The sequence below is a fragment of the Erysipelatoclostridium sp. An15 genome (genome assembly GCF_002160675.1).
Classification (GTDB): domain Bacteria; phylum Bacillota_I; class Bacilli_A; order Erysipelotrichales; family Coprobacillaceae; genus Thomasclavelia; species Thomasclavelia merdavium.
Window position 1 is genome coordinate 1 of sequence record NZ_NFLA01000007.1, and the last position, 57,671, is coordinate 57,671.

At 29.9% G+C, this 57,671-nt stretch carries 57 protein-coding genes; 51 read left to right on the forward strand and 6 right to left on the reverse strand.

Translation table 11 applies throughout. The features are described 5' to 3' along the window. On the forward strand, positions 1 to 507 hold a 507-nt coding region (locus B5E92_RS03790), incomplete at its 5' end, for a polysaccharide biosynthesis protein (RefSeq protein WP_158095184.1). Positions 508 to 627: 120 nt separating this feature from the next. After that, positions 628 to 1,146 (forward strand): antiterminator LoaP, encoded by a 519-nt coding sequence (gene loaP, locus B5E92_RS03795; protein ID WP_087299353.1) that lies wholly within the window; start codon positions 628 to 630, stop codon positions 1,144 to 1,146. A 58-nt stretch (positions 1,147 to 1,204) separates the two neighbouring features. Here loaP and B5E92_RS03800 read toward each other — a convergent pair whose 3' ends face one another. Beyond that, positions 1,205 to 1,465 (reverse strand): zf-TFIIB domain-containing protein, encoded by a 261-nt coding sequence (locus tag B5E92_RS03800; RefSeq protein WP_087299355.1) that lies wholly within the window; start codon positions 1,463 to 1,465, stop codon positions 1,205 to 1,207. A 113-nt stretch (positions 1,466 to 1,578) separates the two neighbouring features. On the opposite strand from B5E92_RS03800, the gene B5E92_RS03805 reads away from it, so the two are divergent. Both B5E92_RS03805 and B5E92_RS03810 read left to right on the forward strand, forming a co-directional pair. Further along, positions 1,579 to 2,481, forward strand: coding sequence for an RluA family pseudouridine synthase (locus tag B5E92_RS03805; RefSeq protein WP_087299357.1), 903 nt, complete (start codon positions 1,579 to 1,581; stop codon positions 2,479 to 2,481). Between the two features lie 101 nt (positions 2,482 to 2,582). Further along, entirely contained in the window at positions 2,583 to 3,104 is a 522-nt protein-coding gene (locus tag B5E92_RS03810) for a hypothetical protein (protein ID WP_087299359.1), read from the forward strand. Positions 3,105 to 3,147: 43 nt separating this feature from the next. On the opposite strand, the gene B5E92_RS03815 is transcribed toward B5E92_RS03810, so the two are convergent. Next, positions 3,148 to 4,287 carry a D-alanyl-D-alanine carboxypeptidase family protein gene (locus B5E92_RS03815; protein ID WP_087299361.1) on the reverse strand — a complete coding sequence of 380 codons (1,140 nt, stop codon included), beginning with the start codon at positions 4,285 to 4,287 and terminating at the stop codon, positions 3,148 to 3,150. Between the two features lie 152 nt (positions 4,288 to 4,439). On the opposite strand from B5E92_RS03815, the gene B5E92_RS03820 reads away from it, so the two are divergent. The 11 genes from B5E92_RS03820 to B5E92_RS03870 all read left to right on the forward strand — a co-directional run bounded on the left by B5E92_RS03820 (position 4,440) and on the right by B5E92_RS03870 (position 15,153). Then, positions 4,440 to 4,763, forward strand: coding sequence for an STAS domain-containing protein (locus B5E92_RS03820; RefSeq protein WP_087299363.1), 324 nt, complete (start codon positions 4,440 to 4,442; stop codon positions 4,761 to 4,763). Further along, complete coding sequence (gene spoIIAB, locus B5E92_RS03825; protein WP_087299365.1) at positions 4,763 to 5,200, forward strand: anti-sigma F factor; 438 nt, start codon at positions 4,763 to 4,765, stop codon at positions 5,198 to 5,200. Before B5E92_RS03820 ends, spoIIAB begins: the two co-directional genes overlap by 1 nt. Beyond that, on the forward strand, positions 5,193 to 5,909 hold the full coding sequence (locus B5E92_RS03830) for a SigB/SigF/SigG family RNA polymerase sigma factor (RefSeq protein ID WP_087299367.1): 717 nt from the start codon (positions 5,193 to 5,195) through the stop codon (positions 5,907 to 5,909). The genes spoIIAB and B5E92_RS03830 overlap by 8 nt, the downstream gene beginning before the upstream one ends. 32 nt (positions 5,910 to 5,941) lie before the next feature. Next, entirely contained in the window at positions 5,942 to 6,457 is a 516-nt protein-coding gene (lepB, locus tag B5E92_RS03835; protein ID WP_087299369.1) for a signal peptidase I, read from the forward strand. Positions 6,458 to 6,605: 148 nt separating this feature from the next. After that, positions 6,606 to 8,360 carry a phosphoenolpyruvate carboxykinase gene (locus B5E92_RS03840; RefSeq protein ID WP_087299504.1) on the forward strand — a complete coding sequence of 585 codons (1,755 nt, stop codon included), beginning with the start codon at positions 6,606 to 6,608 and terminating at the stop codon, positions 8,358 to 8,360. 72 nt (positions 8,361 to 8,432) lie between these two features. Continuing rightward, positions 8,433 to 9,830: a polysaccharide deacetylase family protein gene (locus B5E92_RS03845; protein ID WP_239406384.1), complete on the forward strand. Its 1,398-nt coding sequence runs from the start codon at positions 8,433 to 8,435 to the stop codon at positions 9,828 to 9,830. A 51-nt stretch (positions 9,831 to 9,881) separates the two neighbouring features. Then, entirely contained in the window at positions 9,882 to 10,886 is a 1,005-nt protein-coding gene (locus tag B5E92_RS03850; RefSeq protein ID WP_087299373.1) for an AI-2E family transporter, read from the forward strand. A 49-nt stretch (positions 10,887 to 10,935) separates the two neighbouring features. Beyond that, a complete protein-coding gene (locus B5E92_RS03855) occupies positions 10,936 to 12,492 on the forward strand; it encodes a DUF975 family protein (RefSeq protein ID WP_087299375.1) in 1,557 nt (518 codons plus the stop codon). Between the two features lie 100 nt (positions 12,493 to 12,592). Continuing rightward, positions 12,593 to 13,495: a LysR family transcriptional regulator gene (locus B5E92_RS03860; RefSeq protein ID WP_087299377.1), complete on the forward strand. Its 903-nt coding sequence runs from the start codon at positions 12,593 to 12,595 to the stop codon at positions 13,493 to 13,495. A gap of 113 nt (positions 13,496 to 13,608) precedes the next feature. Further along, complete coding sequence (locus B5E92_RS03865) at positions 13,609 to 14,427, forward strand: hypothetical protein (protein ID WP_087299379.1); 819 nt, start codon at positions 13,609 to 13,611, stop codon at positions 14,425 to 14,427. A gap of 9 nt (positions 14,428 to 14,436) precedes the next feature. Then, positions 14,437 to 15,153 (forward strand): phosphatase, encoded by a 717-nt coding sequence (locus B5E92_RS03870; RefSeq protein ID WP_087299381.1) that lies wholly within the window; start codon positions 14,437 to 14,439, stop codon positions 15,151 to 15,153. A gap of 142 nt (positions 15,154 to 15,295) precedes the next feature. On the opposite strand, the gene B5E92_RS03875 is transcribed toward B5E92_RS03870, so the two are convergent. Beyond that, complete coding sequence (locus B5E92_RS03875; protein ID WP_087299383.1) at positions 15,296 to 15,547, reverse strand: hypothetical protein; 252 nt, start codon at positions 15,545 to 15,547, stop codon at positions 15,296 to 15,298. Positions 15,548 to 16,066: 519 nt separating this feature from the next. On the opposite strand from B5E92_RS03875, the gene B5E92_RS03880 reads away from it, so the two are divergent. The 11 genes from B5E92_RS03880 to B5E92_RS03930 all read left to right on the forward strand — a co-directional run bounded on the left by B5E92_RS03880 (position 16,067) and on the right by B5E92_RS03930 (position 27,398). Next, positions 16,067 to 17,524, forward strand: coding sequence for an anthranilate synthase component I family protein (locus B5E92_RS03880; protein WP_087299385.1), 1,458 nt, complete (start codon positions 16,067 to 16,069; stop codon positions 17,522 to 17,524). A gap of 1 nt (position 17,525) precedes the next feature. After that, the gene (locus B5E92_RS03885; RefSeq protein WP_087299387.1) at positions 17,526 to 18,095 is read left to right on the forward strand and encodes an aminodeoxychorismate/anthranilate synthase component II; all 570 of its coding nucleotides are present in this window, start codon (positions 17,526 to 17,528) and stop codon (positions 18,093 to 18,095) included. After that, a complete protein-coding gene (gene trpD, locus B5E92_RS03890) occupies positions 18,092 to 19,099 on the forward strand; it encodes an anthranilate phosphoribosyltransferase (protein ID WP_087299389.1) in 1,008 nt (335 codons plus the stop codon). Before B5E92_RS03885 ends, trpD begins: the two co-directional genes overlap by 4 nt. Before the next feature lie 13 nt (positions 19,100 to 19,112). Then, positions 19,113 to 19,910, forward strand: coding sequence for an indole-3-glycerol phosphate synthase TrpC (gene trpC / locus B5E92_RS03895; protein ID WP_087299391.1), 798 nt, complete (start codon positions 19,113 to 19,115; stop codon positions 19,908 to 19,910). Continuing rightward, positions 19,900 to 20,496, forward strand: coding sequence for a phosphoribosylanthranilate isomerase (locus B5E92_RS03900; RefSeq protein ID WP_087299393.1), 597 nt, complete (start codon positions 19,900 to 19,902; stop codon positions 20,494 to 20,496). Before trpC ends, B5E92_RS03900 begins: the two co-directional genes overlap by 11 nt. Beyond that, entirely contained in the window at positions 20,483 to 21,667 is a 1,185-nt protein-coding gene (trpB, locus tag B5E92_RS03905) for a tryptophan synthase subunit beta (RefSeq protein WP_087299395.1), read from the forward strand. The genes B5E92_RS03900 and trpB overlap by 14 nt, the downstream gene beginning before the upstream one ends. Continuing rightward, positions 21,660 to 22,427, forward strand: a complete 768-nt coding sequence (trpA, locus tag B5E92_RS03910; RefSeq protein ID WP_087299397.1) for a tryptophan synthase subunit alpha — start codon at positions 21,660 to 21,662, stop codon at positions 22,425 to 22,427. The genes trpB and trpA overlap by 8 nt, the downstream gene beginning before the upstream one ends. A 343-nt stretch (positions 22,428 to 22,770) precedes the next feature. Further along, the gene (locus tag B5E92_RS03915) at positions 22,771 to 24,090 is read left to right on the forward strand and encodes a TrkH family potassium uptake protein (RefSeq protein WP_239406386.1); all 1,320 of its coding nucleotides are present in this window, start codon (positions 22,771 to 22,773) and stop codon (positions 24,088 to 24,090) included. Positions 24,091 to 24,102: 12 nt separating this feature from the next. Then, entirely contained in the window at positions 24,103 to 24,747 is a 645-nt protein-coding gene (locus tag B5E92_RS03920; protein ID WP_087299399.1) for a TrkA family potassium uptake protein, read from the forward strand. A 40-nt stretch (positions 24,748 to 24,787) separates the two neighbouring features. Then, positions 24,788 to 26,707, forward strand: coding sequence for a DUF4118 domain-containing protein (locus B5E92_RS03925; protein ID WP_087299401.1), 1,920 nt, complete (start codon positions 24,788 to 24,790; stop codon positions 26,705 to 26,707). Beyond that, positions 26,700 to 27,398 carry a response regulator gene (locus B5E92_RS03930; protein WP_087299403.1) on the forward strand — a complete coding sequence of 233 codons (699 nt, stop codon included), beginning with the start codon at positions 26,700 to 26,702 and terminating at the stop codon, positions 27,396 to 27,398. Before B5E92_RS03925 ends, B5E92_RS03930 begins: the two co-directional genes overlap by 8 nt. Before the next feature lie 228 nt (positions 27,399 to 27,626). Here B5E92_RS03930 and B5E92_RS03935 read toward each other — a convergent pair whose 3' ends face one another. Together B5E92_RS03935 and B5E92_RS03940 are read right to left on the reverse strand one after the other, a co-directional pair. Beyond that, on the reverse strand, positions 27,627 to 28,943 hold the full coding sequence (locus B5E92_RS03935; protein ID WP_087299405.1) for an ATP-binding protein: 1,317 nt from the start codon (positions 28,941 to 28,943) through the stop codon (positions 27,627 to 27,629). Positions 28,944 to 29,290: 347 nt separating this feature from the next. Next, entirely contained in the window at positions 29,291 to 29,548 is a 258-nt protein-coding gene (locus tag B5E92_RS03940) for a hypothetical protein (RefSeq protein ID WP_087299407.1), read from the reverse strand. Positions 29,549 to 29,641: 93 nt separating this feature from the next. On the opposite strand from B5E92_RS03940, the gene B5E92_RS03945 reads away from it, so the two are divergent. From B5E92_RS03945 to B5E92_RS03975, 7 genes are all read left to right on the forward strand, one after another. Beyond that, the gene (locus B5E92_RS03945; RefSeq protein WP_087299409.1) at positions 29,642 to 30,121 is read left to right on the forward strand and encodes a DNA-deoxyinosine glycosylase; all 480 of its coding nucleotides are present in this window, start codon (positions 29,642 to 29,644) and stop codon (positions 30,119 to 30,121) included. A gap of 47 nt (positions 30,122 to 30,168) precedes the next feature. Further along, positions 30,169 to 31,500 (forward strand): MATE family efflux transporter, encoded by a 1,332-nt coding sequence (locus tag B5E92_RS03950; RefSeq protein ID WP_087299411.1) that lies wholly within the window; start codon positions 30,169 to 30,171, stop codon positions 31,498 to 31,500. Position 31,501: 1 nt separating this feature from the next. Continuing rightward, complete coding sequence (locus tag B5E92_RS03955) at positions 31,502 to 32,992, forward strand: carboxypeptidase M32 (protein ID WP_087299413.1); 1,491 nt, start codon at positions 31,502 to 31,504, stop codon at positions 32,990 to 32,992. Positions 32,993 to 33,386: 394 nt separating this feature from the next. Next, entirely contained in the window at positions 33,387 to 33,752 is a 366-nt protein-coding gene (locus B5E92_RS03960) for a PqqD family protein (protein WP_087299415.1), read from the forward strand. Position 33,753: 1 nt separating this feature from the next. Then, the gene (locus B5E92_RS03965; RefSeq protein WP_087299417.1) at positions 33,754 to 34,194 is read left to right on the forward strand and encodes a hypothetical protein; all 441 of its coding nucleotides are present in this window, start codon (positions 33,754 to 33,756) and stop codon (positions 34,192 to 34,194) included. A 53-nt stretch (positions 34,195 to 34,247) separates the two neighbouring features. Next, positions 34,248 to 35,351, forward strand: coding sequence for a radical SAM/SPASM domain-containing protein (locus B5E92_RS03970; RefSeq protein WP_087299419.1), 1,104 nt, complete (start codon positions 34,248 to 34,250; stop codon positions 35,349 to 35,351). 76 nt (positions 35,352 to 35,427) lie between these two features. After that, positions 35,428 to 35,955 (forward strand): class I SAM-dependent methyltransferase, encoded by a 528-nt coding sequence (locus B5E92_RS03975; protein WP_087299421.1) that lies wholly within the window; start codon positions 35,428 to 35,430, stop codon positions 35,953 to 35,955. 8 nt (positions 35,956 to 35,963) lie between these two features. On the opposite strand, the gene B5E92_RS03980 is transcribed toward B5E92_RS03975, so the two are convergent. Beyond that, positions 35,964 to 36,269 (reverse strand): hypothetical protein, encoded by a 306-nt coding sequence (locus B5E92_RS03980; RefSeq protein WP_087299423.1) that lies wholly within the window; start codon positions 36,267 to 36,269, stop codon positions 35,964 to 35,966. Between the two features lie 295 nt (positions 36,270 to 36,564). Between B5E92_RS03980 and B5E92_RS03985 the strand changes: the two genes are divergently transcribed. From B5E92_RS03985 to B5E92_RS04070, 18 genes are all read left to right on the forward strand, one after another. Further along, positions 36,565 to 36,834: an HPr family phosphocarrier protein gene (locus B5E92_RS03985; protein WP_087299425.1), complete on the forward strand. Its 270-nt coding sequence runs from the start codon at positions 36,565 to 36,567 to the stop codon at positions 36,832 to 36,834. 98 nt (positions 36,835 to 36,932) lie between these two features. Continuing rightward, positions 36,933 to 37,910, forward strand: coding sequence for a phospho-N-acetylmuramoyl-pentapeptide-transferase (gene mraY / locus B5E92_RS03990; protein ID WP_087299427.1), 978 nt, complete (start codon positions 36,933 to 36,935; stop codon positions 37,908 to 37,910). Position 37,911: 1 nt separating this feature from the next. Continuing rightward, a complete protein-coding gene (gene murD / locus B5E92_RS03995) occupies positions 37,912 to 39,255 on the forward strand; it encodes a UDP-N-acetylmuramoyl-L-alanine--D-glutamate ligase (RefSeq protein WP_087299429.1) in 1,344 nt (447 codons plus the stop codon). Positions 39,256 to 39,443: 188 nt separating this feature from the next. Then, positions 39,444 to 40,406 carry a PD-(D/E)XK nuclease family transposase gene (locus tag B5E92_RS04000; RefSeq protein ID WP_087299431.1) on the forward strand — a complete coding sequence of 321 codons (963 nt, stop codon included), beginning with the start codon at positions 39,444 to 39,446 and terminating at the stop codon, positions 40,404 to 40,406. 106 nt (positions 40,407 to 40,512) lie between these two features. Continuing rightward, positions 40,513 to 41,532 (forward strand): LacI family DNA-binding transcriptional regulator, encoded by a 1,020-nt coding sequence (locus B5E92_RS04005; RefSeq protein ID WP_087299433.1) that lies wholly within the window; start codon positions 40,513 to 40,515, stop codon positions 41,530 to 41,532. 95 nt (positions 41,533 to 41,627) lie between these two features. Next, the gene (locus B5E92_RS04010) at positions 41,628 to 47,168 is read left to right on the forward strand and encodes a discoidin domain-containing protein (protein WP_087299435.1); all 5,541 of its coding nucleotides are present in this window, start codon (positions 41,628 to 41,630) and stop codon (positions 47,166 to 47,168) included. A gap of 164 nt (positions 47,169 to 47,332) precedes the next feature. Then, complete coding sequence (gene ftsW, locus B5E92_RS04015; protein ID WP_087299437.1) at positions 47,333 to 48,409, forward strand: putative lipid II flippase FtsW; 1,077 nt, start codon at positions 47,333 to 47,335, stop codon at positions 48,407 to 48,409. Positions 48,410 to 48,436: 27 nt separating this feature from the next. After that, positions 48,437 to 49,513, forward strand: coding sequence for an undecaprenyldiphospho-muramoylpentapeptide beta-N-acetylglucosaminyltransferase (murG, locus tag B5E92_RS04020; protein ID WP_087299439.1), 1,077 nt, complete (start codon positions 48,437 to 48,439; stop codon positions 49,511 to 49,513). Between the two features lie 9 nt (positions 49,514 to 49,522). Further along, positions 49,523 to 50,437: a UDP-N-acetylmuramate dehydrogenase gene (gene murB / locus B5E92_RS04025; protein ID WP_087299441.1), complete on the forward strand. Its 915-nt coding sequence runs from the start codon at positions 49,523 to 49,525 to the stop codon at positions 50,435 to 50,437. 3 nt (positions 50,438 to 50,440) lie between these two features. Beyond that, positions 50,441 to 51,205 (forward strand): cell division protein FtsQ/DivIB, encoded by a 765-nt coding sequence (locus B5E92_RS04030; protein ID WP_087299442.1) that lies wholly within the window; start codon positions 50,441 to 50,443, stop codon positions 51,203 to 51,205. 86 nt (positions 51,206 to 51,291) lie between these two features. Further along, positions 51,292 to 52,551 carry a cell division protein FtsA gene (gene ftsA, locus B5E92_RS04035; protein WP_087299444.1) on the forward strand — a complete coding sequence of 420 codons (1,260 nt, stop codon included), beginning with the start codon at positions 51,292 to 51,294 and terminating at the stop codon, positions 52,549 to 52,551. A 24-nt stretch (positions 52,552 to 52,575) separates the two neighbouring features. Next, complete coding sequence (ftsZ, locus tag B5E92_RS04040; RefSeq protein ID WP_087299446.1) at positions 52,576 to 53,676, forward strand: cell division protein FtsZ; 1,101 nt, start codon at positions 52,576 to 52,578, stop codon at positions 53,674 to 53,676. A 45-nt stretch (positions 53,677 to 53,721) separates the two neighbouring features. Next, on the forward strand, positions 53,722 to 54,498 hold the full coding sequence (proC, locus tag B5E92_RS04045) for a pyrroline-5-carboxylate reductase (protein WP_087299448.1): 777 nt from the start codon (positions 53,722 to 53,724) through the stop codon (positions 54,496 to 54,498). A gap of 101 nt (positions 54,499 to 54,599) precedes the next feature. Then, positions 54,600 to 55,337 (forward strand): sigma-E processing peptidase SpoIIGA, encoded by a 738-nt coding sequence (locus B5E92_RS04050; RefSeq protein ID WP_087299450.1) that lies wholly within the window; start codon positions 54,600 to 54,602, stop codon positions 55,335 to 55,337. Beyond that, positions 55,337 to 56,032, forward strand: coding sequence for an RNA polymerase sporulation sigma factor SigE (sigE, locus tag B5E92_RS04055; protein ID WP_087299452.1), 696 nt, complete (start codon positions 55,337 to 55,339; stop codon positions 56,030 to 56,032). Before B5E92_RS04050 ends, sigE begins: the two co-directional genes overlap by 1 nt. A gap of 48 nt (positions 56,033 to 56,080) precedes the next feature. Continuing rightward, positions 56,081 to 56,857, forward strand: a complete 777-nt coding sequence (locus tag B5E92_RS04060) for a SigB/SigF/SigG family RNA polymerase sigma factor (RefSeq protein ID WP_087299454.1) — start codon at positions 56,081 to 56,083, stop codon at positions 56,855 to 56,857. A 24-nt stretch (positions 56,858 to 56,881) separates the two neighbouring features. Then, a complete protein-coding gene (locus tag B5E92_RS04065) occupies positions 56,882 to 57,121 on the forward strand; it encodes a YlmC/YmxH family sporulation protein (protein WP_087299456.1) in 240 nt (79 codons plus the stop codon). A gap of 100 nt (positions 57,122 to 57,221) precedes the next feature. After that, positions 57,222 to 57,653, forward strand: coding sequence for a cell division protein SepF (locus B5E92_RS04070; RefSeq protein WP_087299458.1), 432 nt, complete (start codon positions 57,222 to 57,224; stop codon positions 57,651 to 57,653). Positions 57,654 to 57,671 lie beyond the last annotated feature (18 nt).

Sequence of the window (57,671 nt, forward strand, 5' to 3'; positions counted from 1 at the left end):
ATCAAAGAAGGAGGACCGGTAACGGTAACGCATCCAGATATCATCAGATACTTTATGACGATACCCGAAGCAGTAAGTCTGGTACTGCAGGCCGGAGCGTATGCCAAAGGTGGCGAGATCTTTGTATTAGACATGGGAGAACCAGTCAAGATAGCAGATATGGCAAGAAACCTGATCAAGCTATCAGGATATGAACCGGATGTAGATATTGATATAGTTTATACCGGATTAAGACCGGGAGAAAAGCTGTATGAAGAGCTATTGATGGAAGAAGAAGGATTACAGGATACACCCAATCATATGATTCATATTGGAAAACCAATTGAATTGGATGAAGAGAGTTTTTTTGAAGATTTAAAAGAGTTAAAAGAAGAGGCCTATGAAGAAGTAGACGATATTCGCATATTAGTTAAAAAAATGGTTCCAACTTATCACTATAATGTTAAAACTAATAAAACACCAATAGTTAAAGAAGTTGAAAGGCCTAAAGAAACAGTAGAAGTATAAAACATAATTATTAAAGGTAATTGTCGCAAAGTCGCATTATTAAAGATAATTTGTAATAATGAAGCGTTAGTCGGCATGTATTTGCTGACTAATTGCGCATACCCAAATGGAGGAATGAGTATGTGTGAAAACTGGTATGTAATTCAGGTAAGAAGTGGAAAAGAAGACGAGATAAAAAATACTTGCGAAAGATCGATTCCAAAGGATATTTTGCAAGAATGTTTTATTCCTCGTAGTGTTCGTTTACGCAAAAAACAGGGAACCTGGAGGGAAATAGAAGAGATATTGTTTAAGGGTTACGTTTTTATGATTACAGATCATATTGAAGAATTGTTCAATAAGTTAAAACTGGTACCCGATCTTACTAAAGTGTTGGGAAATGATGGCGAGTTTATTTGTCCAATTTTAAAAGAAGAAGCTAGGTTTTTAATGAAATTTGGTAAAGAAAATCACTTAGTAGAAATGTCTCAGGGCTATATTGTTGGTGATAAAGTTAATATAATTAGTGGTCCTTTAGTTGGATATGAAGGAAAAATAAAAAAGATTGATCGTCATAAGCGAATTGCTTATATTGAAGTTAGTTTATTCGATCAAGTGGTGGTAGTTCAAGTAGGTTTAGAAATAATTAGTAAAAGTTAGAAGACAGTTGAAAACAACTGTCTTTTTAGTGATAAAAAAAGCGGGTAAACCGCTTTAATTACTCGCCTTCAAATATTTCTAAAATATCTGTAAGATTAAATCCTTTTTTCTTTTTGCGTTTATTGTCAGAAGAATCTTTGTGTGAATCATAATGATCAGAATCAGATTTTGATTTTTTATAACTACCTGAACGTTCAATAATTTTTTCTAATTCACCACGATCTAACCAAATACCACGACACTCGGGACAATAGTCAATTTCAACACCATGTTTTTCTGACATTAATAAAGTAACATCTTTACATACAGGACACTTCATATTCTTGGCCTCCTTTGAAACATTATATCATATTATCAAGCTGTATTACAATATCGATATTAATTGGTCTTTTGGGAAATTATGTTATAATACGCTTTGAAAGAGGGAACATTATGAAGTATCAAATTAAAGGTGATTATCTTATTATTGAAATTAATGATGATTTTGCAGGAATGTCGATTGAACAATTTTTCAATTATTTTCATTTATCAAGAAAAACGATTCATTTATTAAAACAAAATAAACAATATGCTTTAAATAACAATTTTGTAACTAGTAATACTCTTTTAAAACAAGGTGATTCATTAAAGGTTTTAGCATTTGATCAGGGAATCGACTATCAGTTTCAATCATATCCTTTAACGGTTGTTTATGAAGATGATTTTATTTTAATCGTCAATAAACCAATAAATACTGCTATTTATCCAGAAGATAAAAATGGCTTAAATACGCTTTGTAATTACGTCGCTAATTATTATCTAGAAACTAATCAATATATTCCAGTTAGACATATTCATCGTTTAGATAAAGATACTACTGGTTTGGTTATGTTTTGTAAATGTGCCTTTTTACAACCTAAGTTAGATATAATGATGGCAAATAAAGAAATTAAACGAACTTATTTAGCAATTGTTGATGGCATAGTAAAAAAGGATCTAATAATTAATAAACCAATTAGTCAAGATCGTCATCAAAATAGAATGCGTACTAGTAATAATGGTAAAAAAGCGGTGACTAAAGTTCATGTTTTAAAAAGAAGTTTTCCAAGTAATTATACGGTTGTAAAATGTGATCTACAAACCGGTCGTAAACACCAGATTAGAGTTCATTTAAGTTCTATTAATCATCCGCTTTTAAGTGATCCTTTATATGGAACTAACAGTAAATTGATTAATAGAGTAGCGTTGCATGGCTATAAATTAGAATTTAATCATCCTTTTTTTAATCAGAAAATAACTGTTTTTGCAGATATACCCGATGATATGAAATTTATTGGAAAAATCGATTTACAATAATATAACTAATTAATTCTTTACATTCTTTTTACTTATTTCTACTAGTTTCTATTACTAATATCAGTAATATTTAGTTAGGGTATAAAAGAAGGGTGATAAAAATGGATAGTAAAGCAATTAATCGGTTTTCGTTAGTTAAATTTTTTCAGTATTTTATTATTCCACAATTATTAATTGTTTTGATGTTAACGGTTGTGATATTTTTAATAGAAAAAGACAATCCAATCATTTATTTATTGTTTGTTGGGATCGTTTTTCTAGTTGTTTGTTTATGGCAAATAGTAATTATGCAGCCAACTTTTATTGATATTGAATCTGACAAGATGATCTATCGTCATAAAAATAATTTGATCAAGATCGTAGGACAAAAATTAGGAATCTTTAATCGTGATGAACATAATTATAGTGATTATCAATTTAATAAAATTACAGATATTAGTTTTAGATTTAATTATTTGGTTATAAAAGGACAAATTGTAAAAAGAAGCTATACAGTTTATATGGATGATGATGAAGAGGTTGTTGAAAAACTATATCAGGAAATTAAGATTCCTCGTGTTTATTGTCATTTAGAACAACTGGCTGATAGTAATTTTTTATTGTCGCTTAATGCAGGATTATAAATCCTGTTTTTTTGTGAAACAACCTATAATTATTATAGGCTGTTTAAAATAAATATTTAAATGTTTTAATTGCTTTTGATAAAAAAGTAGCTTTGCTTACATCATTGCCACTATATAATTCATAATTAGCAATTGTTTTACCGTTAACGATAACTTCAAGATTACCCACCGGATCACCTTGCTTTACTGGTAATAAATCTTTTTGATAAGTTATTTTTGTTGTTGCTTTTTCATTGCTGTTTTTAGCCTTAGTATAAACAATATCCTGTTTACATTTTACATCAATACTAAGATTATCCATTTTATCAACTAGATGTTGTTCAATAACACTATCTTTTTTAAATAAAGTAATCTGTTGATAGTTATTAAAACCATAATCTAATAAATTACACATTTCTTCGTTTCGAGTTTTTGGTGCACTTTCATTCATTAACACCCCAATAATTCTTTGATCATCTCTTTTAGCAGTAGTTACTAAACAATAACCTGCTTCTTTAGTATATCCCGTTTTTAAACCATCAACACCATCATATAGTTTTAATAGCTTATTAGTATTAACAAGCCAAAAGCTTTGTTTGGTGTCTTCACGAATATAACTGTCATATAGCGAAGTTACATTTAATAAATCTTCACCACCGATTTTAATTAAATAGGCTGCCATAATAGCTAAATCATATGCACATGTATAATGATCTGGGTCGTGAAGACCGGTAGCATTTTTAAAATGAGTATTTTTTAAGTTTAATTCTTTAGCTTTTTCATTCATCATAGTAACGAATTTTTCAATGCTTCCGGCAATATATTCCCCAACAGCAACGCTGGCATCATTAGCACTGGCAATAGCAATTGATTTAAACATATCTTGAAGGCTCATTTTTTCGCCTACTTCTAAATAAACTTGAGAACCACCCATGCTGGCAGCATATTTAGAGGTTGTTATTTCATCATCAAAAGAGATTTTTTGATCATTTATAGCTTCAAACATTAAAATCATAGTCATAATTTTAGTTGTTGATGCCGGATACAGTTTTTCTTGAGCGTTTTTTTGATATAAGATTTGTTTAGAATTTGCTTCTATCAAGATGGCACTTTTAGCATTAGGAGTTATATCATCATCAACAGCATTGACTTTCTGGATTGGTAAGATACAAAAGATTAATAAAATAATTAAGATTTTTTTCATCAATTTTATCGCCTCAGTAAATAATATGTCCAAGTTTGATAAAAATACATCATTTAGTTATAAGACTTTTTTTGTTTACTTTCTTCTACTTTTGTCGAAAGCATTTAATCATGTTTTTAAAAGATGTAAGATAGGTTCGAGGAGATGAGATAATGGAAAATAAGATAGAATATAAGATTATCGATGATAAAATTGTAGTATATTTTTATGGTGAACTTAGCTGTAGTTACATAACTAAATATCGCAGCTTATTAAATAGTATTTTAGATAAAGTAAATGGTCCGGTCTATTTTGATTTTGGTAATACTAGCTTTATTGATAGTTCGGGGATTGGTTTGGTTTTAGGACGTTATAATCAATTAAAGTTAGATGATCGTAAATTATACTTAGCTAATTTATCTAAAACGGCGTATAAAGTGTTTGAATTATCAGGAATGTTTGAATTAATGGAATATGTTGAGGAGGTAAAGGGGTAATGAATCAAATGGAATTAAGTTTTAGTGCTAAAATAGAAAATGAACCATTTGCAAGAACAAGTGTAGCTTCATTTATTACAGCATTAAATCCAACGATTGACGAACTGGTTGAAATAAAAACAATCATTAGCGAAGGGGTAAGTAATGCTATTATTCATGGTTATCAAAATAACGCTAAGTGTAATGTTGTTATTAAGGTTACAATCGAAAATAACCGCCAAATCAAAATCATTATTCAAGATTATGGTAAGGGGATCGAGGATATCGATCAAGCTAGAAAACCAATGTATTCTTCATTAAAAGAACTTGAACATGCAGGTATGGGGTTAACAATTATTGAAGCTCTTTGTGATGATTTAGAAATTCATTCAACTGTTGATTTAGGAACTAAACTAACAATTAAAAAGAATTTGAAAGATAATAATTTCAATGACTAATAATACAATTGAACTAATTAAACAGGCTCATGGCGGGGATGAACAAGCTAAAGAATTAGTTGTTTCTCAAAATTTAGGATTAGTCTGGTCAATTGTCCATCGATTTAAAAATAACTATTATGATAAAGAAGATTTATTTCAAATTGGCTGTATCGGTTTAATGAAAGCAATTAATAATTTTGATACTAGTTATGGAGTGCAATTTTCAACCTATGCAGTACCAATTATTATGGGTGAAATTAAACGATATTTTCGTGACGATGGGACTATTAAAGTAAGTCGTTCTTTAAAAGAACTGAATTTGAAAATAAACAAGGCTCGTGAACAGCTTACTAATCAAACTGGTCATGATCCAACGATTGAACAATTAGCTAACTATTTACAAGTTGATCAACAGGATATTGTTGAGGCAATTGATTCATCGTATTATCCAACTTCATTAAGTGAACCGATTTATGAAAAAGATGGTTCTTCGATTTCAATGGAAGAAAGAATTGAAAACAAAAATAATAAAATGTGGTTTGAAAAAATTGCATTAGAGATGGAAATTGATAAGCTTGATGAAAAAGAAAAACTTATTTTATATATGCGCTATCATCTTGATTTTAATCAAGAACGGGTAGCTAGAAGGTTGAATATTTCGCAAGTTCAAGTATCGCGTTTGGAAAAGAAAATTATTGCAAAGCTTCGTAGTCACTTGAATGAATAGTAAAAAATGATATAATGTCCTCAGGTGATAATATGGAAGAAACAGTGAAGAGTAAAAAGAGAGTCTTATTAGAATATTTAAGGGTTATTGTTATTACTTTAATCGTTACTTATGGGGTTTTATATTTTGTTCAGATTTCTAGAGTGTATGGAACATCAATGGTACCAACTTTTCACGAAGGTAATATTGTTTTAGTTGATAAGGTTTTTTATAAACGTGGTGAACCTGAGCGTAATGATATTGTAGTTGTTGATTACCGTGATGCTAATCAAAATGAAACTTTTATTATTAAAAGGGTCGTTGCTGTTGGTGGTGATCATCTAGAAATCAAAGATAATCAGGTATATTTAAATGGTGAGTTATTACAAGAGGATTATATTAATGGAACGATGACCAATAATGAAGATATGTCAATTGATATTCCTGAAGGCAAGGTTTTTGTAATGGGAGATAATCGAAATAATAGTCTTGATTCGAGAAGATTAGGTTATTTTGATTTTGAAGATGATGTTATTGGTAAGGTTTTCTTTACAGTTCCTTTCTTTTAAATTAATAAAGGTCTAAAGCGACCTTTTTTTGTTTGAAAAAATAATTTTTTTATAAATAAGTGTTGTATACAATGTACTTTTTATGTTAAAATGACACAAATCAATAAGTGGGGGTATGATGCTTATTGATAAAAGAAAGGGTGATAAAATGTCATATAAATTTAAAATCGTACGCGGAAATGCAATTTTAAACTTTTCTGAAGAATATTGTCAATCACGTTGTCAATTGATTGAAAGTGAATCTTTTGCACGAGTTTTACGTGGTTTTGTCAACGAAGGAAAGAGAAAAGAAAATACTACTTATACTTATTTAAGAGAAGTTAAAAGCGAAAGTATTGATATAGTAAATGATTTAAGAACGATTTTTAAATTGTTATTAGTAATGTCAGTTGAAGAAGTTTTATCTTCATATCCTCATTTTGAAGGATATTTTAGAGATCGTGATGAATTTGTTAAAGTAATTGAAGAAGTATATTTATTCTGGCGTAAATTACAACGTTACAGTGTAGTATATAACGAAACAACTAGTAGAGGGTATCAAAATGTACAATTTGCGGATGCTCAAGCAAAATTCGAAGAATTAGTATTATCAGTATATCGAACAATTGAAGAAACAGCATTAGGATATCGTCATCAAGTATATCGTCAAATTACAGCTGGTGTTAATGCTGGTTTAAGAGTAACAAATATGCGTTCTTTTTTACCATATGAATACCGTAATTTAGATGATATTCCTTTTATTGAAACAGTGATTATTCATCCACCATTTATTACTTATTCAAAACGTAATAAACGTGATGGAATTTTCCCTGAAATTAAACATAATCCAATTGAAGATTTAAAATTTGATTCTGAACAATGGTTCTGTTATCCAGCTAAAGTTGGTAACTTATTAGCATTTGTATATTTCAATGTTGCTTTCATGGCTCAAGGGGTTGCATTATGTAACTTATTTGAATTAGCTAGTGAAGAAGAATATCGTAATCGTAAACCAGATATTATCTATGTATATGGTTATGAAGATGGTGAAAAGAACCAAGCTTTCTATCAAGATGATGAAAATGATATGATGGTAGCTTTATTATCTGCAAGTGATGATTTCGATTACTTTGGATATATGAAGAAAATGATGTTAACTTTACACAATGTTCGTAAAATTAATCAACGTCAATTACCAATTCATGGGGCAATGGTTAAAGTTACATTACATTCTGGTGAAGTTAAAAATATCGTTGTTATGGGTGATAGTGGTGCTGGTAAATCGGAAACAATTGAACAAATTAAAGTATTTGGTGCCGCTTATATCCGTGATTTAGTAACTGTATATGATGATATGGGTGTTCTATACTTAGATGATAAAGGACAAATTAAATCATCAGGTACAGAAATTGGGGCTTTCGTGCGTTTAGATGATTTAGATGCTGGTTATAGTTTCAAAGAATTAGACCGCTCTGTATTTATGAATCCTGATAAAGTAAATGCTCGAATTGTAATTCCAATTACAGATTATAAAGATGTTGTTGCTCCTCATGAAGTTGATTTATTCTTATATGCAAACAACTATGAAGAAGGTGGCGAAGCATTAAGTTTCTTTGATGATGTTGATAGTGCTTTAAAAGTATTTAGAGCTGGAAATCGTATGTCAAAAGGAACAACTACTGAATATGGATTAGTTGGAAGTTTCTTTGCAAATCCATTTGGTCCAGTACAACGTCAAGAACAAACAGAAATCTTATTACATGATTATTTTAATCGTATGTTTAAACAAGGTATTAAAGTTGGTCAATTAAGAACTCGTTTGGGTATCAAAGGTTACGAACATCGCGGGCCACAAGAAGCAGCAACAGAAATTTTAAAATATATTACTGGTGAAACTGAATTAAAACAATTAGAAGAAGAATAATATTTTAAAAGAATCCATTATTATGGGTTCTTTTTTTATTTAGGATGAATATGTTTTGATGAGGGGATGAAAGTGAATAAAAGTTTAAAAATACTATTGATTATAATTGTTTTGATCTTTTCAATAGTTATTTTATTAATTTATCCAACTAACCCAATTGTTTTATATAGTTATCATCCAGTTGCAGAAATTTCACAAAAGTTTGATCCTTATGAAAATATAAAAAGAGTAATAGGTGGTAAAGTTAGTGATGTAAATGTTGATACTAGTAAAATAGATTTTACTAAGACTGGTAAATATCCGATTACTTATCGTTATAATAACATTGAAACTACAGTAACTTTAGAGTTACAAGATACAATTATTCCTGATCTTGAAGTTCAAGAACTAACAATTGATTTAAATATGGAAGTTAAGGCTAGTGATTTGATTAAAAACTATTATGATAGTAAAAGAACTAAAGTATCTTTTAAAGAAGACTATCAATTTGATAAACCTGGAGATTATGAAGTTGCAATTCGGATTTGTCGTAATAATAATTGTGTAACCAAAAAAAGTGTTATTCATGTTTTGCCAGAAGATAATGTATCACCAGTAATTAATGGAGTACGTAATTTAACGGTCTTAAAAGATAGTGATATTGATTTATTATCAAGTGTTAGTGTTAGTGATAATCAAGATGATAATCCAATTTTAACAATCGATAGTTCTAATCTGGATATTTCTAAAATCGGTAATTATCAAATAACTTATTATGCTAAAGATCGTTCTTTAAATGTTACTAAAGAAACATGTATAGTTACAGTAGTTGAAAATAAAAAAATAGGAACAACTGTTCCTAGTGATGAAAAAGTAGTGTATTTAACTTTTGACGATGGACCTTCAGAAAATACACAGCAGGTTTTAGATATCTTAGATGTTTATGATGTTAAAGCTACTTTTTTTGTAACCGGAACAAATAAGGAATATTTTGATTTGATAAAAACAGCTTATGAAGCTGGGCATACAATTGGCTTGCATACTTATGTTCATGAATATGATCAGATTTATTGTTCTACATCGGCTTATTTTGCAGATTTAAAGAAAATCGAGGATTTGGTTTATAATCAAATAGGTAGCATCCCTAAATATATTCGCTTTCCTGGTGGGAGCAGTAATCAAATTTCTAAGCAGTATTGTAATAGGATAATGAGTAAGTTGACTAAAGAAGTATTAAATCGTGGTTATCAATATTATGATTGGAATGAAGATAGTGAAGATGGTTCGGGACAATTGTCGGTAAAACAGTTAATCAAAAATGCTACGGCAGCAGATGAAAATAATATTATTTTATTATTTCATGATGCTAATGGGAAAGAAAATACAATTAAAGCTTTAGGACCAGTTATTGAATATTATCAAAATAAAGGATATGTTTTTAAAGCTATTGATGATAGTTCTTATGTAGTCCACCATAGTGTAGTAAATTAACGATAATAGTCATTGTTTTTCTAGTAATTCATATAATTTAATGGTGATTGGATGAAAGATAAACTAATTAAGTATGCTTATTATTTATTGCTTGTAATAATATTTGTTTTGCTTGCATATGCATTAGTTAACTGGCTAGTTCCTTTATTTTTTAGCTTTTTAATTGTTTTGGTTTTGCAGCCTTTATTAGCTAAAGAGATTGAACTACTTAAAATAAAGAATTCTTTTTTAACTAAGTTAGTTATTGTTTTGAATTATTTATTTTTTATTACAGTCATCATTGTTATTGTAGTTTTTACAGTAATTCAAATTTATAAAATACTAGAAATTATGCCTGAGTATTTAAATGATTTATATCAAAAATTAAGTAATAATCATTATATAATTGATGCTGGTAAGTATTTAGATATTATTTATAGTGGCTCAATGAGTTTAGTTGAAAATATTTCGACTAGTTTTATTACTAGTTTAATAACTTTTATAATGAAAATACCTAGTTTTCTTTTTGATTTAATGTTTGTGGTAATTACTTCTTTGTTTATCTTATTAGATTATGATTTAATTGAAAAATATGTTTTAAATAAATATCCGGTGACTTCTTTGGTAGTTGATACAGTAAAAAATGTTTTAAGTAATATTTTTAAAGCTTCTGTTATCATTATGATCGTAACATTTGTAGAATTATACTTAGGCTTTGTTTTAATTGGATTATCGCAAAGTGCCATGCTTGCTTGTATTATTGCAGTCATTGATTTTTTGCCTGTTTTAGGATTAGATATGATCATGGTGCCTTGGATCATAATTAATGCGTTAACTAATAATATTTATTTAGCGATAGCTTTACTGATAATTTATTTGATCGTTGTTGTTACTAAAAATATATTAGAGCCTAGATTATTAGCGAAAAACCTTGGTCTTAGTCCAATTGTTTCATTAATAGGAATGTATTTGGGGATGCAATGGTTTGGAATAATCGGTTTATTTATTGCCCCAACTTTAATTATGATCATTATTCAAGTTTTTAAAGTAAAACATCAGTTAAAAAATAATGAATAGTTAGTTAGAATCATGTATAATATAGGCGTTGAAGTAAAGAGGAGTATTTATGGAACGGAAAGATTTGAAATTATGGGCTCGTAAAGAAGCTAATAATCATCGTTGGCAAATTTGGAAATGTTTATTGATAATATTGTTAGTTACATTAGGATTGATTGTTTCTTTGATTCTTATTTTTAATTGGCTATTGAGTTTAAAGACAGCATCTATTATTGGTGTATTGGATTTTGTAATTGTCTTAGCTATTTTACTGGCATATTTATTTAGTGCTGGTTTTTCAACACAGTTTTATTGTTATATCAAGGAAATTATTAATAATGGTAATAGTGATTTAAACTTACTAAAAACATCGTTTATAACGTATATTAGAAATGGTTTTATTTGCTGGTTAATCTTTTTTATCGATCTTTTAGGAATGTTTTTGTTTATATTACCTGGAATCTTTTTGTTGATAAAGTTTTTGCCAGTTCCGTATTTGCTTGCAAATCATCAGGAAATGAATGTTATTGATATTTTAAAAACAAGCTGGCAGATGATGTCTTTAAATAAAATGAAGGATTTGTTACTTTTAATTTTAAGTTTTGCTGGCTGGTTTATTTTAGGTATCTTTACATTTTTGATTGGTTTTATTTGGGCATTACCATATTTTTTATTAGCTCTTAGTAGATTTTTTATCATACTGGAAAATGAGTATTTTGGTTTAGAAGAAATACAAAATGAAGATAATAGTAAAGAAATCCAAGAATTTGCCTTATTAAATAATTTAGATGTTATGGGTAACAATATATACGGATTATTTAATGACTTTCCGGTTGTAATTAAGGTCTTACCAGAAAATACAATTATAAAAATTAGTATTGCTGGTAATAAACGTTCAAGAATTGATAATTACTTTGCTAAGTTAGAGCGCTTAGGATTTTTAAAAACAATAAATTATAGTAATGATATAATTACTATTTCTATAATAAGTCAAAACTTAAATAATGTTTATGAAACATTAAAGAATATAACAATGATCATTCGTAAGATTGGATATCAGCCAGCGTGCTGTCATTGCCATTGCAATAAGCCGGTTTCATTTTGTCTTTATCATGGTGAAATTGTTTATGTCTGTAAAGATTGTTTCAATGAATTAAAGAACAAACAATCAGTTCCTAAAGAAAAATATAGTATTGGTTTTTTAGGGGCTGTTTTAGGGGCACTGTTTGGTGGTTTGATCTGGATATTAATTTATCAATTTACAGCCTTTGGTCGTATAACTGGTTATATAATTGCTTTACTTGCGATTTTAGGCTATCAAAAATTTGCAGGACGATTATCTTTATCAGGACTAATAATTAGTGGGTTATGTAGTGTTGTTAGTTTATTAGTGGCTGAGTTCTTTGGCTTGAGCTTACAAATCTTTTTAGCGACAAGAATTGATAGTTTGATCCAGGCAATTATATTAACACCGAATTTTATCATGCATAGTGATATTATTTATCTAGTTGTAAAAGATATTTTATTTGGACTTTGTTTTATGGCAATTGCTTTTATACAGTATAGTTATTCTTTAACGCACACGGAAAAGAAACCAAATATAGTTAAATTAGACAAAACAGCTTAGGCTGTTTTTTTATAGTTAGAAGCTATATCAAATATTAGAATTAGATATTTTTCAAACTTGTTTTAGTATGTTACAATAGTAACATTGTGGGGGTGAGACTATGACATTGCAACAATTAAGATATGTTATTACCGTAGCTAAAAAAGGTTCTATTTCTGAAGCAGCTAAAGAATTGTTTATCTCACAGCCAAGTTTATCTAACGCTATTAAAGAATTAGAAAAAGAAATGCAAATTGTTATTTTTTCACGGACTAATAAAGGGATAGTTGTAAGTGAAGAAGGACGTGAATTTTTAGGATATGCCCGCCAAGTCGTTGAACAGGCTGATTTGCTTAAAGAGCGTTACTTGGAAACAAAGACAGTAAGAAAACGTTTTAGTATTTCAACACAGCATTATTCTTTTGCGGTTGATGCTTTTGTTGATCTAGTAAAAAAATATCGTGATAGTGAATATGAATTTACGCTTAGAGAAACACGAACTTATGAGATAATTGAAGATGTTAAAACATTAAAAAGTGAAATTGGCATATTATATTTAAATGATTTTAATGAAAAAGTAATTACTAAATTATTAAAAGAAAATAATCTTGTTTTTAAAGAATTATTTCAGGCAAAACCCCATATATTTGTAAGTAATACTAATCCACTTGCTGTTAAGAAAATTGTGACTTTAGAAGATATTGAACCATATCCTTATTTGTGTTTTGAACAAGGAGAGTATAATTCATTTTATTTTTCAGAAGAAATTTTAAGTACTTTAACTCACCGTAAAATTATTAGAGTTAGTGATCGAGCTACTTTATTTAATTTATTGATAGGATTAAATGGTTATACAATATCTACCGGTATTATTAGTGAGGAATTAAATGGGAAAAACATAATTGCAATTCCTTTAGCTGTTGATGAAATAATTAGAGTTGGATATATTGTTCATAGAGATATTAACCGAAGTTTTTTAGGATCCTTGTTTATAGAATCGCTTCAAAATAATATTGAATTTTAGGTGCTTTTTTAGCATCTTTTTTTATTTAATAATCTTTTTTTGTCTATAAATGAAGAAAAATCAATGATATAATTATATATTATAAAGCAAATTTAAAAGAGGGGAGATGGGCTATGATTAATTATCTAATAGCTTTTGTTTCTGGAAGTCTTGGGACAATGATTGGTGGAACAGCTTCATTTGTTATTACTGGTTTAGTAGGTCTTATTGTCATTATTTTAGATGGGTTAGGAGCTAACACTCATCTTTTAACAAATCAGGTCTTGAATTTATTATTTATGCCTTGTGTTTGTTTTAATGGTGCGGTAGCAGGATTGGCATATGCAGCTAATGTTAAACATTATGATATAAATGGTGCTGATGGGAATCGTTCATTATATTTTACTGGTGATCCTTTAGTTTTAATTATTGGTGGAATTTTTGGCTTATTAGGCTATGGATTATTTTCATTGTTTACATATTGGAATTTTCCTATTGATGTTGGTGCACTGGTTGTACTATCACTAAATATGTTGATTAGAGTATTGTTTGGGACTAATAAATATATCCATCATCCTACTCAACCGTTATTTAGCTATAAACAGGCTAATTACTGGTGTTTTCAAATAATATTTGCCGCAGTATTATCATTAATAACAGCTTATTTTGTAGGGATTACCGATGTTGCTAGTCTAGGGTTTTCATTAAGTGCTTTAAGTCTGGTTTTTGCTTTTTCGACTCCGGATTTTCCAGCTACTCATCATACTACTTTAATTGCTGGTTATGCAATGGTAGTAACAAATTCATTAGCTATTAGTACAATTTTTGGGGTTTTAGCACAGTTATTTTTTATTGTTTTTAATACATATTTTAATACTGATTTAGATAGTCATGTAGATGCCCCAGCTGCTTCAATCGCTCTATTTAGTTTGCTTATTTTTACATTATTTTAGGAGGTCTATATGGGAAAAATAGAATTAGATGTTCATACACATACTATTGCAAGCGGTCATAGTTATTCATCGATGAATGAAATGGTAAATGAGGCTAAAGCTAAAGGTTTGCAGTTATTAGGGATGGTTGAACATGATGTGGGAATACCAGGTACTTGTGATCCAATATATTTTAAAAATTATCATGTGATTCCAAGAGTTTTTAATGGTTTAAAAATAATTTTAGGAATTGAGGTTAATATTTTAGATTATGATGGTAAATTAAGTATTAGTGACGATCTTTACCAATGTGTTGATTATTGCATGGCTGGAATTCATTTTCATTGTTACAAACCGGGATCAATTGAACAAAATACAAATGCAGTAATTGAAACAATCAAAAATCCGCATATTAGCGTTATTGTTCATCCTGATGATGGTTATTGCCCGCTAGATTACGAAAAAGTTGTTTTGGCAGCTAAAAAATATCATACATTATTAGAAGTCAACAATAATGCATTAAGAAGTTCATCACGATTAAATTCACGTGAAAATGTAATTGAAATGTTGCAGTTATGTAAAAAACATCAAGTGAAGATTATTTTAGGTAGTGATGCTCATATTCATTTTGACATCATGAATTTTGATCATATTGAAGGAATTTTAGAAGAAATTGATTTTCCTAAAGAACTGATTGTTAATTATGATGTGGATGAATTTTTAAAGTATATTGATAAGAAAGTTTAATAAGATTGATAAATTAAAAACCGTATGTTTTTAACATACGGCTTTATTATCAACTTTATAGAAATTTTTATGTGAAACCACATCTAATTTATATTCAAACTTTACAATCTATATTCTAAAACCACTCTATTTTGACTCAACCTTAGTGAGCCACTGATATAATTGGGGGTCTACGTTTCATATTTAGGCGATAGTCTTTTTTCCAATTAATTCTTAGACTCATTGAAGTGATCTTACTAGAAATGTATGCGATTAATTTTGGTTTGACAGATAAAATTGTTTCTCTATCTTCTACTAGACCAGTTCCAAATAGTTGATACGCTTGTAATAATACATCTACTAATACAATTAATGTATAAAGCATTAATACTGAAATAATATACATTTCGTTCATATTATCAACTCCTTTCGTCTAATCCTTTCCTCACCATTATAATAGCACATATCCGCTAAAAATGAAAGCCCTTTCATTGAAAAAAATAATTTTTTTTGCTGATTTAATCAATGTTTTTTTAATTTTATAATAATGATAAAAATTGTTTTTGGATAAAAACATTTATTAAAATGTAAATATTTTATTGACAGTTATAATTATCCAGTATATCATAATAAACAAGAAAACCGTTGAAGTGGAGATAAAAATAGATCGTGCACTTATAGAGAGCTTGGATGGTGGAAGCAAGCAGAACGCAGCCTATTAAATGGACCACGGAGGGCAAAGTGAAAAGCTGAGGCTGAGTATTCTTTGACGTAAGACTTACGTAAGTAGTCATAGATGTGATAGCATCTAGTAAGGGCACGAGTGTATCGTGAAGCAAGGTGGCACCGCGGAATAAGTGTAGTTTATTATCCGTCCTTGACAGAATTATTTTCTGTCGGGACGGTTTTTTATTTATCAAGGAGGAAAAATTTTATGTATTATCCAACATTAAAACAAGCTAAACAAATTATTGCTAATGGGGATTATGACATTGTTCCAGTTAGTAAAGAAATCTATGGAGATGGAATTACTCCAATTGAAGTAATGCGAATTTTAAAAAACTATAGTGAGCATTGCTTCATGTTAGAAAGTGTGGATGATACAAAACGCTGGAGCCGCTATACCTTTTTGGGGTTTGAGCCCATAAGTGAAATTACCTGTTTAAATAATGTTGTAACAATAGATGGTCAGATTTATAAAACTAAGCATCCGCAAGATTATATTAAACAGATCCTAAAAAAATATAAAAGTCCTAAAATACCTAAGTTACCAGCATTTACTGGTGGTTTAGTAGGGTATTTTGCATATGATTATTTTAAATATAATGAATCGACATTAAATTTAATGGTAGAAAGTGATGGTTTTAATGATGTTGATTTAATGTTATTTGATCAAGTGATTTGTTTTGATAACTATCGTCAAAAGATAATTTTAATTGCAAATGCTAATTGTAATGATCTAAAGACTGGTTATCAAAAAGCGGTTGATAAAATAGAGCGATTGGAAGAATTGATTTTTAATGGCAGCAAAGCTGAAATTGAACCATTGCGTTTAACAAGTGATTTTAAAGCGTTATTTACCAAAGAACAATATTGCAATATGGTAAAAAAAGCTAAAGATTACATTAAAGAAGGTGATATTTTTCAAGTAGTTCTAGCAAATAGATTGAAAGCTAAAGCTACCGGGAGTTTGTTTGATAGCTATCGAGTTTTAAGAACAACTAACCCATCGCCTTATATGTTTTACTTTTCAAGTCCAAGCCAGGAAATTGCAGGAGCTTCGCCAGAAACGTTAGTTAAAATGGAAGATGGGAATTTATATACTTATCCTTTAGCTGGAACGCGAAGACGGGGACATGATGAAAACGAAGATCAAAAACTAGAAAAAGAATTATTAGCTGATCCAAAAGAATTAGCAGAACACAATATGCTAGTAGATTTAGGGCGTAATGATTTAGGAAGGGTTGCTGAATTTAATAGTGTTAAAGTAGAAAAATATTTAGAAATCTTGAAGTTTTCTCATGTTATGCACATTGGTTCAACAGTAGTTGCTAAGGCATTAGAAAATAAAGATGCTATTGATGTAATTGGAGCAATGCTACCAGCTGGGACATTATCAGGTGCTCCTAAAATCAGGGCTTGTCAAATTATAAATGAGTTAGAAAAGTCTCGTCGTGGTATTTATGGTGGTGCAATTGGATATATTGATTTTACTGGTAATTTAGATACTTGTATTGCAATTAGAATTGCTTATAAAAAAGGTGAAGATGTTTATGTTTGCTCGGGGGCTGGAATTGTTCATGATAGTATCCCAGTAAATGAATATCAAGAGTGTTTAAATAAAGCTAAAGCAGTGATCAATGCCATTTATGAAGCTGATGGAGGAATTTAAGATGATTTTATTAATTGATAATTATGATAGTTTTGCTTATAACTTATACCAGTTAATTGGTTCAATCACTGATGATATTAAAGTTATTCGTAATGATGAAATGACAGTAGAACAAATTACTGCTTTAAATCCAGCAGCAATTGTAATTTCACCAGGACCGGGTCGACCTAAAGATGCTGGAGTAATTGAAGATGTGATTAGATATTTTTATGATAAAAAACCACTTTTAGGTATTTGTTTAGGTCATCAGGCTTTATGTGAGGTATTTAATGGTAAGATAACGTATGCTAAAAAGTTAATGCATGGTAAAAGTTCTTTGATAAAAACAGTTGATGATAAATTATTCAAGGGGATTATTCAACCATTTTCAGTAGCTCGTTATCATTCACTTGTAGTAGCAAAAGAAACGATAGCTAGTGAATTGAAAATTTTGGCTATTAGTGATGATGGCGAAATTATGGCTGTTAAACATCGTGATTATCCAGTATATGGATTACAGTTTCATCCTGAATCAATACTAACAAGTGATGGCAAAAAGATAATTGAAAATTTTTTGGGGGTAATAAAATGATTAAAGAAGCGATTTTAAAATTAGCTAAAAAACAGGATCTAACAGCTAGTGAGGCTAGAGCTTGTATGAATGAAATTATGGATGGTCAAGCTAGTGATGTGCAAATGAGCAGTTATTTAACAGCATTAAGTTTAAAAGGGGAAACAATAGAAGAAATAACTGGTAGTGCTGCGGGGATGAGAGAACATTGTATTAAATTATTAAACGATGAAGATGTTTTAGAAATCGTAGGAACAGGCGGTGATGGTTCAAATTCATTTAATATTTCGACGACTTCATCAATCGTAATAGCAGCTAGTGGCGTTAAAGTAGCTAAACATGGTAATCGTGCTGCAAGTTCTAAATGTGGGGCAGCTGATGTTTTAGAATCTTTAGGAATAAAAATTGATGTATCTCCTCAAAAAAGTGCTACAATATTAAACAAGATTAACATATGTTTCTTATTTGCTCAAAATTATCATATTGCTATGAAATATGTAGCACCAATAAGGCGGGAGTTAGGAATTAGAACGGTCTTTAATATTTTAGGACCATTAACTAATCCTGCTGGTGCTAATATGCAGGTAATGGGCGTATATGAAGAAGCGTTAGTCGAACCATTAGCTGAGGTTTTATCAAATTTAGGGGTAAAAAGAGCAATGGTTGTCTATGGACAAGATGGTTTAGATGAGATTTCATTATCGGCACCAACTACTGTTTGTGAAGTAAAAGATGGCAGCTATATTAGCTATACAATAACACCAGAGCAATTTGGGATGACTCGCTGTCAAAAAGAAGATCTAATTGGTGGTAGTCCTGAGTTTAATGCTAAAATCACTCGTGATATTTTACGTGGTGTTAAAGGACCAAAACGTGATGCAGTATTATTGAATGCTGGAGCAGCGATTTATATTGCCGGAAGGACTGAAACAATGCAAGAGGGAATTGACTTGGCTACACAGTTAATTGATGAAGGGAAAGCTTTAACTAAACTAGAGGAGTTCATAAAGGAAACTAATATGTAGAAGGAGTTAAAGTATGATTATTGATGATATTATTGAAAAAACAAAAGAACGGGTAGAAGAAAATAAAAAGAGAAATTCAATTGATAAATTAGCAAAACTAGCTTTTGCAAAACCAATATATAATGACTTTCCATTTGAAAAAGCGTTAAGAAAACCAGGTTTATCTTATATTATGGAAGTTAAACGAGCATCACCATCAAAAGGGGTTATTACTCAAAACTTTGATTATAAAACGATTGCTAAAGAATATGAAGATATTGGAGCAGCAGCTATTTCTGTTGTTACGGAACCGGATTTTTTTAAAGGGGATGATGATTTCTTAGCAGAAATTAAAAAAATCGTAAAAATACCAGTCTTAAGAAAAGATTTTGTAATCGATGAATACATGATTTATGAAGCTAAATTATTAGGAGCTGATGCTGTTTTATTAATTTGTAGTGTATTAGATGAAATTACGTTAATGCGTTGTTTAAATCTAGCGGAACAATTAGGAATGAGTGGTTTAGTTGAAGCTCATAGTTCAATGCAAATTAAAAAAGCGCTTCGAGTTGGTGCTAAAATAATTGGGGTTAATAATCGTGATTTAAGAAATTTTGAAGTGGATTTAAATAACAGTGTTGAACTTCGTTCAATGGTACCTGAGGATGTAATTTTTGTTTCTGAAAGCGGCATTACAACTTATGATGATATTAAGTTAATGGAAGAAAATAAAGTTGATGCTGTTTTAGTTGGAGAAATATTGATGCGTTCTCATGATAAACGGAAGACTTTTGAAATTCTTCAAGGGCTTCGTCAGCCAAATGAAAATTAAGATCTGCGGTCTATTTCAAAATGGGGATATTGATTATGTAAATGAAATCTTACCTGATTATATTGGTTTTGTCTTTGCTAAAAGTAAACGACAAGTAAGTTATGATCAGGCTAAGGTAATGTCTAGTAAGTTAGATAAAAGAATTAAGACAGTTGGGGTATTTGTCGATGCTTCAATCGATGAAATCGTTAAATTAGTAAATGATCAAATTATTGATTTAGTACAATTACATGGTGATGAAGGTATTGATTATATTAAACAGTTGAAAGCTAAAATAAATGTACCAATAATTAAAGCTATTAAAATGACACCAGAAACGGATTTAAGAACAATTAGTTTTCCCGTAGATTATTATTTACTAGATAGCGTTATTAGTGGTAGTGGTAAAACTTTTGACTGGTCATTAATTAAAAAATTAGATAAACCGTTCTTTTTAGCAGGTGGAATTAATTCAGGTAATCTTGACGGTGCCATTAAAATTAATGCTTATGCTATTGATGTTAGTTCTGGGGTAGAAACTAACGGTATTAAAGATCCAAACAAAATAAAAGAAATAGTAAGGAGAATCAAAAATGACAGCAGGTAGATATGGAATTCACGGGGGGCAATATATTCCAGAAACATTAATGAATGAAATTCATAATGTTGAAAAAGCATATGAATATTACAAAAACGACCCTGAATTTAATCAAGAATTAGATCGGTTATTAAAAGAATATGCTAATAGACCTTCATTATTATATTATGCTAAAAAAATGACCGAAGATTTAGGAGGGGCTAAGGTATATTTAAAAAGAGAAGATTTAAATCATACCGGTTCCCATAAAATAAACAATGTTTTAGGTCAAGTATTAATGGCTAAAAAAATGGGAAAAAAACGAGTAATAGCAGAAACAGGAGCAGGGCAGCATGGCGTAGCTACAGCAACTGCTGCTGCATTACTTGGGTTAGAATGTGAAATCTTTATGGGTAAAGAAGATACAGATCGACAAGCCTTAAATGTTTATCGAATGGAACTTTTAGGAGCTAAGGTTCATAGTGTTACTACTGGCACAATGACTTTAAAAGATGCTGTAAACGAAACTATGCGGGAATGGACTAAAAGAATCGATGATACTTTATATGTTTTAGGTTCAGTTATGGGACCACACCCATTTCCAATGATCGTTAGAGATTTTCAAAGTGTTATTTCTAAAGAAGCAAGAGAGCAGATTTTAGAATACGAAGGTAAACTGCCAACTGCAGTCATGGCTTGTGTTGGTGGTGGCAGCAATGCTATGGGGATGTTTTATAATTTTATAAATGATAAAGATGTTCAGTTAATTGGCTTAGAAGCAGCAGGTAAAGGTGTGGATACAGCTTTTAATGCGGCAACGATTGCAACAGGGACTTTAGGCGTATTCCATGGCATGAAATCATATTTTTGTCAGGATGAATATGGTCAGATTGCCCCAGTATATTCAATTTCAGCGGGACTTGATTATCCTGGTATTGGTCCAGAACATGCTTATCTTCATGATATTGGTCGGGCTCAATATATTCCAGTAACTGATGATGAAGCGGTAGCAGCATTTGAATATTTAGCTAAGACTGAAGGAATTATCTGTGCTATTGAAAGTGCTCATGCTGTTGCTTATGCTCGTAAATTAGTACCAACAATGAAAAAAGATGACGTTGTAATTATCTGTTTGTCAGGTCGTGGTGATAAAGATGTTGCCGCGATTGCTAGATATCGGGGGGTGGATCTTCATGAATAGAATTAAAAATGCTTTTAATAATAAAAAGGCTTTTATTCCTTTTATCACTGCAGGTGATCCAAGTAAAGAAGCGACGATAGAATATATTTTAGAAATGGAAAAAGCTGGGGCTTCGTTAATTGAAATTGGGATTCCTTTTAGTGATCCAATTGCTGAAGGTCCAGTCATTCAGGAAGCTAATATCCGTGCTTTATCTAAGAAAATGACAACTGATCAGGTTTTTGAAATTGTCTTAGAAGTTCGTAAAAGTTCTAATATTCCAATTTGTCTAATGACTTATTTAAATCCTGTTTTTCATTATGGTTATGAAAAATTCTTTAAAAAATGTCAGGAAGTCGGTGTTGATGGAATTATCATTCCTGATTGTCCTTTTGAAGAAAGTAAGGAAGTTACTGAAGTATGTTATAAATATGATGTTGATTTTATTTCCATGATTGCACCAACATCTAAAAAAAGAACGATCCAGATTGCCAGTCAGGCTAAAGGATTTATTTATCTGGTTTCTTCAATGGGAGTAACTGGTATGCGTAAAAGAATTGATGGTGATATTGCTGGAATTGTAGAAACTATTAAAACAGTAACCGATACGCCAATAGCACTGGGATTTGGGATAAATAATGTAGAACAAGTTGAATATTTTAGCCAGTTTGTTGATGGTATTATTGTTGGTAGTGCTATTGTTAATATTATTAAAGAAAATAAAAATCATGCCCATCAACCTTTGCATGATTATGTAAGTTCACTAACTAGTGTATTATAATAAGTTATTATTAGGCTAATTAACAGGGAAGACCTGTTAATTAGCTTTTTTAAAACTTTGAAAATTTAAATAAGAAATAACCACCACTAAAAATTAACACCAATAATCCAATAAGAGCAACATTTTCCATATATAACACCTCTATTTCTACTTATAAAATAGCAAAAAAAGTATAAAAATGATGTTAGGTATTTAGTTGAAGAATTAAGATTATATAAAAATTTTTTCATCTTTATACAATCTTAATATTAACCAGATAATCTTTATTTTATATTTATAATTAATCAAGTATATTAGTTATAAAGAATAAGGATAATAGGGGGGATGTCTTATTAAGGAGAAATTGACAGAAAAGCTGTTGCATAGTTATTCACCGATGAAGATAATATTTTTAGGTTTTTGTTTAATTATTTTTATTGGAACAGTTTTACTTAGTTTACCAGTTTCTTTAAAGGAAGGTAAAGAAATTTCAGTTTTGACATCTTTTTTTACGGCTACTTCAGCAACTTGTGTTACTGGTTTGATTAGAGTAGATACTTATAGTCATTGGAGCTGGTTTGGTCAGTTTGTAATTATTTCTTTGATACAAATTGGTGGGATTGGTTTTATGACCTTATGTATTTATATTTTAACTTTAGCAAAAAAGAAAATCGGAATTATTTCACGTTCAATCATGCAAAATTCTATTTCTTCACCACAAGTTGGTGGGATAGTTAAAATAACTAAATTCATTATTTGGGGCACTTTTATAATTGAAGCAATTGGAGCTTTTTTATTATCATTAGTATTTTGTCCAAGATTTGGATTTTTAAAAGGAATCTGGTTTTCAATTTTCCATAGTATTTCGGCATTTTGTAATGCTGGATTTGATCTTATGGGAACTATTGAACCCTTTAATTCACTTATTTCGTATCAAGATAGCTGGTATGTAAATTTGATTATTATGTCATTAATTGTAATTGGTGGTTTAGGTTTTTTAGTATGGCGTGATATTGTTGATAGTCACTTTAACTTTAAAAAAATGCGCTTGCATACTAAATTAGTAATCACTGTTACTTTAATTTTGATTTTTGGTGGAACTTTTGTTATTTATTTGTGTGAACAAGGAAATGCAACAGTATTAGAATCAATGTTCCAGTCAGTTACCGCTCGTACAGCTGGATTTAATAGTATTGATTTATCAAAAATTAGAGAAAGTACACAAATGATTTTAGTAATTTTAATGTTTATCGGTGGTTCATCTGGATCAACTGCAGGTGGGATTAAAACAACAACTATTGCAGTATTATTAGTTAATATCTTTAATTTATTTAAACAAAGAAAAGCAGTCGAAGTATTTCATCGTCGCATTGGTGATGAAATAATTAGAACTGCTAGCTGTGTATTAATGGCATATTTAGTTTTTACAGTAACAGTTGGTTTGATTATTTGTCAAATTGACAATGTTCCATTTGTTTCCGCATTGTTTGAAAGTGTTTCAGCAATGGCAACAGTTGGATTAACAGTTGGAATAACTACGCAGTTAAGTGCTTTTTCACAGATACTATTAGCAATATTGATGATTATTGGTCGCGTTGGTTCGGTAACTTTTTTACTTGCTTTTGCTTCTAATCGAACTTTACCAATTGCCAAAGCACCAGCCGAAAAAATTCAAATAGGATAATATGGAGGAATTATGAAATCAGTTTTAGTAATTGGATTAGGACGTTTTGGACGTCATTTATCAAGAAAGTTTATTGATGAAGGTAATGCAGTATTAGCGATTGAAAAGGATGAAACAAGAGCTGATAATGCAGTTAATATTGTAAATGAAATTCAAATAGGTGATGCAACTAATGAAGATTTTATAGAATCTTTAGGTGTTAATAATTTTGATATTTGTGTTGTAGCAATTGGTGATAATTTCCAAACAGCATTAGAAATTACAGTATTATTAAAAGATTATGGAGCTCAGTTTGTTATTGCACGTGCTAATCGTGAAGTTCATCGTAAGTTATTATTACGTAATGGTGCTGATTATGTTGTTTATGCTGAAAAAGAGATTGCTGAACGAATTGCAATCAAATATGGTTCTAAAAATATTTTTGATTATGTGGAATTATCTTGTGATATTGCAATTTATGAAATTAGGATTCCAAACAGCTGGCTAGGTAAAACAATTGTTGAAAAAGCAGTTCGAACTCGCTATCATGTTAGTATTTTAGCAACTAAAAAAGATGGTAAGATTTATCCATTGCCGCAACCAACTCATGTTTTTAAACCAGATGAAACACTAATTGTTATGGGAACAGCAAAATCAATTAAAGAAATTACGCGCTAGTAAAAATGTGTTATAATATTAACCATAAAGGGGTTAATTTATGGATGTACAACAAGAACATGTTTTAATTTGTTTATCACCATCGATATATAATCGTGATGTGATAAAAATGGCCGCAGCTGTCGCTAGAGATAATAAAGCAGTATTTACTGCTTTATTTGTTGAAACGCCTGATAATTCAAAAATAAGTAAAGAAGATCGTGAACAATTGCAGGCTAATATTGACTTAGCTAGACAATTAGGGGCTAATATCGAAACGGCATTTGGTGAAGATATTGTTTATCAAATTAATGAATTTTGTCATAATTCACAAGTTACTAAAGTATTTATTGGTTATAGTCAAAGAAAAAAATGGCGAATCTCATATAATGCTTTAGATAAACAAATATTAGAAACATTATGTGATTTAGATGTCAATGTTGTTTATCACCAAAGCGGTGAATCAAAAAAAAGTAATAAAAAGAAAAAAGAATTTATTTATAAAACTAGTGACTTTTTAATTTCAATTCTAGTTCTTTTACTAGCAACAGCAATTGGAATGTTATTTCACTGGTTAGGTTTTAGTGAAGCTAATACTATTACTATTTATATTTTAGGAGTTTTGATTATTGCCGTATCAACTTCTAATCGAATATTTAGTTTAGTATCATCAATTTTAAGTGTTTTGATTTTTAATTTTATGTTTACTAATCCCCGCTTTACTTTTGCAGCTTATGGTTCTGGTTATCCGGTTACTTTTGCAATTATGCTTATTGCTGCTTTTATTACTAGTACTCTAGCGATTAGAATTAAAAAGCAGGCTAAACAATCAGCGCAATATGCTTATAGAACCAAAGTTTTATTAGAAACTAATCGTTTATTACAAAAAGAAAAAAGTATTGCCGGGATTAAACAGACAACGGCTAAACAAATAATTAAATTATTAGAAATGCCGGTAATTATTTGTCAGGTTAATCAAGATAATCAAATTGAATATGAAAATTATGGAAATGATAATATTGATGTTACTAATGATAAGCAGGTTTGTAAAAACGTTTTAGATGTATATCATAGTAAAAAAGCATATCAGGATGATAACTATTATTTACCAATAGTTAGTGCTAATGATATATATGGTGTTATTATTATTGTATTAAATGATAAGATCATTGATGCTTTTGAAAACAATCTTGTTTTATCAATAGTAGGTGAGTGCGCTCAGGCTTTAGAAAAAGAATTATTTAATAAAAAACGTGAAGAAGCTGCAATTGAAGCTAAAAATGAGCGATTACGAGCCAATTTATTACGTTCAATTTCTCATGATTTAAGAACACCGTTAACTAGTATTTCTGGTAATGCCAGTGTTTTAATAAATGAATCTAAAAATCTTGATGATGAAAAAAAGCAGCAGCTTTATGAAGTGATTTATGATGATTCATTATGGTTGATCAATCTAGTTGAAAATCTTTTAAGTGTAACCAGATTAGAAGATAGTACCGTTAGTTTACATTTAGAAACTGAATTGATTGAAGAAGTTATTAATGAAGCATTAAATCATATTAGTCGAAGAATTGAACAGCATCATCTAGTATTTATTAATAATGATGAATTTATATTAGCTAAAATTGATGCTAGATTAATAATTCAGGTAATTATTAATATTATTGATAATGCGATTAAATATACACCGGTTGGATCGACGATTGAAATTGAAGCGATAAAAAAAGATCATTTTGTTGAAATTCAGATTCGTGATAATGGACCGGGAATTAGTGACAGTGATAAAGAAAAACTATTTGAAATGTTCTATACGGTAAAACATAATACAAGTGATGCTAGACGTGGTTTAGGACTAGGTCTAGCCCTGTGTAAAACAATTATTACTGCCCATAATGGAACTATTACAGTAACTGACAATCATCCAAAAGGAACTATCTTTAGTTTTACGTTACCAATTGAGGAGGTTGAAATTCATGAATAAACCAGTAATTTTAGTTGTTGAAGATGATAATGCAGTAAGAAATCTAATTGTTACAACATTAGAAACTCATGATTACAAATATCATACTTCCCAAACAGGGAAACAAGCGATTATTGAAACTGCTTCAAAAAAACCTGATATTATGTTATTAGATTTAGGTTTGCCTGATATTGATGGAGTAGAAATAATTAAAAAAGTAAGAACCTGGACTAATATGCCAATCATCGTAATTAGTGCTCGTAGTGAAGATCATGATAAAATTGAAGCGCTAGATGCAGGAGCTGATGATTATTTAACCAAACCATTTTCAGTTGAAGAGCTATTGGCGCGATTAAGAGTTGTTTTAAGACGACTAAGTTATAATCAAAATCAGCCAGTTGAAAGCAGTGAGTTTGTTAATGGTGATTTAAGAATTGATTATGCTAGTGGTTGTGCTTATTTAAAAGATAAAGAACTGCATTTAACACCAATTGAATATAAGTTATTATGCTTGCTTTCTAAAAATGTTGGAAAAGTATTGACTCATACTTTTATTACTAAAGAAATATGGGGGAATACTTTGGAAAGTGATGTTGCTTCCCTGCGGGTATTTATGGCAACACTTCGGAAAAAAATTGAAGCTAATCCTGCTAAGCCAAAATATATCCAGACTCATGTTGGAGTAGGATATCGAATGCTTAGAATTGAATAATAAGTATACTATTTTTAATATCATATAAAAAACGCCATTTTGGCGTTTTTCGTTATCTGATTGAAAATTGGTTTAGGTGAAAATAATAAGTATATCAGTCGGACGTTTTTTATTCATAGTACCATTATATTTTAGATAGATATTTATATTTGTGATTTTCTTCGCCGGAGTATAGTTGTTTTTTGCTTGACAATTTAATCATTTTGATGATATTTGTTTTTTAATTTTTTATTTAATATTATTTTTATCTCTTAAGAATCTTTTTAAAAAGAATGCTAAAAAATAAGGAAAAGTATAGAAATAATCATTAAATCCAATATTTTTGTTAGCAAACTTGATTCCGTAATGAATATCTGAATATTTCTGGTCTTTAATTAATTTATTAAGTGATGTTGTAGCTTGATCATTTGCTTTTACTTCGACAGGAATAAGAGAGTTTCTATCTCGTATCATGAAATCCATCTCAATGGTACTTTTTTCATTTTTATAAAAATAAAGCTTATATCCCTGTTTAACAAGAATTTCTGATATGATATTTTCATATATTGCCCCTTTATAGGTATTAAAGTTTTTATTGTAACGAAGATCTTCTTGAACTTCTTCATCGAGGGATCCAATCAATAATCCTGTATCGCCAAAGTATAATTTATAATTGTCGGGATTGTAGTTTCCTTTTAATGGCAGTTCTGGAAGTCCCATGCAATAACAAACATTTACGATACCCGCATTGGATAGCCAATCTACAACTCCTACATAATCTCTATTTCTAGCATTTTTCTTTATCTTAGAGATTTTAAATTTTTTGTTGTCACTACCTAAAAATATAGGGATTTTTCTGTATATATCTAGGATTCTTCCTTTGTCTAGGCCGCCTGCATATTTAGTAATATCTTCTTCATAATCTAATAATAATTGTTTTTGTAATTGAAGCGTCCCACTATAATTTTTTTGGGTCACAAAAGTAAAAACAACTTTTGGCATGCCGCCTAATACCATGTATTCTCTAAAATTATCTAGAAGAATATTATATTCTAATGTTGATAATGGTTGAATATTCAGCATTTTTTTATAGAAACTTTCAATTTGCTCATCTTTATAACCTTTTGCCCATAAATATTCTTCAAAATCTAAGGAATACATTTCATAGTCTTGTTTATATCCAACACTGTTTGATTCTATTTCTTGATAATTAATTCCCATCAGTGAACCAGAACAAATAACATCATATCGTCCATCTATTTGAAAAGATTTTAAGCTTGTCGCACAGTTGATGCAGTCTTGTATTTCGTCAAAGAAAAACAATGTTTCGTTTTCGATGAATTGAAATTCAGGATTAATAAGAGAAATATTTCTTATTATCGTATCTACATCAAAACCATCATCAAATATAGTTTTATATTGTTTTTGAAGAACAAAATTGATTTCAATAATTGATTTATAATGATTTTTAGCAAAATGTTCTATAGCTTCAGTTTTACCTATTTGCCTAGCACCTTTTATGATTAAAGGATATCTATTATCTGTTTTTTTCCAATTTTCTAGAATCTTATCACAAAATTCCGAAAGATTATAGTGTTATTAAACACATTTTTCTTTATGTTTAAAGTGTTATTTTCACATTTTTCTATAATTTTATAGATTATTCTACACATTTTTCCAATTTTTAATATTTTAGTCAAGAAATGTATTTATATAAATATTGAAATTTAAAACAATAGAGGGATGATGGTTATCCCTCTATTCTGTTAGATATAATTTTTCTTGATAAAGCATTTTTTCATTATTGCTGTAACTACCAGTTAGAACATGTTTACCATTTATATAGTCACCATTAAATCTAAATGATAAATCTCTATCTTTGTCAAAACCAATTAAAGTTGCATTAATGGTACTTAGTGGTGAACATTAGCACAAGTGATTTTTTCTAAAACTTTTAAAACGTTTAAAAAATTATTATCTGGATTATCAATATCTGTCCATTTATCAAGGTTAATAGGTAAACACATTTGATCATCAATGATTATTAGTTCTTCAGGTGTTAATTTGTAAATAGATTTGCATTGGTAAAAGACATCTAATATTTTTTGTTTTGATTTAGTTTTAAAAATTATTTTAGCATTTTCAATGTTATTAAGAGAATATTCTTTCACACTTAAATTAACTCCTTTTAATATTAATTAATAATTGATATGATAATTATATCATTTATTGGTAGTTTTTAAAAATGAAAGAGGGATTAGATTATGAAGGAGTATCATTTGATTGAACCGATTTATGATAAAGATTCAAAAATACTAATTTTAGGTTCTTTTCCATCGGTTAAATCACGCGAAGCTAACTTTTTTTATCATCATCCCCAAAATCGTTTTTGGCGTGTTTTAGCAGCTGTTTATCAAGATACTGTACCTGAGGAAATTGCTGATAAAAAGGCTTTTTTAAAACGCCATCAAATTGCTTTATGGGATGTTATAGCTAGCTGTAATATTAAAGGCTCTAGCGATAGCAGTATTAGTGATGTTGAAGTTAATGATTTGAATATGATTATCGCTAATAGTTCTGTTAAACATATTTATACTAATGGTAATTTAGCCGATAAGTTATATCACCGTTATTTTGATGCGATTATTGATTTGCCGGTAACTAAATTACCATCAACTTCACCAGCTAATGCTGCATATTCGTTAGATAAATTATTAATATATTGGCGTGTAATAAATGAATAAGTTTGACTTTATTTTAGCAAATAGCTATGATATTGGAAGGTGATGTTATGACAGAGGGGAATATTGCAACAGCATTATTAAAATTTTCAATTCCGATGATTTTAGGAAATTTATTACAGCAGTTATATAATGTTGTTGATACTTTTATTGTGGGACATTATATTGGAACTGATGCCTTAGCAGCAGTTGGTTCTTCGTTTACGTTAATGACGTTTTTAACTTCGATGATTTTAGGTTTATGTATGGGTAGTGGCGTCTTGTTTTCGATGTTTTATGGTGCTAAAGAGCATGATAAAATGAAAGTTTCTTTTTTTGTCTCATTTGTAGGAATTGCAATATTTTCAATTATCCTGCAAATAATATGTTTACTGCTGATAAATCAAATCTTAGTATTTATGAATATACCAGGTGATATATATAAAGCTACGTATGATTATTTATTTATTATTTTTATGGGAATCATCTTTACGTTTTTATATAATTATTTTGCTTCTTTACTTAGAGCACTTGGTAATTCTAAAACTCCATTAGTGTTTTTAGCTATAGCAGCGATTATTAATATAGTTTTAGATATCTTTTTTATCACTAGTCTTAATTTAAATGTCGCTGGAGCAGCACTTGCAACAACTATTGCTCAAGCCTTTAGCGGGATTGGAATAATGATTTATTGTGTGATAGTTAAAAAAGAATTGCTGCCAGAAAAGAAACATCGTCATTTTGATAGAGCGATATTTAAAAAGATTAAAGATTATTCATTATTAACTTGTGTCCAGCAATCAGTTATGAATTTTGGGATCTTATTGATTCAAGGATTAGTTAATAGTTTTGGATTAGTTACGATGGCTGCTTTTGTAGCGGCAGTTAAAATTGATTCGTTTGCTTATATGCCGGTTCAAGATTTTGGTAATGCTTTTTCAACTTATATTGCCCAAAATAAAGGTGCTAATTTAGAAGGAAGAATAAAAGCTGGTTTGAAAGTAGCTATTACAATATCAACAATTTTTTGTTTAATTATTTCAGCTATTGTCTTTATATTTGCAGATAAATTAATGTTGATCTTTATAGAACCATCAAAAATAGAGATAATTCGTCAAGGAGCTCAATATTTACAAATTGAAGGAATATGCTATGTAGGAATTGGATGTTTATTTTTATTATACGGTTACTACCGTGGGGTTGGAAAACCAGGTATTTCTGTAGTTTTAACAATCATTTCTTTAGGAACAAGGGTTGTTCTTGCTTACACGTTTGCTCCATTTTTTGGAACTCTAGCTATCTGGTGGGCAATACCGATAGGATGGTTTTTAGCTGATGCAACTGGTATAATATTTGGTATTAAAAAAGAAAAATGGTTAAGTAATAAATTTAAGGAGGCATGACATGAATTTTCAAGATTTACAAACATATATTGATAAACGACAAGCATTAAATCAAGCATTAACACTATTTTCCTGGGATCAAGAAACTGAAGCACCAGAAAAATCAATGGCGCTAACAGCTAAATCCGTTGGATTATTATCAGGAGAATTGTTTAAAACAATTACTGATCCTAAAGTAAAAGAAATTTTATTAGAATTAGAAAAACAAGAGCTTACTATATCACAAAAAGCAATTGTAAAAAAATGGCTAAAAGATATACGCGACTTAGAAAAAATTCCAGCTCAAAAATATCAAGAACATCAAGAACGTCTAATGATCGCTCAAAGAGTCTGGCAAAAAGCTAAGTTAGAAAATAATTATCAGTTATTTATGCCATATTTAAAAGAAATTATTGCAACCGAAAAAGAATTTGCTCAATATCGAAAAACTAATGAAGCTTGTTTATATGATGTTGTATTAGAAGATTATGAACCAGGTTTCCATGTAGAACAATTAGATGAATTTTTTAATCAGTTAAAAGAACACATCGTTCCATTATTAAAAGAAATCCAAGCTTCACCAATAAAAATTGATAAAGAATATAATTATAAACATTATAGCTTAAATAAACAAAAAGAATTCAACCGCTGGTTAGCTGGTTATGTTGGCTTTGACTTTAAAAAAGGTGTTATTAAAGAAAGTGAACATCCATTTACTACTGAATTCCATAATCACGATGTTCGAATTACTACTCATTATTACAAAAACAATTTAGAAAGTGCTTTATTTTCAACAATTCATGAAAGTGGACATGCTATCTATGAAATGAATATCGATGACGATATTACTATGACTCCAGTAGGATCAGGAGCTTCAATGGGAATGCACGAGTCACAATCACGTTTTTATGAAAATATTATTGGTCGCAGTGAAGAATTTTGGAAACCAGTTTATCCACGTTTACAAACATTTTTTGCTGATAACTTAGAAGAAGTTTCGTTAGAACAATTTGTTCAAGGAATTAATAAAGTTGAAGCTAGTTTAATTAGAACAGAAGCAGACGAACTTACATATCCATTGCATATTATGATTCGTTACGAATTAGAAAAGAAAATGTTTGCAGGAGAAGTTGACTTTGAAAAGCTGCCACAATTATGGAATCAGCTTTACCAAGAATATTTAGGAATCACACCACAAAATGATAGCGAAGGAATATTACAAGATATTCACTGGGCTGGGGGTTCATTTGGATATTTTCCAAGTTATGCTTTAGGTAGTGCTATTGCTGCTCAAATCTATGCTCATATGCAAAAAACAACAGCTGTTGCTGATTGGGTTGAATCTGGAGATTTTCAAGTATTAAAAAAATATCTACAAGAATATATTCACCAATATGGGGCTATTTATCAAACTAATGAATTATTAGAAAAACTAACCGGTGAAAAATTCAATCCTAAATACTACATCGAATACTTAACAAACAAATTTACAAAACTCTATCATCTTCGATAGAGTTTTCTTTCCTATATTTAAAAAACATTATTTTTTGATGTTATTATCAAATTAACTTATTTTACCTTATTAAACCATATTTTTTTATATTATGTTATTTTACATATAAAAACTATTTATAACTATAAATAATCATATCCAAAAATTAAAAAAATTCAATTCTATAAAAACAAGACAACTAGCCGATTTACAAAAATAAAATAATAAAAAAATCACAAATAACAAAAAGATTAACTATTAAATATTTTTCTGTAAATCATAAAAACATTTGATTCTATCAATATTTTCTAGATTTGACGTAAAATTTAGAAGTATTATAATTAATGTTATAAGAATATATACAATAATTGTTAATGTTGTATAACATTCTTAATGCAGGAAGGAGAGGGGTCTTGTGAAAACATATACTAAACCAGTAGTAAATTTTAACAAAGATGGTAATACTAAAGATGTTAAAACACTGGAAGATATAGATACTAAAACTCTATTTCGAATCAATCCTAATTATTTACTTCGCCAGGTAGCTGATGATTATGTAATAATTCCGATTGATGATGAATTAGAACTTAGCAATGCAATCATGACTCCAAATCGTAGTGCTGTTTTTATCTGGAACGAGTTTTTAGATGCTAATACGATTGAAAATGTCGTAAAAAAAGCATTATCAAAATACGATGTTTCAGAAGAAACAATTAGAAGGGATGTTAGAAGATTCGTTTTTGAATCTCTTAACAAAAAGATTATTGAGGAGGTAAATTAATATGTTAGAAAAATGGGAAACACCAAGAGTAACAATTCAAGAATTCGAACCAAACGAATATGTAGCTGCATGTTGGACAGTTGCATGTAAGGTTGGTAAAGGAAATTACGGAGGTTATGGAAATCAAGATAGATGGCATCACTGGGGTGGTGATGCACCTTTTGGTGGTAATTGTCATGATCATACTGGTAGCTGTAGCATAGCAAAAAATAATCAATTTAATGTTAGTGAAGATGGAGTTGTTTCATTTTATGCAGAAAATAGTAGCGATCAAGGATCATTAAATGGAGGGTATACTGATTTTATAGATAAAAATGGGAATAATGTAATTGATCATGGGGATATTATTTTCTGGTATACTTTAAGTGGTAATAGTGATAGAAGATGGAATCATTATGGTGAAGTAGTTAATCCTACTCCTAATCACCCAAACCGTTCTTAATATTAATAAGCTAAAAACCGAGCAATCGGTTTTTATTTGTATAGGAGAAAAATATGGATTTTTTAGATGGGGAAAATACAGTCGAAAAGATGTTGATAAAACATGGGGTTAAAGATAAAAGGCCGGTTAGTGGTACTTTGGAGTTAACACCGTTATGTAATATGAACTGTGATATGTGTTATGTTCATTTAAGCAATGAAGAGATGAATAAACAGGGGAAAATATTGGACATTGATAAGTGGCTTGATTTGGTGGATCAGTTGGAAAAAGCTGGGGTCTTATTTATTATGTTAACTGGTGGTGAACCGTTGTTATTTCCAAGTTTTAAAGAATTATATTTAAAACTTAAAAGAATGGGAATGGTAATAACAGTTAATACTAATGGAACATTGATTAATGAAAAGTGGGCAGCTTTTTTTGGTGAAAATAAACCACGGCGTATTAATATTACTTTATATGGTAATGATGAAAAAACTTATCGTGATTTGTGTCATTATCCAGGTGGTTTTGAAAAGACAGTTCGAGCAATCAAATTATTAAAAGATCATGGTGTAAAGGTAAAGATGAATGGTAGTGTTACTAAAGCTAATTTTGATCAGATTGATGATATGTATCGGATTGCTCAGGAACTAGATGTTCCTTTACATATGGATACTTATATGTTACCAGGATTAAAGGATCGTTTTAAAGCGTTTGAAGAACAATCTCGTTTAAGTCCTGAAGATGTAGCTCAAGCAAGAATTAAAGTATTGAAAAATGAACTAGGTGATGAGGTGTTTTTAAATTACGTTGATTCAATGTTGATAAAAGTTAAACAGCAATGTAATTATGGTTGTGGTATTGAGTGTCAAGCTGGTAATTCTTCATTTATGATTAACTGGCAGGGATTAATGAAACCTTGTGTTAGTTTGTTTACACCAGCAGTAGACGTTTTTAAAACTGGTTTTGAAAATGCCTGGAAACAGATCGTAACTGAAAGTAAAGAATTAAAAATAAATGAAAAATGTGCTCAATGTAAATTAAGACCACTTTGTAATACGTGTGTAGCGACAGCTAATTGGGAAACGGGTAGTTTTACAGAAATTCCTGAATATTGCTGTAAAGAGGCTAAGGAAATGTTACGGCTGTTGTTATTGGAAAAGAATAATAATCAGTAAAAACGAAATCATTAGGTTTCGTTTTTGTTTCATTAGCGAGTGTTTTTAGATATAATGGAACCGAAAGGGTGAGATGATGGAATCGATGATTGAGTTTGTTCATCGTAGAATTGAAAAAAATAATTACAACATCGCTGTTGATTTTACGATGGGTAATGGTTATGATACGTTATTTTTAAGTGGTTTGGCTAATAAAGTATATAGTTTTGATATTCAAAAGCAGGCTTTAATTAATACTAAAGAAAGATTAAAGGATGTTAATAATGTTGAACTTATCTTAGATAGTCATGAACATGTAGATAAGTATGTTGATAGTATTGATGTTGGTATTTTTAATTTTGGTTATTTACCTAATGGTGATCATAGTATTACTACTAAAGCTGATAGTAGTTTAGAAGCAATAAAAAAAGGAATTGAGTTATTAAATCCAGGGTGTATATTGTATTTGGTTGTTTATGTTGGTCATGATGAGGGTAAAAGGGAAAGTGTAATTATTGATGAATATGTTTCGAAATTGGATTTTAAGTTGTTTAATGTTGGAATGTTTAAAATGATTAATAAGGAGCTAGCTCCTTATGTAATAATGATTGAAAAAAGAAAATAGATTCTAGTTTAAGAATCTATTTCTTGAGTAGATGGTGTTTCATCTACTTTTTTATTTGTTTTGATGTTATTGATGATATAACCTAAACAAAAGATAATTACAGCTGTTGCTAGATAGTCAAGAGTATTATTAACATAATACATAATACAATCATACCATTGTGTAGTAAAAGAAATTGATCCAGCAGCATGTAATGATAATAAATAAGTAGTTATATCATAGAAATTTAATACAAAAGCAATTAGCATAATTGCAGCTATAATATAGATAAATATAACTAATTTGCTAAGTGGCTGTTTATTTTTTGATGTCATTTAGGCCTCTCCTTTCATAGTTCTTAACTATAATTCATCATTGTGGGATAAATGTTGTTTTATGAATTAAAGTTCATTTTTTTGTGCAAATATAGTGAAATAGTTATGTAATAATTAGAAAATAATTGGCAATCGATTAAGTGGAATATATTTGTTTTTTTTAACATATTGATTAGATGTAGCGTTGTTTTGAAAGAGTCATTATTTGATGTTATTTTAGTAAAAAAGGATGTCATTATTAATGAAATTACTTAGTAACAATGTTATAATATAAGTAACAAAGGAGGAATGCAACATGGTAAAAAGAATTAATGTTACCGTAACTGATCCAGTTGGTCTTTATGCTACTCCAGCAACAGAATTAGTTGATAATATGAAGGTGTTTAAAAGTGATATTAAACTAGTCTACGCTTCAAAAACAGTCAACATGAAATCATTGATGGGAGTTTTATCATTAGGAATACCAACCATGGCTAAAATTGAAATAATTGCTGATGGTGAAGATGCCGAAGCAGCAATTGATCAAGCAATGAAAAAGATGAAAGAGTTAGGTATTTGCGATTAACAGTGATTGAATAAAAGGGACTTTTGTCCCTTTTATTTTGCCTATTTATCGATAATATGATATAGTAAAGACGAATTTGAAAAAAAGGGGTCAGATACATGGAAAATTTTCTTAAGTTAGTATTTGCTTTTGTGATTGGGTTTATTTTAGTAGTAATAGCCATGCCAAAAGTAATACCATTTTTACATAAGATGAAATTTGGACAGGTAGAACGTGAAGAAGGTTTAGAATCTCATAAAGTAAAAAACGGGACACCAACAATGGGTGGTATTGTTTTTGTCTTAGCAGCAATAATCGCAGCTGTAATCGTTAATATTGGTGATTTATTTAATCCAGAAATTATTTTAGCGACAATTGTTTTAGTTGGTTATAGTTTAATTGGCTTTGTAGATGATGCTTTAATTATCATTGAACATAGTAATAAAGGATTACCGCCATTAGCTAAATTATTAGCACAGATTGCTCTTGCAATTATTTGTTATTTCTTTGCAATGAATTTTATCCCTGGATTTACTTCAGTAGTAACAATACCAATTGTTAAAGTGGATATTGATTTTGGTATTTTATATCCTGCATTAATTCTATTAATGTTTGCTGGTACTAGTAACGGTGTTAATTTATCAGATGGACTTGATGGTCTAGCAACAGGGCTTTCAATGGTTGCGATTGCACCATTTATCATTTTTGCAACAATGACTAAAGATTATGCTCTTGCAAGTTATGCAACAGCAATGGTAGGGGCTTTACTTGGATTTATGATGTTTAATTATCATCCAGCTAAAATCTTTATGGGCGATGTTGGTTCACTTGGTTTAGGTGGTTTCCTTGCTATTCTAGCAATTTTAACTAAACAAGAATTATTGCTTATTTTAGTTGGTGGTGTATTTATAATGGAAACTGTTTCAGTTATCATTCAAGTTGTTTCTTTTAAAACAAGAGGAAAACGAGTTTTCAAAATGGCACCAATTCATCATCATTTTGAAATGTTAGGATGGTCTGAACAACAGGTAACAATTTCATTTTGGTTTATTGGTTTTATTTGCGGAATTTTATCAATTGTAATCGGGGTGTTATAAAATGTTAACTGGTAAAAAAGTATTAGTAATTGGTTTAGCTCGTAGTGGTAAAGCGGCAATTAGATTATTACATCATTTAAATGCAACTATTACTGTAAATGAAGCTAAGGAGGCTAATGATATTCCTGAATATCAACAATATGTAGATATGGGAATTGAAATGGTTACTGGTAGTCATCCAGATGAATTGTTTGAACGGGATTTTGATTTTGTAATTAAAAATCCCGGTATCAATTACCATAAGCCTTTTATCTTACGTTTAAAACAGCGTCAGATTCCAGTTTATACAGAAATTGAATTAGCTTTTCAGGTAGCTAAAAAACAACATTATATTGGAGTAACTGGTACTAATGGTAAAACAACAACAGTTACACTAATTGATAAAATATTAAAAGGTAAATATCCAAATGTTCATTTGGCTGGCAATGTTGGTTATCCGTTATGTGATATTGTTATGGATAATAATTTGCTGGAAGAAGAAAATCACTATGTGGTTATTGAAATGAGTAATTTCCAATTATTGGACATTGATACTTTTAAACCACATCTTTCAACGATCATTAATCTAACACCTGATCACTTAGATTATATGGCATCACTTGATGAATACTATGCTTCAAAAACAAATATTTATAAAAATACTGATCAAGATGATTATTTTATTGTTAATAAAGACGATAAGACAGTATTAGAATATTTAGATCGTTATCAAGTGCCTTGTCAAAAAATAACTATTTCATTGGTTGACGAAGCTGATTGTATGATTAAAGATAACGCTATTTATTATCAAAATGAATTTATTATTGATATTGCTGATATTAAAGTAGTTGGTAAACATAATTTACAAAATATTATGGTTGCCATTTGTATGGCTAAGTTATCAAATGTAGATACTAAAATTATTAATCAGGAAATTTCATCATTCATTGGTGTTGAACATCGAATTGAATTTGTTCGAGAAATTAATGGTGTTAAAGTCTACAATGATTCTAAGGCAACTAATACTGATGCTAGTATTATTGCATTAAAGGCTTTTGATAAACCAGTTATTTTACTAATGGGTGGTTTTGAAAAAGGGCTAGATTTACAAGAAATGGCTAGCTACGGTAATAAAATTAAACGTTTAGTTACTTTTGGAGCAGCTGGAAAACGATTTAAAGAAGAAATGCATATTGAAAATAGTATTTATGTTGAAAATCTTGAAGCGGCAACACTTGAAGCATTAAATCATGCTGAAAATGGTGATATTATCCTATTGTCACCATCAACAAGCAGTTTTGATGAGTTTTCAGGTTATGAACAGCGAGGAAAAGTGTTTAAAGAAATTGTAAACAATTATAAATAATAAAGTCATCAATTGATATATACTTTGTCAAGTAGACACGGTAAAATTATATGTTAGTCATCGCGTTATCATAACGTTGATGACTTTTTTAGTTATATAATGGCTAATAATTTAATTAAAAAATCATTCGAAAATTAAAAGAAAAAACCTCTTTTGTAAATGTATATAAATAACAAAGGAGGTTTTTTATGAAAGAAACAGATAAAAAGATTTATGATTTTAAAAGTGATGTTCTTTTTAAATATTCTTTAGCTGATGATAAAGATTATGATTGTCGTTATTTGTTAAAACTGTTTATTGAAGGTATTTTAAATATTCAATGTCAGGATATTAAGGTTTTGAATCCCGATTTAAGTCGTGATCATGTTGAAGATAAAGATATGATCTTAGATATTAGAGTAACTGTTGCATCGGGTAAGCAGATTGATATTGAAATGCAGAACTCATCTTTTTCTATTAGTCAACGTCATCGTTTTCAACTATACGGAGCTAAAATGCTTACATATCAAGAAAAAAAGGGTAATAGATATCATTTTATCAATCCAGTTTATCAGATTATATTTATTAATGATATAGATAGTGATAATCTACAGCTTTATGATACATATCAAAGTAGAAATAAAGAAGGTAAATTAGAAAAGAATAATCTGATGAGTCGAGTATATGTTCAAGTACCGTATATCAATGTCATAAAGCAGTATAAAGAACTAGATGAATTCAGTGAATTAGAGCTGGCGATCTATATATTTGCAAACGGGATAACAGATGATATAATGAAGCTGAAAGAATCGAAGGTGATTGGAATAATGAAAGACAAGATGGAAAGATTTAATCAGGATGATGAACTAAGATTAGCGGCATATAATCGGGAGTTAAATATTTATGCTCATGAGATGGAACTTGAAGAAAGCTATCAAAAAGGGGTGGAAAAAGGCGAAAAGGATGGAATGAAGAAAGGAATTAAAGAGGGAATCGAAAAAGGTAAAAAAGAAGAAAAGGAACAATTAACCCTGCAATTATTTAAATCTAGATACCCAGATGAAGATAGTAGTTTTCTAAATAACTTAGAAAGTGAAAACTATGATATGGTCTTTAAAATGTTATTGGAAAATCAATCACTTGAAACAATCAAGAAAGCAATTAAAAAATAATAGATAGAAGCTGCTGATTTAGCAGCTTTTCATTTTTTCAAGTTATTTACTGTTGAAAATAAAGGACAGATACTTGAAAATAATAATATACAAAAGGAGGAAGCCTATGAAAGTCACGATGAAAGATATCGCTAAAAAATTAAATGTTTCAATTAATGCTGTATCAATTGCATTAAACGATAAACCAGGCGTAAGTGATGAAATGAGACTATTGATTTTAAAGACGGCTGATGAAATGGGTTATATTAATGAAAAAAGAAAATATCTATCAGTGTTTTCTAAATCAAATATTGCGATTATGATGCAAAGTTATTATGCCGATACCGGTCATTTTTATTCAATTGTTTTACGTTCGATCGTTGAAGAGGCTAAGAGTTTAGGTTATTTTTCAATTATGAATTATTTTGATGATTCTAATATGGAATTGCCTGAATGTATCGTTGATCGAAAAGTAGCCGGTATTGTCATTGTTGGTAAAATATCGGATATGAATTTAAATCAATTAAAACAAACTGGAATTCCGATTGTTTTAGTCGATTTTACGTCATTATATGATAGTTGTGATTGTGTTTTGACTCATAATAAACAAGGTGGCTATATGATTAGTGATTATGTAATTCAAAAAGGTTATCGAAAGATAGGTTTTTTTGGTGATTTGAATTATTCATTAAGTTTTCAAGATCGTTTCATTGGTTATAAAGAAGCATTGATTAATCATCAAATTATTAATGATTATTTTGATGATGAATATATTAAAAAATATTCTTTTTTAGAAAATATTGAAAAATATATTATCAATAATCAAATTGATGAGGTAGTAAAAATATTAAAATCTAAGGAATTGCCCGATGTTTTAATATGTGCTAATGATTCTAATGCTTTTGCGGTTATTAAGGCTTTAGTTCAAATGGGGTTGCGTGTTCCTATCGATATTGGAGTTACTGGTTTTGATGATACCCCGCTTTGTGAAAAGTTTATTCCCCCGCTTACAACGGTTCAGGTCCAAAAAGAAGGTATGGGTAAAGAAGCGGTCGCTAGATTAGTAGATCGAATTCAAAGAAAGGATTATCCTAAAAAAACAGAATTATTAAGTGTTAAGATCATTGAACGAGCTTCTGTAAAATAGAAGCAGTTTTCAAGTAATTGAGCGTTGAAATTCAAGCTATATGAATAAATAATAATAATTGTAGTAAGCGTTTTCAATGTAAGGAGGGTAGAAAAATGATAAAAAAGGCATTGAAAATAACATTGTCATTGATCATGTCTTTAGGGTTAGCGTTAAGTTCTTTGCATGTAACTTATGCAAGTGAAAATGATTTTGCAGTCATTAAAACAAGACTAAAAGATTACTTTTTAATTCAAGATACGATTGATGATGGTGCTAAAGTAGAAACATGTTATGTTTCGAAAGCTGAAGATTATCTTAAATTGATCCAGGGAGATGGATCGTTTGATGATGTTGATTATGATGCAACGACAAGCGCTGCTAATGGAGTTGCTTGGTCACCATATTTAGCGTTAGATCGTCTTCAGGCTATTGCAATAGCTTACCATCAAGAAGGAAATTCTCTTTATCACGATGAAGAAGTTATTGATAAGTTGAATCAAGCGATTATATATTGGGGCCAAGAAGATCCCTCATCAACAAACTGGTGGGAAAATCAGATTGGGGTTCAATTAAGATTTTCTAGAATTGCTTTATTCATGGAAGATATCATCAGTGATGATGCTTTTGATATTTTACTGGAAAAACTTTTAGAAAAAACACCAGAAAAATATGGAACAGGTCAAAATAACTTATGGTTTGATCAAAATTACGTTTATTATGCAATTATCACTGAAAATGGAACTAAACATACTGATTCTAGCGGTTTTAAAAAGCTGGATTTAAAAGAATTGGTAGATGATTATTTAAGTTATTGTTTAGTTGTCCAGAGGGATGATAATACTGCTGAAGCTGTACAGGTTGACAATAGTTTCTATATGCATGGAAGACAGTTTTACTCTAATGGCTATGGAATGTCAATGTTTAGAGATATGAGTTTCTGGATTTATATGCTAAGAGAAACAGAATATGCTTTTAGTCAGGATGTTATTGATTTAATGGCTGATTATATGATTGATGGTACTAGCTGGACCATTAGAGGCGATATCATGGAACTTTATCTTGGTTATCGTCCATATGATTATGATGTTGGTTATGAAAATTATGCATCCGAATATATTGAACCATTAAAAAGAATGATTGCATCAGATCCTGAACATAGTAATGAATATCAAAACATTCTTGATAATATCCAAGGAAAAGATACATCAAATGGTAAAAATGGTAACTATTATATGTGGCGTTCTGGTTATGCTTCACATATGAGAGATGATTATGGTGTCAATATCAAAATGGACTCTGATCAAATTATTGGTGGTGAATGGCGTGGCAGCTGGAGTGGTTATGAAGAAGATGGCGGACAATTAATATACTGGACATCTTCGGCAGCATCTACTATTAGTGTTGATGGTGATGAATATACTAATGTTTATCCAACATATGACTGGTCACACTGTCCAGGAACAACAACTGCTGCAAGAATAGTTCAAGATTATTCTAATTCAGGACGTTTTACTAATGGAACAGAACATACTATTGGAGTTTCTAATGGTAATTATGGAGCTACTGCTTATGATATGGATAAAAAAGGAACTCAAGTGAAGAAGGGGTATTTCTTCTTTGATGATGAGTTTGTTGCTTTAGGATCTGGTATTAGTTCTACCGAAAATGTAAATATCCATACGACATTAAATCAATGTGAAGCAAATGATGTTAATGTTGGTGGGCAAACTGTAAGTGAAGGAACTAAGGAACAAGTTTACAATACTAATTGGTTATATAATGATAAAGTTGGTTATGTATTTTTAGATAATACTGATGTAGTTGTAAGTAACAGTACCCAAATGGATAATCCATCATTATGGGATGAAGAGAAAAAAGCTGAAACACCAGCTACATTTACAGCTTATTTAGATCATGGTTTAAAACCAAGTGATGAAAGCTATGCTTATATTGTTTTACCAAATACTGATGCAAGCAGTGTAAGTGATTATGCTACAGATATTCCAATTACAGTTGTTGCCAACAATGAAGATGTTCAAGCAGTTAGACATGATGGTTTAAAACAAACTCAAATTAATTTCTATAAAGCTGGTACATTAGAATATAAACCAGGTTATACAATTTCTGTTGATTATCCTTGCAGTGTTATTATTGATGAAAGTGATGATACAAGAAAAATTTCATTAGCAGTTAATGATACTAGTGATAATCAAGTTGTACAAGTAACTTTAAATTATGATGGTCAAGAAACAAAAACAACTTTTGTTTCAGGGGCTCTACCATATGCTGGTCAAACAATCACTTTAAATGAAACAGCTGATAATCGTTATCAAGCTTCTTCTAGTAAAGAAAATCATGATATCACAATGGCTTTCGACGGTGATGAAAGTACATATTTTAAAACTGAAGATTTAGAAGATGAATGGATTAGCATGTTTACTAGCAGTAATCAGCATCTAGCTTCAATGGAAATTATTTGGGGTGAAAATTATGCTAGTGCATATGATGTTTTAGTTTCTAAAGATGGTAAAGAATATGAATTGTTGACATCGATAAGTAACGGTGATGGTGGCAGTGACATCGTTGAATTAGGCGGTGTTTATCCATACGTTAAAATCGTAATGAAAGAAGGTGTTGGTGATTGTTTTGAAATTAAAGAAATAACTTTCAAAACTAGTGATTCACTTGCCCTTAATAAAGAAGTAGAGGTAAGCAGTACTTCTACAAATGATCCGGGTAATGTTAAAGAAAATGCTGTGGATGGCAATACTGCTACAAGATGGAGTTCTTTAAGAAATGAAGATGATAACTGGATCATTGTTGATTTAGGTCAATATGCAAAAATTAATGCTTTAACTATCCAATGGGAAGCAGCATGTTCTGATGATTATGAAATCCAGGTTTCTAACGATAAAAATAATTGGGTTTCTGTCGAAGAAGGTTTAGCTACAGAAGATGATTTATTAGATGAGTATAATTTTGATGAACCAGTTTATGGTCGTTATGTTAAAATCTATTCTCATAAATCAACGCAATTGAAGTATGGTATTAGTATTTATGAAATTTCTGTTTATGGAAGTTATGAAGAAGAAGATATAGCAGCCAATAAAAATGTTTTCTCTAGTACTATCAAAGATTTAAATTTACCAACAAATGCTGTTGATAATAAAGCTAATACATCTTGGATTTCTACTGGTGTAGATGATCAATGGATCTATGTTGAATTAAAAGGAACATATAAAATTTCTAATATGCATCTAGACTGGGGCGATGATTATGCAACTAATTATGAAATCCAAATCTCTGATGATGCTAAAACATGGCAAACGATCAAAACAATTACTGATGGTCAAGGCGGTCAAGAAGATGTTTTAGACTTAGGTGATCATGAGGCTAAATATGTTCGTTTAAAACTAAATGAATCAAGTGGATCAGCATATCAATTGGTACAATGGTCGATTTATGGTGATTTAGTTGAAGCAGAAAACTTACAAAATATTGCTTTAAATAAAACAGCAACAGCTTCTTCTGTTTATAACAACGTTTATGAAGCAAGTAGAGCAATAGATGGAAGTTTTGAAAATAATGGTGGTAATGATCAATCAAGATGGGTTTCTAACCGTAATTCTGATGATGAATATATTCAAATTGATTTACAAGCAAGCTATGACTTAACAGGTGTGAAACTTTATTGGGAAGGTAATGGTGCTAAACAATATCAGATCTTAGTATCTGATGATGGTAGTAAGTGGCAAGAAGTTCATTTAGAAGAAAATGGACAACCAGGAATTGATTATATTGAATTTGCAGATACAGTCACTGGTCGTTATGTTAAGATGCAAGGAATTGAATGTGCATCAAAATATGGTTATTCATTATGGGAATTTGAAGTATATGGCACATTACATGAAGAACCAATCGAACCAGAAGAAAATATTGCATTAAATAAAACTTCTTATGCCAGCAGTGAATTTACTGATCCTAATGATGGTAATAAAACATATGAGTCTTCATTAGCTTTTGATGGTAAAGGTACAAATGAAACAGTTGATGGAAAACAATCACGCTGGGTATCTTTAAGAACTAAAGAAGACCCTAGTGCAACATCACAATGGATTTATGTGGATTTAAATGATGTCTATAACATTTCAAAAGTTGTATTAAACTGGGAAGGAAACGGAGCTAAAGAATATAAGGTTCAAGTTTCTAATGACGGTGAAGAATGGATCGATATCAGTCATGCGAGTGATGGTGATGGTGGTATTGATGAATTTAGTTATGAAGATGTTACAGCAAGATATGTAAGAATGTTAGGAATTGAACCTGGTAGTATCTATGGTTATTCATTATGGGAATTTGAGGTTTATGGTACTGCAGTATTAGAACCAGAAGATCCAAATACCAATCTTGCTTTAAATAAAGATTCAAAAGCTAGTTCACAATATACAGATAGTAAAGATGGTAATAAAACATATGAATCTTCATTAGCTTTTGATGGTAAAGGAACAAATGAAACAGTTGATGGAAAACAATCACGCTGGGTATCAAATAGAGAGTCTAATGATGAATGGATTTATGTGTATTTAAATGATGTCTATAACATTTCAAAAGTTGTACTAAACTGGGAAGGAAATGGAGCTAAAGAATATAAAATTCAAGTTTCTAATGACGGTGAAGAATGGATCGATATTAGTCATGTAAGTGATGGCGATGGCGGTATTGATGAATTTAGTTATGAAGATGTTACAGCAAGATATGTAAGAATGCTAGGAATTGAAGTTGGTAGCAAATATGGCTACTCATTATGGGAATTTGAAGTTTATGGAACTAGTTTTAAATCAAATCTGTTAGAAGCTTATGAAAAATATAAAGATATTGATGTTTCATTATATACTCCTGGTAGTGTAGCTACATATCAAGAGGCATTAAATAATGCAATTAAAGTTTATAATGATGAAACTGCAGTATATCAAGATTATATAAATGCAATTGAACAGTTAGAAAACAGTGTTGCAAATCTAGTTGAAATAGTTGATAAAACAGATTTGAAAAATGCAATTGATACGGCTAATAGCAAGTTAGATCCTGATAAATATACACCTCAATCAATTACAGTGCTTAGCGAAGCTTTACAAAAAGCAACTGAAGTATTTAATGATGCTAATGCTACTAAACAACAAGTTGACGAAGCAATTAATCAATTAAATCAAGCTATCAATCAATTAGTTGAAAAAGCAGATAAACTAAATTTAACTACTTTATATAATAAAGCTTGTCAGCTAGATAAAGATAAATATACATCAGATTCTTATGCTAAAGTTGCTGAATTAATAAAGAAAGCAGAAGCGATTATTGATGATGATAACGCAACACAAGAACAAGTAAATGAAATTTACGAACAATTGCAACAAGCAATTGATCAGCTTGTAATTATTGACAGTGAGGATGACAATAGTGATAATGAATCAAATGATCCAGGAGTAACTCCATTACCAAATGATCCGGTTAATGATAATAGTAGTAACAATACTTCAAATAATACTCAAGCAGTAAAAACTGATGATGCAGTAGCTATTTTACCAATATTAATTGGTCTACTTATTTCAGGAGCTGGATATTGGATCTTTAAAAGAAGTGCGTTATTAAAAAAATAATTTAAAACTAAATATAAGATAAGCCAAATTATTTTGATAGTTTGGCTTATTTTTTTATCGATATTAAAAATATTAAGATACTAGAATAGAAACGATGATATTAAAATGATAACTATTTTTACATTTATAGAAAATCAGTTCATATACTTATAATGGTGGTAAGTGTGAAAAGAAAAAGAGTTGTGATTATCGCAATAACAATTGTCTTAATTGGACTAATGATGGTTTATAGTGCCTCTAATATTTGGGCTGGTTATAAATATAATGATTCTTTGTATTATATAAAAAGACAAATTATTTTTGCTGTTATTGGGATAATCTTAATGTTTGTTGTTTCCAAAATTGATTATCATATTTATCAAAAATATACTAATAAGTTTTTGATTGGAACATTTTTGTTGATGATATTAGTATTGATTCCAGGAATTGGTTCTGTTCGTGGTGGTTCTAGATCGTGGTTTAATTTAGGAATTATTTCTTTGCAGCCTTCGGAATTGTTTAAGATTGCAATAATTATTTATGGTGCTAACTATATCAGTAATCATTATCATGAATTAAAGAAATTAAAGGCTAGTTTTAAATTATTGTTTATTTTATTTCTAGGATTTGGTTTAATTATGCTGCAGCCAGATTTTGGTAGCGGGGTAGTTATGGTTTGTTCAATTATTGTTATGTTGATTGTTAGCCCGTTTCCGTTTAAATATTTTGTGATGTTAGGAATTATTGGGGTAATTGGGATTATTATAATGATTATTTCGGCACCATATCGTTTACAAAGAATCGTGGCTTTTTTAAATCCTTTTGCTGATCCTTTAGGCAGCGGATTTCAAATAATTCAATCTTTATATGCAATTGCTCCTGGAGGTATTTTAGGAGTTGGGTATAATAATAGTATTCAAAAGCATTTTTATTTACCTGAGCCCCAAACTGATTTTATTTTTGCTATTTTTTTAGAAGAGTTTGGTTTAATTGGAGGAATTGTTTTAGTTGGTTTATATGGTTATTTGTTTATAACGGTATTTAACCAGGCTACACGAGTAAAAGATTTATTTGGTAGTTTTTTAATGATTGGTATTATTTCTATGATTGGGATTCAGACATTGATTAATCTAGGTGTTGTCGTAGGATTATTTCCGGTTACAGGTGTAACGTTGCCGTTAATGTCATATGGCGGGTCGTCGCTTACGATAACATTAATTGCGATGGGAATTGTTTTAAATATTTCAAAATCAACTTTTTAATGGTATACTACTACTAGAGGTGAGAAGATGAGAGTAATCGTTGGAGCTGGAGGAACAGGAGGTCATTTATATCCTGCTTTAGCTTTAGTTGAATATATAAAAGAAGTAGAACCAGATAGTCAGTTTTTATTTGTGGGGACAAAAGATCGTTTAGAATCTGAAGTAGTCCCTCAAATGGGATATGATTATATTGGGTTAAATGTAAGGGGATTAGTTGGTAATCCAATCAAGAAAGGTATTGCAGCATTGATTTTTGTAAAATCAATTTTTTCTGCTAAAAAAATAGTTAAAAACTTTAAACCAGATATTGTAATTGGTTTTGGTGGTTATCCTAGTGCCAGCATCGTTGAAGCAGCTGCAAGACTAGGTTATAAAACGATGATTCATGAACAAAATTCAATTATCGGTTTAACGAATAAGATCTTAGTAAAAAATGTTGATCGAATTGTATGTTGTTATGATAAAGCATATGAATCTTTTCCTAAAGAAAAGACATATAAATTAGGTAATCCACGAGCTAGTGTGATTGCTAAAATTGAACCAAAAGATATTTTCAAAAAATATGATTTAGATCCTAATAAACCATTAGTAACAATTGTCATGGGTTCTTTGGGTTCAAAATCAGTTAACGAAAAGATGATAGAATCACTAAAGGCTTTTGAAAATAAAGACTATCAAGTATTATATGTTACTGGAAAACCATATTATCAGCAAATGGAAGAACAGTTAGGTAAACTTAATGACAATATTAAACTGGTTCCATATATTGATGATATGCCTTCAGTGTTGAAAAATACAACTTTAGTTGTTTCTAGAGCTGGGGCATCAACATTAGCGGAAATTACTGCTGTTGGTATTCCTTCTATCTTGATTCCTAGCCCTTATGTTGTGGCTAACCATCAAGAATATAATGCTCGTGAGTTAGCGGATAATGATGCCGCAATGCTGATTTTAGAAGCTGATTTAAATAGTAAAGATTTTGTAAATAAAGTAGATGAGATTATTAATAATCAGATTTTACAGGAAAGTATGAAGAAAAATGCCGTGGCATTAGGTAAGCCTAATGCTTGTCAGGATATTTATCAATTAATTAAAGAAATGTAGGAGATAGAAATGGAATTTTCTCAAATAAAAAAGGACTTAGAAGCTATGGATGTCGGGGCAATGATTGAAGATGAACCGATGTACAAACATACTACTTATAAAGTTGGGGGACCAGCGCGGATTTATTTAAAAGTAAAAGATACTGAAAGTTTGATAAAAACAATTGAATATTGCAATGAAAATCAAGTACAATATAAGGTAATCGGCCGTGGTTCGAACTTATTATTTTCTGATAAAGAATATGAAGGAATTATTATTTCTTTAAATGAATGTTTCACAAAGATAAGTGTTAATGGCTGTATTGTTAAAGCCCAATCTGGGGTGTTGATGATTAATTTGGCTTATCAAGCTGCTAAGATTGGTTTAAGCGGTTTTGAATTCATGGGTGGAATTCCTGGTGCAATTGGCGGGGGAATCTACATGAATGCCGGAGCTTATAAATATGATATAGCTAGTGTTGTTAAAAGTGTTACATTGTTGAATGAAAAACATCAAGTAGTAACATATACTAAAGAACAAATGGAATTTTCATATCGTCATTCAATTTGTCAAGATAATCGTCAATTAGTGGTTTTAGAAGCGGAGTTTGAATTGACTTCTAAAGATCCAAATGAAATTAAAGCGGTTTTAGATAAACGTAAAGAAAGAAGAATGGCAACACAGCCATGGAATATGCCTAGTGCTGGCAGTGTGTTTAGAAATCCTGAACAAAAAGCCGCATGGCAATATATCGATGAATGTGGTTTAAGAGGATATGAAATTGGAGGAGCTCAGGTTTCTCCAAAACATTCAAATTTTATTGTAAACAATGGTTATGCTAGTGCTAAAGATATTTATGATTTAATTATGCTAGTACAAGATAAAGTTTATGAAAAGTTTAATGTAAGATTAAAACGCGAAGTAGAATTAGTTAATTGGGAGTAGATTATGGCAAAACAAAAGCAGCGAATAATTTATAATAACTATGATCACGAACAAGTAAAAGCTTATTATCGAAAAAAACAAGAGAAAAAGAAGAAGAGAAAACGTTGTATTTTAGCTTTAGGCTTGATCGTTGTTTTAATCGTGGCTTTTTTTATTAGTGATTTTAGTAAGATTCAAACGATTACAGTTACTGGTAATGAAAAAGTAAGTACTGAAGAAATTATCGCTGCTTCTAAAATCAAGGTACATGAAGATTTTACTTTTTTTGCTGATTTAAGTGAGGCTAAAGAAGCAATTGAAGATACTTCATTAATTAAAAGTGCCACTGTTTCTAAAAATCTTTTTGGGGATGTAACAATAAAAGTTGTTGAAGCAGATCCAATAGGACAAGCAACGATCAACGGTGTTTTACATGTTATAAGTCAAACTGGACGAGTAATTAAAGATGAAACTGGTTCGTTGGTAAATTTTGTTCAAAGATGTCCGCAAATTAGTGGTTTCGATGAAGAACGCTTTGAAGAGTTTTCTAGTGAGTTTGCTAAACTACCAACTCAAGTAATAAATCAGATTTCTGATGTTCGTTATGCACCAGAAAATTTAGTAAATACTCGTTGTGAATTTATTATGGATGATGGTAAGATTTTATATGTTTTATATGATGATATGGCTAGTCAGTTAGCTGATGATAATTACTCTTTGATCATGGAACGTTTCCCAAATCAAAAATATTATGATTTTTGTGGAAAATATGTTTATGCTTATAATTAATTTTTTGCTATGGGGCGCTTAAAGGAGTTTAAAAATTACTTGTTTTATGCTAATATTGTATATATACAAAGAAAAGGGGATACGTGATGAAAGATATTTACGCTGTTTTAGATATCGGAAGTGCAACGCTGAAGTTTTTAGTTGCCGAAATAAGTAGCATTAATGTAAATATCCTTTTTGTTAAGACCGTTGCTAGTCACGGTGTTAAAAAAGGAATCATTGAAGATGATCGTATCTTAGCCAAAGATATAAAAAAGTTAATTGAAGAAGCGGAACAATTCCTGGAAACAAAAATTACCAGTGTCGCTTTGACAATTCCAACTATAAAAGCAAAATTGTATCAAAGTGATAGTAGTATTAGCCTATCAGAAAATGGTTCAAAGATTACTAGTGATGATATTGTTAGGGTTTTAAAACTATCTTCTAAATTTAAACGTTCTAAAGATGAAGAAGTAGTTTCAATAATCCCAGTTCGCTATCATAGTGATAAAGGAGCAACAACAGAAGCTCCATTAGGTGAAATGTCACGAAATTTAATCGTTGATTCACTAATTATTACAACTAGTAAAGAATTATTATATCCATATATTTCAGTAGTAGAAAAATGTGGTATTGAAGTACTCGATATTACAATTAATGCTTATGCTTGTGCAAATGAAGCCTTTGATGCAGTGTATTTACAAGAAGGTGCTTTATTAATAGACATGGGTTATAAGACAACAACAGTGTCTTTTTATAAAAATGGTTATTTGCAATACTTGACAGTTGTTCAAGTAGGTGGTTATGACTTTACTAGAAAAGTAGCTCAAAATATGCAAATATCTATGAATCAGGCAGAAGCTTATAAAGTTAAATATGGTTCTTTAGATGTTACTAAAGGACAAAATGATATTATTCATACTACATATTCTAAAGATGGTAATCGTGATTATACGCAACAAGATCTTGCTGACTTGTTGAATGAAACAGCTTATGAAGTAATGAATAAAATTAAAGAAAAAATTTCTGTTATTGAAGATATTAATAAATATGAAGCTTTAATTGTTGGAGGCGGTGGCGAATTAGAAATGCTGGATGATATTGCCAGTAAGGTTTTAGATTGTTCGGTTCGTTTATATCGACCAGATACAATTGGGGCTAGAGATATGTCATTAGTAGGTGCCATTGGAATGGTATATTATTTAATGGAAAGAAAGAATATTATTGGTGCATATAAGCCATCGTTAGTGTTGCCAGATATTTCTAACACTATGGCAATTCGCTTTAAAGGACTAACAAAATCAGCACCAAAAAACCAAGGAAAAAAAGTATCTAAACTATTAGATTCATTTTTTAGTGAAGATTAATATAAAAAGAGAGGAAATGTTGACATGAGTGAAGAATTAGGATTTGAACAAGTAGCACGAATTAAAGTAATTGGTATTGGTGGTGGCGGAAATAACGCTGTTAACCGCATGGTAGAAGAAGGCGTTGAAGGTGTTGAATTCTATGTCGCAAATACTGATTTACAAGTGTTACGACGTTCACCAGTTGAAAATAAAATTGAATTAGGTCGTGATTTAACTAAAGGATTAGGAGCAGGTGGTGATCCTGAAAAAGGGAAAAAAGCTGCTTTGGAATCTGAAAATGAAATTCGTCAAGTATTAGAAGGTGCTGACATGGTATTTATTGCTGCCGGTATGGGTGGTGGAACTGGAACTGGAGCAGCCCCAGTATTTGCTAAAATTGCTCGTGAATTAGGAGCTTTGACAGTAGGGGTTATTACTAAACCATTTACTTTTGAAGGAATGCGTCGTAAGAAACAAGCAATTGCCGGAATTGAAGAATTACGTGCTAATGTAGACTCTATTATTACGGTATCTAATGACCGTTTATTACAATTAATTGGTGGTCGTCCAATGCAGGAAGCTTTTAGAGAAGCTGATAATGTATTACGTCAAGGGGTTCAAACAATCACTGACTTAATTGCTATACCAGCATTTATTAACCTTGACTTTGCCGATGTTTCTGCGGTTATGAAAAATCGTGGTAATGCTTTAATTGGTATCGGTATGTCTTCAGGTGATGATAAAGCTAAAGAAGCTGCTAAGCGAGCTATTTCTTCACCATTATTAGAAGTATCTGTTGCTGGGGCTAAAGATGCTATTATTAACGTAACAGGTGGACCAAATATTTCTTTATTTGATGCCAATATCGCATTAGAAACTATTTCTCAAGAAGTGGGAAATGATATTAATACATATTTAGGAATTGCTATTAATGAAAACTTAGATGATGAAATCATCGTTACAATTATCGCTACTGGTTTTGAAGACGATAATGTTGATGAATTTGATCCTCGTAGCAATGTATTAAAAAAACGTAGTGATGAAGATGTAGTGCCTTTATCTGCTCGTTTTAACGAAGATGAAGAAGATGATGATGAAGATGGAGATTTTCCACCTGCATTTATAAAAAATAGAAGAATCTAATAAGCTAACACTAGTTAGCTTATTTTTTAAATAGGAGGAAATGTGATGAAAAAAGTAGGATTTATTGGAATGGGAAATATGGCTAGTGCAATAGCTGGAGGAATTATTAAAAGCGGTTTTATAAGTGGTGACTTGGTTTATGCTTTTGATATCGATAATTCTAAATTAGATGCTGTTAATAAAACTTATGGTATTAATGGTTGTACTAGTGAACAGGAATTAGTTAATCAGGTAGACATTGTCATTATGGCTGTTAAACCAAATATTGTTGAAAGTGTTATTAATAAAATCAAAGAAAATTTGCATAATAAAGCTATGATTTCAATTGTTGCTGGATATAATAATGATCGCTATAATGAATTATTATTGCCATCTTCAAGACACTTAACAGTAATGCCTAATACACCAGCATTAGTTTTAAAAGGAATGACATTATTAGAAAAAGAAAATTCATTGAGTGATGAAGAATTTACTTTTGCTAAAGAAATGTTTTCAAGTATTGGTCAAATTGCCATATTACCATCATATCAAATGCAAGCTGGTGGTAGCATTAGTGGTTGTGGTCCAGCTTTTGTCTATATGTTTATTGAGGCGATGGCTGATGGTGGTGTTAGTCTAGGACTGCCAAGAGATGTGGCTTATCAATTAGCTAGCCAAACATTAATCGGTTCTGGAACAATGCAACAAGAAACAAATTTACACCCGGGTGTTTTAAAAGATCAAGTTTGCTCACCTGGTGGTATTACGATCAAAGGGGTTGAAACTTTAGAAGAAAATGGTTTTCGAAATGCTGTAATTAAAGCTATTAAAATATCTAAATAACGGAGTGTTGCTCCGTTTTTTTGTTATTATATGTTTTTTATATTCACCTTTCTTGACATATTTTTGCTTGTTTGTTTGCTATGATAGTTAGGGGTGAAAATATGGAGGTATATATCGAACTGACTTATTTAGTGAATTTCATGTTGATTTTATTAGCGGTAGAAATGATGGCTATTTTACTAAATAAAGAATTATCTTATCGAATTGTTTTGAAGCATAGTTTTTATTTAAGTAGTGTTATTTTTTTATTGTATTTTGATTATTATGGCTGGTTGATTTTATTTATCTGGGCCATAATATTTGTATTTTTATACCACAAACAGGTTTTTTTGTATTATCCAGTTTTTATTTTTGTTTATTTTTCATTAGTTTATTTTTGCAGTTCAATTATCAAAGATGCTTTTATTTATAATGGTATTTTGATAACACCGATTGATGCTGGAGCGATTGGTTTATTAATCGTTGCTATGTTTACTGTTTTAATGCAAATATTGTTTATTATCTATTTAAAAAGAAAAGTACGGATCAATGAGTATTTGTATGATTTAGAAATTATGTATCAAAATCATAAGTATTTGATTAAAGGTTTTTTAGATAGTGGTAATGAAGTATATTATCAGGGATTTCCTTTGATTTTGATTAATCAAGAGATAATTGGGAAATATCAAATAATTGATGTTATTAATTTAGATGATTTAAGAAATGATGAAATTGAAGTTATTAAATTAGATTATTTGCTGGTTAATCATCAAAAGTTACAAGATATTTATGCTGGGATGATTGCTAATGTTCAATATGATTGTCTTTTAAATAAAGTGCTAATGGGGGGAATATTATAATGATTAAATTTATTTTAAAATTAATCAATAAAACAAAATATCTTTATTATGTTGGCCGTCACGATATATTACCGCCGCCATTAAAAGGAAGAGAAGAAAAAGAAGCTTTAGAAAGATTAATGAAAGGTGATAGCAAAGCTCGTGATTTATTGATTGAACATAATTTACGACTAGTTGTTTATGTAGCTAAAAGATATGATACTAGTCAAAATGGTGGGATTGAGGATTTAATTAGTATTGGAACAATAGGTTTAGTTAAAGCAATCAACACATTTAAACCTGATAAAAATATAAAATTAGCGACTTATGCATCGAGGTGTATTGAAAATGAAATTTTAATGTTTTTAAGAAAGAATAATAAACTGCGTCATGAAATTTCATTAGATGAGCCTTTAAATATTGACTATGATGGTAATGAATTATTATTATCTGATATCATTGGTACTGATGAAGATTTAGTAAAAAATGAATTGGAACAAAATGATCAAAAAGCAATGTTTTATGAAGCGTTTAAGGATTTATCAAAGCGTGAAAAAGAGATTTTAATGTTTAGATATGGTTTAATGAATTATGATGAATTAACACAAAAAGATGTTGCTAAAATGATGGGCATATCACAGTCATATATTTCTAGATTAGAGAAAAAAATTATAAAAAAATTAAGAAATAAATTAAATTATAATGAGATAAAATAAGTATAATTTTGTCATATTTGCTAAAAATAAGTTTGAAAGAAGGCAAATATGAGTAATTTTCAAATTATTTTAAATGGTTATCATGAACCAGAAAGAAAACTTTCAACTAAAGAAACTTATCGTTTGATAGATAAATATCAAGCGACTAAAGATCCTAAAATTAAAGAACAACTAGTAAATGACAATATGAAATTAGTATTATCAATGACTAAACGTTTCTATGGACGGGTTGATAATGGAGAAGATTTATTTCAAGTAGGTATTGTAGGATTAATAAAAGCGATTGAAAACTTTAATACCAGTTATCAGCTGCAGTTTTCAACTTATGCTGTTCCATTGATCGTTGGTGAGATGAAACGATATTTACGCGATAACCATCAAATTAAGATTTCTCGTTCTATTAGAGATGTAGCTTATAAAGTATTGAAAATCAAAGATAAATATTTAGCTAAATTACAACGAGAACCAACTATTAATGAACTAGCCAAGGAATTATCAATTAAACCTAATGAAGTTGTTGAAGCTTTGTTATCTACTAATACTATTTCTTCTTTACAAGAAGAGGTAAAAAATGATGATGGTAATAATTTAAAAGTGATTGATTCTTTAAAAGATGAAAAAACAGATGTATCAAGAACTAAACAAAATATTGATTTATATGATGCAATAGATCATTTAAGTCCTAAAGAAAATAAGATTATTAAACAGCGCTATTTTGAGGGGTTATCACAAAGTGAAATTGCTAAGGAATTATTTATTTCTCAAGCACAGGTATCTCGAATCGAAAAAAAGGCGCTTAATAATCTACATAATTACCTTAAATAATGCATATATTTTAATGGTGATTTAATGAGATTTGTCAAACTACAGTCAAAGGATGTTGTAAATGTTGTAAATGGTTGTAAAATTGGGTTTATTAGTGATATTGAAATTGACTGGTGTACTAGAACAATTCAAGCAATCGTTGTTGAAAAAAGCAGCTTTTTAAAATTGCTTTGCTTTTTTAAAGAAGCTCCTTGTATTGTTATTCCCATTGAATGTGTAGTTAGTATTGGCGGCGATGTTATTTTAGTTACAATAGACCAGTAAAAAATGCTCCTTTTGTTTTTAACTTGATTTAATAATCCTTTAATGATATGAAATATTATGTTATAATGGACTAGAAATAAGTTAAGGAGGTTTATACTTCATGGGATACGGACAAAAAGTAAAGAAATGGTTTTTTGACGAAGACGGTGACGAAGTTGAAGAATATGAAGATGTAGAAATTGATACAGAACCAAAAACAAGTTTGTTTGAACAAGCTAAGTTTTCAAAAACTAGTGATGCAATTAAAGCTTTGAATGCTAATAAAGATAGTCAATTAATCTTATTTGAGCCTCGAGCTTTTGCAGAAACTCAAGATATTGCTAATTATTTAAAATTAAGAAAAGCAGCTGTAGTTAATTTACATCGCTTGCAAAAAGAGCAGTCTAAACGAGTTGTCGATTTCTTAAGTGGAGTCATCTATGCAATTGAAGGTGATATCCAAAGAATTGGACCTAGAATTTTCTTATGTACTCCTAAAAATATTGGGGTTTCTGGAACAATTGATTTAGATGATGAAGAAGCCGATGAGTAATAAGTATTAGCCTAGCTA

What these genes read in the sequence shown, in the direction of transcription:
- trpD (WP_087299389.1), top strand. Translation starts at nt 18,092, where the DNA reads ATGATTAAAGAAGCGATTTTAAAATTAGCTAAAAAACAGGATCTAACA.
- B5E92_RS03850 (WP_087299373.1), top strand. Translation starts at nt 9,882, where the DNA reads ATGAAAGATAAACTAATTAAGTATGCTTATTATTTATTGCTTGTAATA.
- B5E92_RS03955 (WP_087299413.1), top strand. Translation starts at nt 31,502, where the DNA reads ATGAATTTTCAAGATTTACAAACATATATTGATAAACGACAAGCATTA.
- B5E92_RS04030 (WP_087299442.1), top strand. Translation starts at nt 50,441, where the DNA reads ATGGCAAAACAAAAGCAGCGAATAATTTATAATAACTATGATCACGAA.
- B5E92_RS03965 (WP_087299417.1), top strand. Translation starts at nt 33,754, where the DNA reads ATGTTAGAAAAATGGGAAACACCAAGAGTAACAATTCAAGAATTCGAA.
- B5E92_RS03875 (WP_087299383.1), bottom strand. Translation starts at nt 15,547, where the DNA reads ATGAACGAAATGTATATTATTTCAGTATTAATGCTTTATACATTAATT.
- sigE (WP_087299452.1), top strand. Translation starts at nt 55,337, where the DNA reads ATGATTAAATTTATTTTAAAATTAATCAATAAAACAAAATATCTTTAT.
- B5E92_RS03840 (WP_087299504.1), top strand. Translation starts at nt 6,606, where the DNA reads ATGTCATATAAATTTAAAATCGTACGCGGAAATGCAATTTTAAACTTT.
- B5E92_RS03810 (WP_087299359.1), top strand. Translation starts at nt 2,583, where the DNA reads ATGGATAGTAAAGCAATTAATCGGTTTTCGTTAGTTAAATTTTTTCAG.
- B5E92_RS03920 (WP_087299399.1), top strand. Translation starts at nt 24,103, where the DNA reads ATGAAATCAGTTTTAGTAATTGGATTAGGACGTTTTGGACGTCATTTA.
- B5E92_RS03830 (WP_087299367.1), top strand. Translation starts at nt 5,193, where the DNA reads ATGACTAATAATACAATTGAACTAATTAAACAGGCTCATGGCGGGGAT.
- loaP (WP_087299353.1), top strand. Translation starts at nt 628, where the DNA reads ATGTGTGAAAACTGGTATGTAATTCAGGTAAGAAGTGGAAAAGAAGAC.
- B5E92_RS04005 (WP_087299433.1), top strand. Translation starts at nt 40,513, where the DNA reads ATGAAAGTCACGATGAAAGATATCGCTAAAAAATTAAATGTTTCAATT.
- ftsZ (WP_087299446.1), top strand. Translation starts at nt 52,576, where the DNA reads ATGAGTGAAGAATTAGGATTTGAACAAGTAGCACGAATTAAAGTAATT.
- B5E92_RS03925 (WP_087299401.1), top strand. Translation starts at nt 24,788, where the DNA reads ATGGATGTACAACAAGAACATGTTTTAATTTGTTTATCACCATCGATA.
- B5E92_RS03880 (WP_087299385.1), top strand. Translation starts at nt 16,067, where the DNA reads ATGTATTATCCAACATTAAAACAAGCTAAACAAATTATTGCTAATGGG.
- murD (WP_087299429.1), top strand. Translation starts at nt 37,912, where the DNA reads ATGTTAACTGGTAAAAAAGTATTAGTAATTGGTTTAGCTCGTAGTGGT.
- B5E92_RS03980 (WP_087299423.1), bottom strand. Translation starts at nt 36,269, where the DNA reads ATGACATCAAAAAATAAACAGCCACTTAGCAAATTAGTTATATTTATC.
- B5E92_RS03855 (WP_087299375.1), top strand. Translation starts at nt 10,936, where the DNA reads ATGGAACGGAAAGATTTGAAATTATGGGCTCGTAAAGAAGCTAATAAT.
- trpB (WP_087299395.1), top strand. Translation starts at nt 20,483, where the DNA reads ATGACAGCAGGTAGATATGGAATTCACGGGGGGCAATATATTCCAGAA.
- B5E92_RS04070 (WP_087299458.1), top strand. Translation starts at nt 57,222, where the DNA reads ATGGGATACGGACAAAAAGTAAAGAAATGGTTTTTTGACGAAGACGGT.
- B5E92_RS03900 (WP_087299393.1), top strand. Translation starts at nt 19,900, where the DNA reads ATGAAAATTAAGATCTGCGGTCTATTTCAAAATGGGGATATTGATTAT.
- B5E92_RS03975 (WP_087299421.1), top strand. Translation starts at nt 35,428, where the DNA reads ATGGAATCGATGATTGAGTTTGTTCATCGTAGAATTGAAAAAAATAAT.
- mraY (WP_087299427.1), top strand. Translation starts at nt 36,933, where the DNA reads ATGGAAAATTTTCTTAAGTTAGTATTTGCTTTTGTGATTGGGTTTATT.
- murB (WP_087299441.1), top strand. Translation starts at nt 49,523, where the DNA reads ATGGAATTTTCTCAAATAAAAAAGGACTTAGAAGCTATGGATGTCGGG.
- B5E92_RS03870 (WP_087299381.1), top strand. Translation starts at nt 14,437, where the DNA reads ATGGGAAAAATAGAATTAGATGTTCATACACATACTATTGCAAGCGGT.
- B5E92_RS04000 (WP_087299431.1), top strand. Translation starts at nt 39,444, where the DNA reads ATGAAAGAAACAGATAAAAAGATTTATGATTTTAAAAGTGATGTTCTT.
- B5E92_RS03805 (WP_087299357.1), top strand. Translation starts at nt 1,579, where the DNA reads ATGAAGTATCAAATTAAAGGTGATTATCTTATTATTGAAATTAATGAT.
- ftsA (WP_087299444.1), top strand. Translation starts at nt 51,292, where the DNA reads ATGAAAGATATTTACGCTGTTTTAGATATCGGAAGTGCAACGCTGAAG.
- B5E92_RS03945 (WP_087299409.1), top strand. Translation starts at nt 29,642, where the DNA reads ATGAAGGAGTATCATTTGATTGAACCGATTTATGATAAAGATTCAAAA.
- proC (WP_087299448.1), top strand. Translation starts at nt 53,722, where the DNA reads ATGAAAAAAGTAGGATTTATTGGAATGGGAAATATGGCTAGTGCAATA.
- B5E92_RS04065 (WP_087299456.1), top strand. Translation starts at nt 56,882, where the DNA reads ATGAGATTTGTCAAACTACAGTCAAAGGATGTTGTAAATGTTGTAAAT.
- B5E92_RS03930 (WP_087299403.1), top strand. Translation starts at nt 26,700, where the DNA reads ATGAATAAACCAGTAATTTTAGTTGTTGAAGATGATAATGCAGTAAGA.
- B5E92_RS04060 (WP_087299454.1), top strand. Translation starts at nt 56,081, where the DNA reads ATGAGTAATTTTCAAATTATTTTAAATGGTTATCATGAACCAGAAAGA.
- B5E92_RS03950 (WP_087299411.1), top strand. Translation starts at nt 30,169, where the DNA reads ATGACAGAGGGGAATATTGCAACAGCATTATTAAAATTTTCAATTCCG.
- spoIIAB (WP_087299365.1), top strand. Translation starts at nt 4,763, where the DNA reads ATGAATCAAATGGAATTAAGTTTTAGTGCTAAAATAGAAAATGAACCA.
- B5E92_RS03860 (WP_087299377.1), top strand. Translation starts at nt 12,593, where the DNA reads ATGACATTGCAACAATTAAGATATGTTATTACCGTAGCTAAAAAAGGT.
- B5E92_RS04010 (WP_087299435.1), top strand. Translation starts at nt 41,628, where the DNA reads ATGATAAAAAAGGCATTGAAAATAACATTGTCATTGATCATGTCTTTA.
- B5E92_RS03815 (WP_087299361.1), bottom strand. Translation starts at nt 4,287, where the DNA reads ATGAAAAAAATCTTAATTATTTTATTAATCTTTTGTATCTTACCAATC.
- B5E92_RS03820 (WP_087299363.1), top strand. Translation starts at nt 4,440, where the DNA reads ATGGAAAATAAGATAGAATATAAGATTATCGATGATAAAATTGTAGTA.
- trpA (WP_087299397.1), top strand. Translation starts at nt 21,660, where the DNA reads ATGAATAGAATTAAAAATGCTTTTAATAATAAAAAGGCTTTTATTCCT.
- lepB (WP_087299369.1), top strand. Translation starts at nt 5,942, where the DNA reads ATGGAAGAAACAGTGAAGAGTAAAAAGAGAGTCTTATTAGAATATTTA.
- B5E92_RS03970 (WP_087299419.1), top strand. Translation starts at nt 34,248, where the DNA reads ATGGATTTTTTAGATGGGGAAAATACAGTCGAAAAGATGTTGATAAAA.
- trpC (WP_087299391.1), top strand. Translation starts at nt 19,113, where the DNA reads ATGATTATTGATGATATTATTGAAAAAACAAAAGAACGGGTAGAAGAA.
- B5E92_RS03865 (WP_087299379.1), top strand. Translation starts at nt 13,609, where the DNA reads ATGATTAATTATCTAATAGCTTTTGTTTCTGGAAGTCTTGGGACAATG.
- B5E92_RS03800 (WP_087299355.1), bottom strand. Translation starts at nt 1,465, where the DNA reads ATGAAGTGTCCTGTATGTAAAGATGTTACTTTATTAATGTCAGAAAAA.
- B5E92_RS03985 (WP_087299425.1), top strand. Translation starts at nt 36,565, where the DNA reads ATGGTAAAAAGAATTAATGTTACCGTAACTGATCCAGTTGGTCTTTAT.
- B5E92_RS04050 (WP_087299450.1), top strand. Translation starts at nt 54,600, where the DNA reads ATGGAGGTATATATCGAACTGACTTATTTAGTGAATTTCATGTTGATT.
- B5E92_RS03885 (WP_087299387.1), top strand. Translation starts at nt 17,526, where the DNA reads ATGATTTTATTAATTGATAATTATGATAGTTTTGCTTATAACTTATAC.
- murG (WP_087299439.1), top strand. Translation starts at nt 48,437, where the DNA reads ATGAGAGTAATCGTTGGAGCTGGAGGAACAGGAGGTCATTTATATCCT.